Annotated in this window: 49 protein-coding genes and 1 tRNA gene (2 of these 50 only partly in view); 31 read left to right on the top strand and 19 right to left on the bottom strand. The window is 68.9% G+C overall.

The window, feature by feature from the left end; translation table 11 throughout:
- Together recQ and yaaA are read left to right on the top strand one after the other, a co-directional pair.
- Window positions 1-2,021, top strand: the 3' portion of a protein-coding gene (gene recQ / locus BLR51_RS01400; protein ID WP_089842604.1) for a DNA helicase RecQ. It extends 34 nt beyond the left edge of the window; only the last 2,021 of its 2,055 coding nucleotides appear in the window; the start codon falls outside the window, past its left edge; its stop codon occupies window positions 2,019-2,021.
- An 80-nt stretch (window positions 2,022-2,101) separates the two neighbouring features.
- Complete coding sequence (gene yaaA / locus BLR51_RS01395; RefSeq protein ID WP_089842601.1) at window positions 2,102-2,863, top strand: peroxide stress protein YaaA; 762 nt, start codon at window positions 2,102-2,104, stop codon at window positions 2,861-2,863.
- 1 nt (window position 2,864) lies between these two features.
- Here yaaA and BLR51_RS01385 read toward each other — a convergent pair whose 3' ends face one another.
- Complete coding sequence (locus tag BLR51_RS01385) at window positions 2,865-6,395, bottom strand: response regulator (protein ID WP_242656614.1); 3,531 nt, start codon at window positions 6,393-6,395, stop codon at window positions 2,865-2,867.
- Window positions 6,396-6,532: 137 nt separating this feature from the next.
- On the opposite strand from BLR51_RS01385, the gene BLR51_RS01380 reads away from it, so the two are divergent.
- The 5 genes from BLR51_RS01380 (at window position 6,533) to leuD (ending at window position 17,237) form a co-directional block, all read left to right on the top strand.
- Entirely contained in the window at window positions 6,533-11,950 is a 5,418-nt protein-coding gene (locus tag BLR51_RS01380) for an alpha-2-macroglobulin family protein (RefSeq protein ID WP_089842594.1), read from the top strand.
- Window positions 11,947-12,504, top strand: a complete 558-nt coding sequence (locus BLR51_RS01375; RefSeq protein WP_089842592.1) for a putative glycolipid-binding domain-containing protein — start codon at window positions 11,947-11,949, stop codon at window positions 12,502-12,504. Before BLR51_RS01380 ends, BLR51_RS01375 begins: the two co-directional genes overlap by 4 nt.
- Window positions 12,497-14,509: a penicillin-binding protein 1C gene (gene pbpC / locus BLR51_RS01370; protein ID WP_089842589.1), complete on the top strand. Its 2,013-nt coding sequence runs from the start codon at window positions 12,497-12,499 to the stop codon at window positions 14,507-14,509. Before BLR51_RS01375 ends, pbpC begins: the two co-directional genes overlap by 8 nt.
- A 568-nt stretch (window positions 14,510-15,077) precedes the next feature.
- On the top strand, window positions 15,078-16,499 hold the full coding sequence (gene leuC, locus BLR51_RS01365; protein ID WP_089842585.1) for a 3-isopropylmalate dehydratase large subunit: 1,422 nt from the start codon (window positions 15,078-15,080) through the stop codon (window positions 16,497-16,499).
- A gap of 132 nt (window positions 16,500-16,631) precedes the next feature.
- Window positions 16,632-17,237: a 3-isopropylmalate dehydratase small subunit gene (gene leuD, locus BLR51_RS01360; RefSeq protein ID WP_089842582.1), complete on the top strand. Its 606-nt coding sequence runs from the start codon at window positions 16,632-16,634 to the stop codon at window positions 17,235-17,237.
- A 220-nt stretch (window positions 17,238-17,457) separates the two neighbouring features.
- Here leuD and BLR51_RS01355 read toward each other — a convergent pair whose 3' ends face one another.
- Complete coding sequence (locus tag BLR51_RS01355; protein ID WP_089842579.1) at window positions 17,458-18,111, bottom strand: 3-oxoacid CoA-transferase subunit B; 654 nt, start codon at window positions 18,109-18,111, stop codon at window positions 17,458-17,460.
- A 17-nt stretch (window positions 18,112-18,128) separates the two neighbouring features.
- Complete coding sequence (locus BLR51_RS01350; RefSeq protein ID WP_089842576.1) at window positions 18,129-18,782, bottom strand: CoA transferase subunit A; 654 nt, start codon at window positions 18,780-18,782, stop codon at window positions 18,129-18,131.
- A 344-nt stretch (window positions 18,783-19,126) separates the two neighbouring features.
- Here BLR51_RS01350 and BLR51_RS01345 point away from each other — a divergent pair, with 344 nt between their 5' ends.
- The 9 genes from BLR51_RS01345 to arsJ all read left to right on the top strand — a co-directional run bounded on the left by BLR51_RS01345 (window position 19,127) and on the right by arsJ (window position 26,601).
- Window positions 19,127-19,957, top strand: a complete 831-nt coding sequence (locus BLR51_RS01345; RefSeq protein ID WP_089842573.1) for a hypothetical protein — start codon at window positions 19,127-19,129, stop codon at window positions 19,955-19,957.
- Window positions 19,840-20,676 carry an endonuclease/exonuclease/phosphatase family protein gene (locus BLR51_RS28110; protein ID WP_242656613.1) on the top strand — a complete coding sequence of 279 codons (837 nt, stop codon included), beginning with the start codon at window positions 19,840-19,842 and terminating at the stop codon, window positions 20,674-20,676. The genes BLR51_RS01345 and BLR51_RS28110 overlap by 118 nt, the downstream gene beginning before the upstream one ends.
- Complete coding sequence (locus tag BLR51_RS28105) at window positions 20,657-20,923, top strand: hypothetical protein (RefSeq protein WP_375342667.1); 267 nt, start codon at window positions 20,657-20,659, stop codon at window positions 20,921-20,923. Before BLR51_RS28110 ends, BLR51_RS28105 begins: the two co-directional genes overlap by 20 nt.
- 65 nt (window positions 20,924-20,988) lie before the next feature.
- Window positions 20,989-22,092, top strand: coding sequence for a 3-isopropylmalate dehydrogenase (gene leuB, locus BLR51_RS01335; RefSeq protein WP_089842570.1), 1,104 nt, complete (start codon window positions 20,989-20,991; stop codon window positions 22,090-22,092).
- A gap of 133 nt (window positions 22,093-22,225) precedes the next feature.
- On the top strand, window positions 22,226-23,209 hold the full coding sequence (locus BLR51_RS01330) for a DMT family transporter (RefSeq protein ID WP_089842567.1): 984 nt from the start codon (window positions 22,226-22,228) through the stop codon (window positions 23,207-23,209).
- A gap of 26 nt (window positions 23,210-23,235) precedes the next feature.
- A tRNA-Pro gene (locus BLR51_RS01325) sits at window positions 23,236-23,312 on the top strand.
- A 170-nt stretch (window positions 23,313-23,482) separates the two neighbouring features.
- Window positions 23,483-24,331: an arsenate reductase/protein-tyrosine-phosphatase family protein gene (locus BLR51_RS01320; RefSeq protein WP_089842564.1), complete on the top strand. Its 849-nt coding sequence runs from the start codon at window positions 23,483-23,485 to the stop codon at window positions 24,329-24,331.
- 3 nt (window positions 24,332-24,334) lie between these two features.
- Window positions 24,335-25,345 carry an ArsJ-associated glyceraldehyde-3-phosphate dehydrogenase gene (locus tag BLR51_RS01315; protein ID WP_089842559.1) on the top strand — a complete coding sequence of 337 codons (1,011 nt, stop codon included), beginning with the start codon at window positions 24,335-24,337 and terminating at the stop codon, window positions 25,343-25,345.
- Entirely contained in the window at window positions 25,342-26,601 is a 1,260-nt protein-coding gene (gene arsJ, locus BLR51_RS01310) for an organoarsenical effux MFS transporter ArsJ (RefSeq protein WP_165616710.1), read from the top strand. Before BLR51_RS01315 ends, arsJ begins: the two co-directional genes overlap by 4 nt.
- Window positions 26,602-26,603: 2 nt before the next feature.
- Here arsJ and BLR51_RS01305 read toward each other — a convergent pair whose 3' ends face one another.
- On the bottom strand, window positions 26,604-28,061 hold the full coding sequence (locus BLR51_RS01305) for a S8 family serine peptidase (RefSeq protein ID WP_242656611.1): 1,458 nt from the start codon (window positions 28,059-28,061) through the stop codon (window positions 26,604-26,606).
- 92 nt (window positions 28,062-28,153) lie between these two features.
- Between BLR51_RS01305 and BLR51_RS01300 the strand changes: the two genes are divergently transcribed.
- Entirely contained in the window at window positions 28,154-28,660 is a 507-nt protein-coding gene (locus BLR51_RS01300) for an RNA polymerase sigma factor (RefSeq protein ID WP_089842552.1), read from the top strand.
- 26 nt (window positions 28,661-28,686) lie between these two features.
- On the top strand, window positions 28,687-29,457 hold the full coding sequence (locus BLR51_RS01295; protein ID WP_089842549.1) for an anti-sigma factor family protein: 771 nt from the start codon (window positions 28,687-28,689) through the stop codon (window positions 29,455-29,457).
- A 138-nt stretch (window positions 29,458-29,595) separates the two neighbouring features.
- On the opposite strand, the gene BLR51_RS01290 is transcribed toward BLR51_RS01295, so the two are convergent.
- The 4 genes from BLR51_RS01290 to BLR51_RS01275 all read right to left on the bottom strand — a co-directional run bounded on the left by BLR51_RS01290 (window position 29,596) and on the right by BLR51_RS01275 (window position 31,872).
- Window positions 29,596-30,381: a calcium-binding protein gene (locus BLR51_RS01290; protein WP_089842546.1), complete on the bottom strand. Its 786-nt coding sequence runs from the start codon at window positions 30,379-30,381 to the stop codon at window positions 29,596-29,598.
- 216 nt (window positions 30,382-30,597) lie between these two features.
- Entirely contained in the window at window positions 30,598-31,062 is a 465-nt protein-coding gene (locus BLR51_RS27985) for a hypothetical protein (protein ID WP_207543533.1), read from the bottom strand.
- A 43-nt stretch (window positions 31,063-31,105) separates the two neighbouring features.
- Window positions 31,106-31,399 (bottom strand): hypothetical protein, encoded by a 294-nt coding sequence (locus tag BLR51_RS01280; RefSeq protein WP_089842543.1) that lies wholly within the window; start codon window positions 31,397-31,399, stop codon window positions 31,106-31,108.
- A gap of 68 nt (window positions 31,400-31,467) precedes the next feature.
- Entirely contained in the window at window positions 31,468-31,872 is a 405-nt protein-coding gene (locus tag BLR51_RS01275; RefSeq protein ID WP_089842540.1) for a thiol-disulfide oxidoreductase DCC family protein, read from the bottom strand.
- Between the two features lie 88 nt (window positions 31,873-31,960).
- Here BLR51_RS01275 and BLR51_RS01270 point away from each other — a divergent pair, with 88 nt between their 5' ends.
- Window positions 31,961-33,388, top strand: coding sequence for an HTTM domain-containing protein (locus BLR51_RS01270; RefSeq protein WP_089842537.1), 1,428 nt, complete (start codon window positions 31,961-31,963; stop codon window positions 33,386-33,388).
- Here BLR51_RS01270 and BLR51_RS01265 read toward each other — a convergent pair.
- Genes BLR51_RS01265 through BLR51_RS01250 form a run of 4 tightly spaced genes read right to left on the bottom strand, consistent with a single transcriptional unit; the run spans window position 33,385 to window position 39,580 of the window.
- Window positions 33,385-36,900, bottom strand: a complete 3,516-nt coding sequence (locus tag BLR51_RS01265) for an error-prone DNA polymerase (protein ID WP_089842534.1) — start codon at window positions 36,898-36,900, stop codon at window positions 33,385-33,387. The genes BLR51_RS01270 and BLR51_RS01265 overlap by 4 nt on opposite strands.
- Entirely contained in the window at window positions 36,897-38,381 is a 1,485-nt protein-coding gene (locus BLR51_RS01260) for a Y-family DNA polymerase (protein WP_089842530.1), read from the bottom strand. The genes BLR51_RS01265 and BLR51_RS01260 overlap by 4 nt, the downstream gene beginning before the upstream one ends.
- A complete protein-coding gene (locus BLR51_RS01255) occupies window positions 38,335-38,910 on the bottom strand; it encodes an ImuA family protein (protein ID WP_230794730.1) in 576 nt (191 codons plus the stop codon). Before BLR51_RS01255 ends, BLR51_RS01260 begins: the two co-directional genes overlap by 47 nt.
- Window positions 38,894-39,580: an SOS response-associated peptidase gene (locus tag BLR51_RS01250; RefSeq protein ID WP_089842527.1), complete on the bottom strand. Its 687-nt coding sequence runs from the start codon at window positions 39,578-39,580 to the stop codon at window positions 38,894-38,896. Before BLR51_RS01250 ends, BLR51_RS01255 begins: the two co-directional genes overlap by 17 nt.
- Window positions 39,581-39,826: 246 nt before the next feature.
- Between BLR51_RS01250 and BLR51_RS01245 the strand changes: the two genes are divergently transcribed.
- Complete coding sequence (locus BLR51_RS01245) at window positions 39,827-41,323, top strand: CHAD domain-containing protein (RefSeq protein WP_089842523.1); 1,497 nt, start codon at window positions 39,827-39,829, stop codon at window positions 41,321-41,323.
- Complete coding sequence (locus BLR51_RS01240) at window positions 41,320-42,063, top strand: ParA family protein (RefSeq protein WP_089842520.1); 744 nt, start codon at window positions 41,320-41,322, stop codon at window positions 42,061-42,063. Before BLR51_RS01245 ends, BLR51_RS01240 begins: the two co-directional genes overlap by 4 nt.
- A 39-nt stretch (window positions 42,064-42,102) precedes the next feature.
- Here BLR51_RS01240 and BLR51_RS01235 read toward each other — a convergent pair whose 3' ends face one another.
- Window positions 42,103-42,969 (bottom strand): hypothetical protein, encoded by an 867-nt coding sequence (locus BLR51_RS01235; RefSeq protein WP_089842968.1) that lies wholly within the window; start codon window positions 42,967-42,969, stop codon window positions 42,103-42,105.
- Window positions 42,970-43,088: 119 nt separating this feature from the next.
- Here BLR51_RS01235 and BLR51_RS01230 point away from each other — a divergent pair, with 119 nt between their 5' ends.
- From BLR51_RS01230 to BLR51_RS01210, 5 genes are all read left to right on the top strand, one after another.
- The gene (locus tag BLR51_RS01230; RefSeq protein ID WP_089842516.1) at window positions 43,089-43,385 is read left to right on the top strand and encodes a Cys/Met metabolism pyridoxal-phosphate-dependent enzyme; all 297 of its coding nucleotides are present in this window, start codon (window positions 43,089-43,091) and stop codon (window positions 43,383-43,385) included.
- A complete protein-coding gene (locus BLR51_RS01225; protein WP_089842513.1) occupies window positions 43,382-44,062 on the top strand; it encodes a response regulator transcription factor in 681 nt (226 codons plus the stop codon). Before BLR51_RS01230 ends, BLR51_RS01225 begins: the two co-directional genes overlap by 4 nt.
- Window positions 44,059-45,354 (top strand): sensor histidine kinase, encoded by a 1,296-nt coding sequence (locus BLR51_RS01220; protein WP_089842508.1) that lies wholly within the window; start codon window positions 44,059-44,061, stop codon window positions 45,352-45,354. Before BLR51_RS01225 ends, BLR51_RS01220 begins: the two co-directional genes overlap by 4 nt.
- A 104-nt stretch (window positions 45,355-45,458) precedes the next feature.
- A complete protein-coding gene (locus tag BLR51_RS01215) occupies window positions 45,459-46,655 on the top strand; it encodes a GTP-binding protein (RefSeq protein ID WP_089842504.1) in 1,197 nt (398 codons plus the stop codon).
- Window positions 46,655-46,915, top strand: coding sequence for a DUF6525 family protein (locus BLR51_RS01210; protein WP_089842502.1), 261 nt, complete (start codon window positions 46,655-46,657; stop codon window positions 46,913-46,915). Before BLR51_RS01215 ends, BLR51_RS01210 begins: the two co-directional genes overlap by 1 nt.
- A 6-nt stretch (window positions 46,916-46,921) precedes the next feature.
- On the opposite strand, the gene BLR51_RS01205 is transcribed toward BLR51_RS01210, so the two are convergent.
- Window positions 46,922-48,091: an ROK family transcriptional regulator gene (locus BLR51_RS01205; protein WP_089842499.1), complete on the bottom strand. Its 1,170-nt coding sequence runs from the start codon at window positions 48,089-48,091 to the stop codon at window positions 46,922-46,924.
- A gap of 166 nt (window positions 48,092-48,257) precedes the next feature.
- Between BLR51_RS01205 and BLR51_RS01200 the strand changes: the two genes are divergently transcribed.
- The 4 genes from BLR51_RS01200 (at window position 48,258) to BLR51_RS01185 (ending at window position 51,721) form a co-directional block, all read left to right on the top strand.
- On the top strand, window positions 48,258-49,271 hold the full coding sequence (locus BLR51_RS01200; RefSeq protein ID WP_089842496.1) for a sugar ABC transporter substrate-binding protein: 1,014 nt from the start codon (window positions 48,258-48,260) through the stop codon (window positions 49,269-49,271).
- Window positions 49,272-49,381: 110 nt separating this feature from the next.
- The gene (locus tag BLR51_RS01195) at window positions 49,382-50,452 is read left to right on the top strand and encodes an ABC transporter permease (protein WP_089842492.1); all 1,071 of its coding nucleotides are present in this window, start codon (window positions 49,382-49,384) and stop codon (window positions 50,450-50,452) included.
- Window positions 50,449-51,228, top strand: a complete 780-nt coding sequence (locus BLR51_RS01190) for an ATP-binding cassette domain-containing protein (protein WP_089842489.1) — start codon at window positions 50,449-50,451, stop codon at window positions 51,226-51,228. The genes BLR51_RS01195 and BLR51_RS01190 overlap by 4 nt, the downstream gene beginning before the upstream one ends.
- 145 nt (window positions 51,229-51,373) lie before the next feature.
- Window positions 51,374-51,721 carry an H-type lectin domain-containing protein gene (locus tag BLR51_RS01185; protein ID WP_089842485.1) on the top strand — a complete coding sequence of 116 codons (348 nt, stop codon included), beginning with the start codon at window positions 51,374-51,376 and terminating at the stop codon, window positions 51,719-51,721.
- Between the two features lie 40 nt (window positions 51,722-51,761).
- On the opposite strand, the gene BLR51_RS01180 is transcribed toward BLR51_RS01185, so the two are convergent.
- Window positions 51,762-52,772, bottom strand: coding sequence for a ribose-phosphate pyrophosphokinase (locus BLR51_RS01180; RefSeq protein WP_089842482.1), 1,011 nt, complete (start codon window positions 52,770-52,772; stop codon window positions 51,762-51,764).
- Between the two features lie 104 nt (window positions 52,773-52,876).
- Between BLR51_RS01180 and BLR51_RS01175 the strand changes: the two genes are divergently transcribed.
- On the top strand, window positions 52,877-53,476 hold the full coding sequence (locus tag BLR51_RS01175) for a 2-hydroxychromene-2-carboxylate isomerase (protein ID WP_089842479.1): 600 nt from the start codon (window positions 52,877-52,879) through the stop codon (window positions 53,474-53,476).
- Here the strand turns inward: BLR51_RS01175 and plsY are convergent.
- The 4 genes in view from plsY to BLR51_RS01155 are tightly spaced (at most 40 nt apart) and all read right to left on the bottom strand, a layout consistent with a single transcriptional unit that may run on beyond the window.
- Window positions 53,473-54,084: a glycerol-3-phosphate 1-O-acyltransferase PlsY gene (gene plsY, locus BLR51_RS01170; RefSeq protein ID WP_089842476.1), complete on the bottom strand. Its 612-nt coding sequence runs from the start codon at window positions 54,082-54,084 to the stop codon at window positions 53,473-53,475. The two genes, BLR51_RS01175 and plsY, sit on opposite strands and share 4 nt — an antisense overlap.
- A 1-nt stretch (window position 54,085) precedes the next feature.
- Complete coding sequence (gene pyrC, locus BLR51_RS01165) at window positions 54,086-55,375, bottom strand: dihydroorotase (protein ID WP_089842473.1); 1,290 nt, start codon at window positions 55,373-55,375, stop codon at window positions 54,086-54,088.
- 40 nt (window positions 55,376-55,415) lie between these two features.
- Entirely contained in the window at window positions 55,416-55,955 is a 540-nt protein-coding gene (locus tag BLR51_RS01160; RefSeq protein WP_089842469.1) for an aspartate carbamoyltransferase catalytic subunit, read from the bottom strand.
- Window positions 55,952-56,009: the end of an aspartate carbamoyltransferase catalytic subunit gene (locus BLR51_RS01155; RefSeq protein WP_089842466.1), read on the bottom strand. It continues 893 nt past the right edge of the window; the window shows 58 of its 951 coding nt (coding positions 894-951); its start codon lies off the right edge, out of view; it ends in the stop codon at window positions 55,952-55,954. The genes BLR51_RS01160 and BLR51_RS01155 overlap by 4 nt, the downstream gene beginning before the upstream one ends.

The raw sequence follows: 56,009 nt of genomic DNA, 5'->3' as shown, positions 1-56,009 counted from the left end.
TCAAGGACATCTTTGGATATGACGCCTTTCGCCCCGGTCAGGGCGAGATCGTGGAGGCTGTGGCGCGGGGGCGCAACGTGCTGGCCATCATGCCCACGGGGGGCGGCAAGTCGCTGTGTTTCCAGCTGCCTGCCCTGATGCGCGAGGGGCTGACCGTGGTGATCTCGCCGCTGATCGCGCTGATGCGGGATCAGGTGCGCGGCCTGCGCGAAGCGGGGGTGGCGGCGGGGGCGCTGACCTCGGGCAACACGCAGGAAGAAAGCGACGCGGTCTGGGACAGCCTGCAGTCCGGAGCGCTGAAGCTGCTTTATCTCGCGCCGGAACGGCTGGCCTCGGGCGGCACGCAGCGGATGCTGGCGCAGGCGGGCGTGTCGCTGATCGCGGTGGACGAGGCGCATTGCGTCAGCCAGTGGGGCCATGATTTCCGCCCCGATTACCTGCGCATCGGCGAGCTGCGCCGCGCGCTTGACGTGCCGCTGGCGGCCTTTACCGCTACCGCCGATCAGGAGACGCAGGAAGAGATCGTCACCCGGCTTTTTGATGGCCAGCAGCCCGAGACCTTTCTGCGCGGCTTTGACCGGCCCAACATCCATCTGGCCTTTCTGCCCAAGGACCAGCCGCGCGCGCAGATCCTGCGCTTTGCGGCGGCGCGGCGCGGGCGGTCGGGCATCGTCTATTGCGGCACCCGCGCCAAGACCGAAAGCCTGTCCGCCGCGCTGGCGCAGGAGGGGCATCCCGCCTGTTATTACCATGGCGGCATGGAGGCGGCGGACCGCCGCGCCGTCGAAGAGCGCTTTGCCACCGAAGACGGGCTGATCGTGGTGGCGACGGTGGCCTTTGGCATGGGCGTGGACAAGCCCGACATCCGCTGGGTGGCCCATGCCGATCTGCCCAAATCCATCGAATCCTATTATCAGGAGATCGGGCGCGCGGGCCGGGATGGCGCCCCCGCCGAGACGCTGACGCTTTATGGTCCCGATGACATCCGCCTGCGCCGGTCGCAGATCGACGAGGGCGCCGCCCCGCCGGAGCGGCAGGCGGCGGATCACGGGCGACTTAACGCGCTGCTGGGGCTGGCCGAGGCTCTGGGCTGCCGCCGCCGCCAGCTTCTGGGCTATTTCGGCGAGGAGGCCGAGGCCTGCGGCAACTGCGATCTGTGCGACCGTCCGCCCGAGGTGTTCGACGGCACCGAGGCGGTGCGCAAGGCGCTGTCCGCCGCGCTGCGGACCGAGGAGTCCTTTGGCGCCGGGCATCTGATCGACATCCTGCTGGGGCAGGTGACTGACAAGGTGCGCCAGCGCGGCCATGACAGCCTGCCCACTTTCGGGGTCGGGCGGGATCTGACCCGCAGCCAATGGCAGGCGGTGTTCCGGCAGATGATGGGCCGCGATCTGATGCGGCCCGATGCCGCCCGCCATGGCGCGCTGGTGATGACCGAAGCTGCGCGCCCGATCCTGCGCGGCGAGGAGACGATCTCGCTGCGCCGCGACGTGATCGACCGCGCGGCGGAGCGGCGGCCTCAGGTCAAGACGCTGGTGTCGGACGAGGACGCGCCGCTGCTGTCGGCGCTGAAGGCGAAGCGGCGCGCGCTGGCCGAAGGCGCCTCCCTGCCGGCCTACATGATCTTTCCCGACCGCACGCTGATCGAGATGGCCGAAAAGCGGCCCGCCACGCTGGACCAGATGGCGGCGATCAGCGGGGTTGGGGCCAAGAAACTGTCGAGCTATGGCGCGGAGTTCCTGTCGGTCATCACCGGCGCGCTGGAGGAAAGCCATCCGCAGCGGCTGCGCGCGGCGGCGCGGGGGGCGGGCACGGTCTATGACCGGCTGATGGCGGTGCAGGCCGATCTGATGCGCGGCAGCGACGGCATCGACAAGCCGCTGTCCTGTTCGGCAGCCCAGCTTGCCAAGGTGGCGCAGCTGCGCGATCCGGGACCAGAGGATCTGGAGCGGGTGCTGGGAGAGCGGCGGTTCGACCGCTTTGGCGCGGCCTTTCTGGACGTTCTCGCGGAAGCGGATTAGAACGATTCCAGACTGGGCGCCCCCGCGATCTGCGGCCTGCGCGGCGCCCTCCCCAGATCTTGAAAACGGACCTGTCCTGCATGCTGATCCTGCTGTCTCCGGCGAAGAATCTCAACGAATCCCGTGGTGCCGGGCGCGCCACCACCCAGCCCCGCTTTCTGGACGAGGCCGCCGAACTGGCGCAGCTTGCCCGGGGCTGGTCCGAGGCGGAGATCGCGCGTCTGATGCAGGTCTCGCCCGCCATCGCGGCGCTGAACCGGGACCGTTTTGCGGCATGGTCGCGCGAGCCTGCCGAGACGCAGGCGGCGGCGGACATGTTCGATGGCGATGTCTACCGGCATCTGGACATGGCGACGCTGGACGATCCGCACCGGGCCGAGGCGGCGCGGCGGCTGCGCATCCTGTCGGGGCTTTACGGTCTGCTGCGCCCCACCGATGCCGTGCTGCCCTACCGGCTGGAAATGGGCCGCAAGCTGCCCGGCCATGACGCGGGCACGCTGTATAAGTTCTGGGGCGGCAAGATCGCGCAGGCGGTGGCGCGGGACGCGCAGGAGGCTGGCGCGGACACGGTGCTGAACCTCGCCTCTGACGAGTATTTCAAATCGGTGGACCGCAGCCAGCTTGGCACGTTGGCGGTGGTGGAGCCCCGGTTTGAGGAGGATCGGGGCGGCACGCGCAAGGTCATCGCCTTTGCGGCCAAGCGGGCGCGCGGGGCCATGGCGCGCTGGGTGCTGGAGCAGGGCGTCACCGATCCGGCGGATCTGGCGCAGTTCGAAACCGGTGGCTATGGCTTTGACGCCGAAGCCTCGACCGCGCAGCGCCCGGTTTTCGTGCGCGCCTGAGCTAGAGCGGGCAGCCCCTTGCCGCGAGGCGGTCCAGCACGCGGTCGGTCAGATCCTTGGCCCCCGCGTCAAGGCACTGCGTGCCGAAATACCACGCGATGTAGCGGGCAAAGGCGCGGCGCGGCGGTGTGGCCCGCAGGGCGGCGCGCAGCGCCTGCGGATCGCGCGCGCTGGTGCAGATGTGGTGAAAATCGGCCCTTCCGCACAGGATCACCGGCTTGCGGTGCAGCAGCGCCTCGATCCCCACGGCGGAATTGATCGTCACCACGCGGTCGGCTGTGGCGAGGATGTCATGGATGTTGGCGGTGCTCAGATGCAGGTTCGGATGCGCGGCCAGCCGCGCGGCCAGCCCGCTGCCGGTGTCGGGATCGCGGTCGCGCGGATGCGGCTTGACGACCACGGGCCGCCCGTCAGCGGCGGCAAGGCAGGTGTCGAGCATGGTCCAGCGGTCGAGCCACAGCGTTTCCTCGACGCTGCGCTGGCCCTCGGTCTGCAGGAAGACGGCGATGCTGCCCTCTGGCACCGGCTCCACCGCCTGCTGCTGCGGATAGCGTGACTGCCGCGCCCCCACCATGCGCTGCCGCAGGCGGCGAAAGAAGGCTTGCGCGCTGTCCCCGTCAACTTCGGCGGGGCGGAAGACGCTGTCGGTGATCGTGGAAAAGGCGCGGATGCCCAAGGGATCCAGATGCCAGTAGGGGTAGATATAGGCGATGCCTGCGGTCAGCACGCGCGGATGCGGGTGCCGGGCGTGGTTCAGGATGTGAAAGGCGCTGTCCGACGCGATCCGGTCGGCCAGCGTGGCGCGATCCATCGGCACCCATGTCTGCGCGATGCCGCGCGCCGCCAGCCCCTCGGACAGGCGGCGGTAAAAGCGGGGCATCTTTTCCGGCGCGGCGCCAAGCCAGAGTTCCGGCACATGAAACACGATTTCGCCCATGGTTTCCTCCGGCCCCGGCCCTGTGCCGGACAGTAGGCGGGGCGCGGCCGGGCCGCAACGGGAGGTCAGTCGGCCATGGCGCGCGCGGTCTCTGTCCAGCGGGCCATCAGCGCCGCCAGATCGGGCTTGCGCAGGGGGTTTGGTCAGGTAATCATCCAGCCCCGCCGCAAGGATGGTTTCGCGGTCGCCCGCCATGGCATGGGCGGTGACGGCGATCACCGGCACATGCGGCCCGTCGCCTTCCAGCGCGCGGATGGCGCGGGTGGCATCCTTGCCGTCCATCTGCGGCATGGAAATGTCCATGAAGATCAGGTCGGGGCGCTGCGCCCGGAACGCCTCCACCGCCTCCAGCCCGTTATTGGCGAAGCGCAGCGTCAGCGGCAGATCCAGCGCGCCGATCATCTTGCGGAACACCAGCTGGTTGGTGCGGTTGTCCTCTGCCACCAGCACGTCGAGCAGCCGGGGTCCGGGCGGGCCGCGATGGCGGAAGGCGGGCAGATCCGGGCTGACCGGTGCCGGGGGCGGCGGCGCGATCTGTTCCAGCGCGGCGAAGAGCGTCCGCCGCGGCACCGGTTTCTGCAGCACCAGCCGGGGCGGCCCGTGCGGATCAGGGCCGGGCAGCGCGCCGGGGCTTGCCGCCAGCAGCAGCACCGGGGTGGCATGGCCCGCCTCGGCCAGCCGCCGCGCCAGTTCCGATCCGGTCATGTCGGGCAGATCCTGTTCCGCGATCACCAGATCCGGCGGATCGGCCATGGCGGCCAGCGCCGCATCGGCGGTCAGGCAGAAGCGGGGCGAGAGCCCGATGATGTCCAGCTGCTTGGCCAGAATGGAGCGGTTGACCGCCTGATCCTCCACCACCAGCACGCGGCGCAGCGTGGCGGGCAGCCGGGCGGTGTCGCGCAGGATCGGCTCTTCGACCGGCAGGACCAGCCGCAGCCCGAAACAGGCGCCTTGGCCCAGATCGGACTCCACCCAGATCTCGCCGCCCATTATCGTCACCAGCCGCCGCGTGATGGCGAGCCCCAGCCCGGTGCCTTCGAACGCGCGGCTGCGGGCATCGTCCACCTGATTGAATTCGCCAAAGACGTGATCCAGCTTTTCGCGGGGAATGCCGATGCCGGTATCCTCGACCGTCATGTGGATGGCGGCGCTGTGATCGGGCTCTACCGTGCCGGTGACCCGCACCAGCACATGGCCCGAAGGCGTGAATTTCACCGCATTGCCCATGAGATTGGTCAGGATCTGCCGGATCCGGCCCAGATCGCCGATAAAATGCGTGGGCAGGAACAGATCGTAATCCACCAGCAGATCCAGCTGCTTTTCCCGGGCGGAGGGCTGCAGCAGCATCACCACCTCGTGGATGGCGCGTTCCAGATCGAAGGGATCAAGCTTCAGCTGCATCCTGTCCGCCTCGATCTTGGAATAATCGAGAATGTCATTGATGATCACCAGCAGGCTTTCGCCGGAATTGCGGATGGTTTCGACGTAAAGCCGCTGTTCCTCGGACAGCGGTCCCTCCAGCAGCAGGGCGGCCATGCCCACCACGCCGTTCATGGGCGTGCGGATTTCGTGGCTCATATTGGCGAGGAAGGTGGATTTGGCGCGGTTGGCGATGTCGGCGCGCAGGCTGGCCTCCTGCAGCTTCTGTTCGATGCGCTTCGCCTCGGTGATATCGATGCGCAGCCCGACGCGCCCGCCATCCGACAGCGGGCGTTCATAGACCCGGAGCCAGCGCCCGTCCCCCAGCTGCTGCTCCGCCTCCTGCGTGGCGTCGCGATGGATGCGCAGCCGGTCCTCCAGCCATGCCTCCTCGCGCCCGCAGGCATCGGCATACTGCCCCCGCTCCAGCCCGTAGCGCAGGATGTCCTCGAAACTGGCGCCGGGCACGATGGCGGGGGTGCTTTCGTGGTAGATCTGCCGGTAGGGTTCGTTGCACATCAGCAGCCGGTCCTCTGCGTCATAGATCACGAAACCATCGGGCAGTTCCTCCAGCGCAGACCACATGCGCATCAGTTCGGTGATGTCGAAGGTCAGGCTGACGATGCCGCCATCGGGCATGTGGCGGTCCTGCAGTTTCAGGAACTGCCCGGTATAAAGCCGGATGGTTTCCGACGGGATCGGGTCGCGGTCCCAGCGGGCCAGCATCCGCATCCGCCATGACCGCCCGTCCTCGCCCTGCAGATCGACGATGCCTTCTTCTACCATCATGTCGAGCACATGGCCGTAGCTGGCGCCGGGGCCGATCGTGTCCAGATCCTCGAACACCGATAGCCACGCGCCATTGGCCAGTTCCATCAGCCGGTCGCGGTTGAACATGGCAAAACCGTCGCGCATGGTCTGCAGCGCCTTCCACAGCTGCCCCTCCACCAGTTCGATCTTCTGATGGGCGGCGCCCAGCTGGGATTTCACCCGCTGATTCTCGTGCCGCACCTCCGCCACCTCGGCGCGGGTTTCGCTGATTTCATGGGTCAGCTGGCGGGCATGTTTGTTCAGCTTGCGGTTGGCGGCAAAGAGTTCAGCCTGTTTCAGTTCCAGCAGCCGTTCCGCCGCCAGCCTTGCGCGCCGTTCCTCCGCCAGCCGTGCCGCCAGTTCCATCCGATGCCAACCCTAACAGACCGGCGCAGCATGGGTGGGTTGAGGTGAAGATTGGCTTAAAGAGCAAACCTTTCGGGGAATCCTTGCCTTCGCTCCGGGGCAGGGGCACCATGGTGCGGTCAGGTGAGGAGATTGGCATGCGGACGCTGTTTCTTGGGATCGCGCTGGCAGTGGCGGCAGCTTCGGCGGGGGCCGCGCAGGATCTGATCCCCGAGCGACGGATGGTGGTCACGCGCGGCGCGGATTTCTACGGATCCGATCTGGCCGCGCTGTTCGACACCACGCTGGAGGCCTGTCAGGCGCAGTGCCTGAACGATCCCGCCTGTGGCGCCTTCACCTACAACACCCGTTCGCGGGCCTGTTTCCCCAAATCCGGCGTGACCGAGGTGCAGCCCTATGACGGCGCCATCTCGGCCCGGGTTCTGACTGCCGATCCGGCGCTGGCGGCACAGGCCACGGCGCGGGCTGCCGATCTGGACATGCTGCGCCCCGAGGATCTGGAGGCGGCGCGGCAGGAGGCCTTGGCGCTTGGCCTGCGCCACGAGGGCGGCGACTGGGACAGCGCCGCGCTGCTGGAGGCCGCCCGTCAGGCGGAGGCGCAGGGCGATCTGCGCGGCGCATGGGGCTGGACCGGGGCCGCGCTGGCGCAGAGCGATGCCGCCGACCTGTGGCTGGACTATGCCCGGCTGACGCTGGCCCGGGCTGAGGCCGGGGATGACCCGTGGACCCTGCGCAGTCAGGCGCTGTCGGCGGCGGTGAACGGCACGCTGCGCGCGGCCCCCGGCCCCCAGACCGGCAGCGCGCTGCTGCAGCTGGCGCAGGCCCTGCAGGCGGTGGATCGCGGGCGCGAGTCCGTGCCCGCGCTGCGGCTGGCGCAGGATCTGGCGCCGCGCCCCGAAATCGCGGCAGCGCTGGAGGACGCGCGCGCGCAGTTCGGCTTCCGCATCACCGATCACGAGGTCAGCTCCGACGCCGCCGATCCCCGGCTCTGCGCGCAGTTTTCCGAACCCTTGGCTGCGGCGGGGGTGGATTATGCCAGCTTCGTGCGCCTGCCCGATCCCCGGCTTGCGGTCAGCGCCGAAGACAGCCGCCTGTGCGTCATGGGGCTGGACCATGGCCAGAGCTATGAGGTGACCTTCCGCGCCGGTCTGCCCTCTGCCGAGGGCGAGGCGCTGCCGAACGACGTGCCGATCACCGCCTATGTGCGCGACCGGACCCCCGCCGTGCGCTTTCCGGGCCGCGCCTATGTGCTGCCCAAGACCGAAGGCGCGGGCCTGCCGGTGGAAACGGTGAACCTGTCGCAGATCGACCTGACCCTGCGCCGCGTGTCGGACCGCAGCCTGATCCGCACCCTGCAGGAGGATCTGTTCGGGCGTCCGCTGGATGCGTGGGAACAGGACCGCTTTGGCGCCGATCTGTCGGAAACCATCTGGACCGGCACGGGCGAGGTGGAAAATCAGCTTAACGCCGATGTCACCACCCGCCTGCCCTTGGGCGAGGTGGTGGGCGGGCTGCCTGCCGGGATCTATGCGCTGTCCGCTGCCGTGCCGGGGGCCGATCCCTATGACACGCCCGCCGCCACGCAGTGGTTCGTGCTGTCGGATATCGGGCTCACCACGCTGTCGGGCACTGACGGGCTGACCGTCTTTGCCCGCGCGCTGTCGGGGGCCACGCCGCTGCAGGGGCTGGAGGTGCAGCTTGTCTCCCGCGCCAACCGCGTGCTGGAGACGGTGCAGACCGACGATCAGGGCGTGGCGCGCTTTGCCGCCGGGCTGATGCGTGGCACCGGCGGCGCCGCGCCCGCGCTGGTTCTGGCCCGGCAGGGCGAGGCGGATCTGGCCTTCCTGTCGCTGACCGATCCGGCCTTCGATCTGTCCGACCGGGGGGTGGCGGGCCGCGCGCCTGCCGGGCCGGTGGATGCGTTCCTCACCACCGACCGGGGCGCCTATCGCGCCGGAGAGACCATCCATGCCACGGCGCTGCTGCGCGATGCCCGGGTGCGGGCGGTGACCGATCTGCCGCTGACCGCCGTGCTGACCCGCCCCGATGGCGTGGAACATGCGCGGCAGGTGTCCGGCACGGGGGTGGAGGGCGGCCATGTGCTGCAGTTTCCGCTGGCGCCGTCGGTGCCGCGCGGCACGTGGCGGCTGGCGCTTTACGGCGATCCGCAGGCCGAGCCGCTGACCTCCACCCCGCTGCTGGTCGAGGATTTTGTGCCCGAACGGCTGGATCTGACCCTGTCCCTGCCCGAAGGTCCGCTGACCGCCGCGGCCCTGCCGCGCCTTCAGGTTCAGGCCGATTACCTGTTTGGCGCGCCCGGCGCCGATCTGCCGCTGGAGGGGGAGGTGACGCTGACCCCGCTCGCCACGCTGGAGGCGCTGCCGGGCTACCGCTTTGGCCGGCATGACGCGCCGGGGGATCCGCGCCGCGACAGCCTTGCCGCCGCACTGCGCACCGATGCCGAAGGGGCTGTGGATCTGCTGCTGCCGCTGCCCGACCCCGCCAGCCCCGGCCAGCCGCAGGAGCTGCGCGCGACGCTGCGCGTGGCCGAAGGATCGGGGCGTCCGGTGGAACGCAGCCTGACCCGTCCGCTGCTGCCCGAAGCCGCGATGCTGGGCATCCGCCCGGAATTTGACGGCACCCTGCCCGAAGGCACCGAGGCCAGCTTTCTGCTGCAGGCCTTTGGCGCCGGTCTGGCGCCGGTGAGCGCCGAGGTTGAATGGCAGGTGAACCGCATCGAAACCCGCTATCAGTGGTATCAGCTTTACGGCAGCTGGAACTGGGAACCGGTGACCAGCCGCAGCACCATCGCCACCGGCACCGCCACGCTGGGCGGCGATCCGGTGCGGGTCAGCGCGGATCTGGACTGGGGCCAGTATGAACTGGTGGTGGCGCGCACCGATGGTGCCTACAGCGCCACCTCTGTCGGGTTCGAGGCGGGCTGGTATGCGCCCGCCGGGGCCGTGGCCACCCCCGACATGCTGGATCTGTCGCTGGACCAGCCCGCCTATGCCCCCGGCGAGACCGCGCAGTTGCGCGTGGTGCCGCGCCATGCGGGCAAGGCGCTGATCACCGTGCTGTCGGATCATGTCATCGCCATGCAGGCGGTGGATCTGCCCGAGGGCGAGACGGTGATTGACCTGCCGGTGACGGATGAATGGGGGGCGGGCGCCTATGTCACGGCGCAGCTGCTGCGGCCCATGGATCAGGCCAGCGGGCAGCAGCCCGCGCGCAGCCTTGGCCTTGCCCATGCCGCCATCGCGCCGGGCGACCGCGCGCTTGAGGTCAGTCTGGACACCGCGACCGAGGCTGCGCCGCGCGGGCCGCTGCGCGCTGCCGTGGTGCTGGACAGCCTGCCCGAGGGCGAGACCGCCCATGTCACCGTGGCGGCGGTGGATCTGGGCATCCTGAACCTGACCGGCTTTGAAAGCCCCGATCCCTTGGAGCATTATTTCGGCCAGCGCCGTCTGGGGGTGGAAATTCGCGACATCTACGGTCGGCTCATCGACGGATCGCAGGGAGCCATGGGGCGGCTGCGCTCCGGCGGGGATGCGGGGGCGATGATGCGTCTGGAAAGCCCGCCGCCGACCGAGGATCTGGTCGCCTTCTTCTCCGGCCCGGTCACGGTCGGCCCCGATGGCCGCGCCGAGGTCAGCTTTGACCTGCCGGATTTCAACGGCACGGTGCGGCTGATGGCGGTGGCATGGACCAAGACGGCGGTGGGGCAGGCGCAGGCCGATGTGCTGGTGCGCGACCCGGTGGTGATTGCCGCAGCACTGCCGCGCTTTCTGGCGCCGGGGGACCAGACCCGGCTGGCGCTGGATCTGACCCACACCACCGGGGCCGCGGGCGAGATGGCGCTGGAGGTCAGCGCCGAGGGCCTGACGCTGGGCGCCGCCCCTGCCACGGTCACCCTGCCCGAAGGCGGCAGCACCCGGATCACCCTGCCGCTGACAGCAGCGGCGCCGGGCGATCACGCCATCACCGTGGCGCTGACCACGCCTGACGGTCAGCGCCTGACCAAAGATCTGACGGTGGGCGTGCGCGCCAATGATCCGCAGGTCGCCAGCACCCGCCGCCTGACGCTGGATCCCGGCGACAGCTTTACGCTGGATGCCGAGATCCTGAGCGGGCTTCTGCCCGACAGCGCCGAGGTCATGGTCTCTGCCGGGCCGATGGCGCGGTTCGACGTGCCGGGGCTTCTGGCTTCGCTCGACCGCTATCCCTATGGCTGCACCGAACAGGTGACCTCGCAGGCGCTGCCGCTGCTGTCGCTGGCGCCGCTCGCCGGGCCGCTGGGTCTGGGCGATGCCGCGCGGATCACGCAGCGCATCGATCAGGCGGTGGCCCGGGTGCTGACCCGGCAGGCGGGCAGCGGCGGCTTCGGCCTGTGGCGGGCCGAGGCGGGGGATCTGTGGCTGGACGCCTATGTCACCGATTTCCTCAGCCGCGCCCGTGCCGCAGGGCATGAGGTGCCGGACCGCGCCTTCACCAGCGCGCTCGACAACCTGCGCAACCGCGTCGCCTATGCCCCCGATTTCGAACAGGGCGGCGAGGATCTGGCCTATGCGCTGCTGGTGCTGGCCCGCGAAGGGCAGGCGGCCATCGGCGATCTGCGCTATTACGCCGACCAGCGCGCCGGGGCCTTTGCCACACCGCTGGCGCAGGCACAGCTGGGCGCGGCGCTGGCCGCCTATGGCGAACAGACCCGCGCCGATGCGATGTTCTCCCGCGCGGGGGCACGGCTGGCCGGGGCCTCTGCTGCGGAAGGGCAGGTCTGGCGCAGCGATTACGGCTCGGTGCTGCGCGATGCCGCCGCCACGCTGGCGCTGGGGATCGAGGCGCGCAGCGCGGCGCTGGACCGTCCCGCGCTGGCGGCGCTTGTGGCAGAGGCGGGGCGCCCGCTTTCGCCGCAGGAACAGGCGTGGTCGCTGATGGCGGCCCGCGCGCTGGTCGATGATCCCGCAGCCTCTGGCCTGACGCTGGACGGGGCGCCGGTCTCGGGCCCGCTGCTGCGCCGCATTCCGGGCGCCGAACTTGCGCCCATGACCCTCGCCAACACCGCCAGCACCCCCACCGCGCTGACCCTGACCACGCTGGGCGTGCCAGAAGGCGCGACAGAGGCGGGCGGCACCGGCTACACGCTGGAGCGGGCCTATTACCGCATGGACGGCACCCCGCTGGACGGAGAGGTGGCGCAGGGCGACCGGCTGGTGACGGTGCTGACCATCCGCCCCGCCGAAGATGTGCGCGCCCGGCTGATGCTGGACGATCCGCTGCCCGCCGGGTTCGAGATCGACAATCCGACCCTGCTGCGCGCCGGAGATCTGCGCTGGCTCGACTGGCTGGAGAGTGCGACGCCCGATCACGCCGAATTCCGCAGCGACCGCTTTCTGGCGGCGCTGACGCAGGAGGGCACGGCGCCGATCCGTCTGGCCTATGTGGTGCGCGCGGTCAGCCCGGGGCGGTTCCATCACCCGGCGGCGCTGGTGCTGGACATGTATCGCCCTGACTATCGCGCCACCACCGCCTCCGGCACGCTGGACGTGCAATGACCGGCACCACACTGGCCCATATCCACTGGCGCGCGCTGGACCGCGACGGCGAGGACAAATGCCGCCTTGCCCGGCACGAGGGCGGCTTCATGCTGCTGGGCCATGCCCGGTTCCGCGATGGCACCGGCTGGGCCGCGCTGGATTACGTCATCCGCACCGGGCCGGACTGGCGCACCCGCAGCGCCGATGTGACCGGAAGCCATGCCGGGCAGGATCTGGCGCTGCGGCTGACCTGCGACAAGGGGCAATGGACGCTGAACGGCGTGCCCCAGCCGCATCTTCACGGCTGCGAGGATGTGGATTTCGCCTTCACCCCCGCCACCAACCTGATGCCGCTGCGCCGCCTGCCCGAGGTGGGGCGCATCGCCACCCGCGCCGCATGGCTGCGCCTGCCGGGGCCAAGCCTTGATCCGCTGGACCAGACCTATCTGCGCGACCGGGGCGGGCTGGTCAGCTATCACGCGTGGCAGACCGATTTCCGCACCCAGCTGGCGGTGGCGGCGTCGGGCTTTGTCACGCTCTATCCCGGGCTCTGGACGGCGGAGGATGGCTAGGCGCGGCCTGCTCGCGCTGGTCCTGCTGCTCTGGGCGCTGGCCTTTGCCCGCGACCGGGCCGAGGACTGGATCGCCGCCACCGATCTGCCGCCGCTGCTACAGGCCACCGCCACCGAGGTGCGCGACCGAAACGGCGTGCTGCTGCGCGCCTATCAGGTCGAAGACGGCATCTGGCGCATGGCGCTGGGGGGCGATCAGGTCGATCCGCGCTTCTTCGACATGCTGGTCGCCTATGAGGACCGGCGGTTCTACCGGCATTCCGGGGTCGATGCGCTGGCGGTGCTGCGCGCGGCGGGGCAGGGGCTGACGGCGGGGCGGATCGTCTCCGGCGCCTCGACCCTGACCATGCAGGTCGCCCGCCTGCTGGAGGACAGCGGCACCGGCACATGGGCGGGCAAGCTGCGGCAGGTGCGGCTGGCGCTGGCGCTGGAACGGCGGCTGACCAAGGCGCAGATCCTGCAGCTTTATCTGGGCCGCGCCCCCTATGGCGGCAATGTCGAGGGGCTGCGCGCCGCGAGCCTTGTCTGGTTCGGCAAGGAACCGGCCCGCCTGACCCCTGCGCAGATCGCCCTGCTGGTGGCCCTGCCACAATCGCCAGAGGCCCGCCGACCTGACCGCCATCCGCAGGCCGCCCGCGCCGCGCGCGACCGGGTGCTGGACCGGCTGGTGACGGCGGGCGCGCTGGATGCGGCCAGCGCCGCCGCCGCCAAGGGCGAACCGGTGCCCGCCACCCGCCGCGCCCTGCCGCAGCTTGCGCCGCATCTGGCCGACCGCGCCGCGGCACTGGGGCCGGGCCGCCATGACCTGACGCTGGAGGCGGGGCTGCAGGCACGGCTGGAGGATCTGGCCGCCACCTATATGGCCGGGCGCGATCCCGGCCTGTCGCTGGCGCTGATCGTGGCCGACCACCAGACCGGAGAGATCCTCGCCAGCCTCGGATCCGCCCGCTATGCCGAACAGGGGCAGGGCTTTGTCGACATGACCCGCGCCCGGCGCTCGCCCGGATCGACGCTGAAGCCGCTGATCTACGGGCTGGCCTTCGACCGGGGCCTCGCCCATCCCGAAACGCTGATCTCTGACACGCCCGCGCAGTTCGGCACATGGGCGCCGCAGAATTTCGACGGCGCCTACCGCGGCGACATCCGCGTGGCCGAGGCGCTGCAGCTGTCGCTCAACATCCCCGTGGTCCGCCTGACCGAGGCGCTGGGCCCCGCCCATGTCATGGCGGCGCTGCAGGGCGCGGGGCTTGCCCCCGATCTGGCGGGCGGGCGTGCAGGGCTCGCCATCAGCCTTGGCGGCATCGGTCTCACCCCCGAAGAGATGGTGACGCTTTACGCGGCACTGGCCCAAGGCGGGCAGGCGCGCCCGCTGCGCTGGCAGCGCCATGCGGCCCCCGCCGCCGCCACGCCGCTGATGGCGCCGCGCGCGGCATGGATGGTGGGCCATGTGCTGGCCGGGCTGCCGCCGCCACCACAGGCGGGACCACCCGGGCGCGTCGCCTACAAGACCGGCACCAGCTACGGGCATCGCGACGCATGGGCGCTGGGCTGGGACGGGCGCCATGTGGCGGGCGTCTGGATCGGGCGGCCTGACGGCACCCCGGTGCCCGGCGCCTTTGGCGGCGATCTTGCCGCCCCGCTGCTCTTCGAGGCGCTGGGCCGCCTGCACCCCACGCCGCTGCCGCCACCGCCGCCCGACACGCTGCTGCTGGCCAATGCCGACCTGCCGCCGCATCTGCAGCGCTTCGGCCCCCGGGCCGAGGCCGAACCGCTGCGCCTGACCTTCCCGCCCGATGGCGCCCGGCTTGCCGCCACGCCGCAGGGCGTGCCGGTCAAGCTGCGGGGCGGCACGCCACCCTACACGCTGCTGGCCGATGGCGCGCCGCTGCTCACCGGCCAGCGCAGCCCGGAATTTCTGGCGCCCCTCTCCGGTCCCGGCTTCACCACCCTGTCGGTGATCGATGCCGAAGGCCGCTCTGGCCGCGTCCGTATCGACCTGCGCTAGCGCCGGGCCCGCCCCTTCTTCTTGGCAAAAATATCCCGGGGAGCGCGAGGGGCAGCGCCCCTCGCCTGCTTCGTGCCGCGCCTCCGGCGCGAGGGGCAGCGCCCCTCGCCTTTCCCATTACCGCGCCTCCGGGGCGAGGGGCAGAGCCCCTCGCCTTAAGCATTGCCGCGCCTCTGGCGCGAGGGGGCTCAGCGGCGCGGCAGCATCAGCGACAGATCCTGTGGCTCGGCCACGGGCAGGCTGAGGGCCAGCGCCGACAGCAGCAGCGCGATCAGGCACAGATGGACGATGTTGAGCGGACTCATCGGCGGACTCCCGGACACCCGCCTCTACGCGCGACAGGGCCCGCAGGTTCCAGCCGCTCTTGATCGGCGGCGCGAAGCCCTGTATCCCCGCTGGCATGACTCGGGTATTCGACCTCGGAGACCGCGTGCGTCTGCGCGAACGGTTCCACGGCGCCACCTTTTCGGTTCTGGCGCGTCTATAAGGCTGCCCAAGCCCGCCCCGGCGCGGGACGAACAGCCCGCGCTGAAGCTCAAGCCAGTTCACCTATCCGGAGAGGACCCCCATGTCCGGCAAGACGCTCTATGACAAGATCTGGGATGCCCATGTCGTCCAGCAGGACGAAGACGGCACCTGCCTTCTGTATATCGACCGCCACCTCGTGCACGAGGTGACCAGCCCGCAGGCCTTTGAAGGCCTGCGTCTGGCGGGCCGCAAGGTGCGCGCCCCGGGCCGCACCATCGCCGTGCCCGACCACAACGTGCCCACCACGCTCGACCGCGCCAAGGGCATCGAGAACGAGGAAAGCCGCATTCAGGTCGAGGCGCTGGACCGCAACGCCCGCGATTTCGGCGTGCATTATTACCCGGTGGACGATGTCCGTCAGGGCATCGTGCATATCGTCGGCCCCGAACAGGGCTGGACCCTGCCGGGCATGACCGTGGTCTGCGGCGACAGCCACACCGCGACCCATGGCGCCTTCGGGGCGCTGGCCCATGGCATCGGCACCTCCGAGGTGGAACATGTGCTGGCCACCCAGACGCTGATCCAGAAGAAATCCAAGAACATGAAGGTGGAGATCACCGGGCAGCTTGCCCCGGGCGTCACCGCCAAGGACATCACCCTGTCCGTCATCGGCGCCACCGGCACCGCGGGCGGCACCGGTTATGTCATCGAATATTGCGGCGAGGCGATCCGCTCGCTGTCGATGGAAGGCCGGATGACCGTCTGCAACATGGCGATCGAGGGCGGCGCCCGCGCGGGGCTCATCGCGCCGGACGAAACCACCTTCGCCTATGTCCAGGGCCGCCCGCACGCCCCCAAAGGCGCCCAGTTCGAGGCGGCGCTGGCGTGGTGGAAGACGCTTTATTCCGATGACGACGCGCATTGGGACAAGGTCGTGACCCTGCGCGGCGAAGACATCGCCCCCGTGGTCACATGGGGCACCTCGCCCGAGGACGTGCTGCCCATCACCGCCGCCGTGCCCGCGCCTGCCGATTTCAAAGGCGGCAAGGTCGAGGCGGCGCAGCGCGCGCTGGACTATATGGGCCTGAAGCCGGGGCAGAAGCTGACCGACATCGCCATCGACACGGTGTTCATCGGATCCTGCACCAATGGCCGGATCGAGGATCTGCGCGCCGCTGCCGCCATCCTCAAGGGCAAGAAGATCAAGGACGGCATGCGCGCCATGGTGGTGCCGGGCTCCGGTCTGGTCCGCGCTCAGGCCGAAGAGGAAGGTCTGGCGCAGATCTTCCTTGATGCGGGCTTCGAATGGCGCCTGGCGGGCTGCTCCATGTGCCTTGCCATGAACCCCGACCAGCTGTCGCCCGGCGAACGCTGCGCCGCCACCTCGAACCGCAATTTCGAGGGCCGGCAGGGCAAGGGCGGACGCACGCATCTGATGTCGCCCGCCATGGCGGCAGCGGCGGCCATCACCGGGCGCCTGACCGATGTGCGCGACCTGATGACCGAACCGGCTCAGGCCTGAACGATCCCCGGGGCCCCGGTGCGGGGCCCCTGTTTTGCAGTTCGGGCAGACAGGATCCGGCCCGGTCCCGCGCAGGACATCAGCCCTGCCGCGCAGACCCCGGATCCCGGCCCCGGCCCCCAGGAGGGACAGATGGAAAAATTCGAAAAGCTGACCGGGATCGCGGCGCCCATGCCGCTGGTCAATATCGACACCGACATGATCATCCCGAAGCAGTTTCTGAAGACGATCAAGCGCTCCGGCCTCGGCGTGCATGCCTTTGACGAGATGCGCTATCTCGCCGACGGGACGGAGAACCCCGATTTCGTGCTGAACAAACCCCAGTACCGCGAGGCGCAGATCCTCGTCGCCGGGGACAATTTCGGCTGCGGCTCCTCGCGCGAACACGCGCCTTGGGCGCTGGCGGATTTTGGCGTGAAGGCGGTGATCTCCACCTCCTTCGCCGACATCTTCTACAACAACTGCTTCAAGAACGGCATGCTGCCCATCGTGCTGCCGCAGGAGGCGGTCGACGTGCTGATGAAGGATGCCGAAAAAGGCTCCAACGCCCGCATGACCGTGGATCTGGAAAACCAGACCGTCACCACCTCCGATGGCGAAAGCTTCGCCTTCGAACTGGATCCGTTCCGCAAGCATTGCCTGATGAACGGGCTCGATGACATCGGCCTGACCATGGAAAAGGTCACCGCCATCGACAGCTTCGAAAGCCAGTCCGCCCAGTCCCGCCCCTGGGTCTGATCCCTGCCTGACTGCGAAATCCGCGGGCGGCTTCTGGCAGCCGTCCGCGCCATGTCCCGCCCCCGCGCCCGGGGCACGCTCCGGCCTGCCTCCGGCGGGAGTTTAGGGGCAAGATGAAGCCGGGTGCGGAGCCTGCGGTTCATCTTGCCGGATAAACTCCGGGGGGCGCCGCAGGCGCGGGGGCAGCGCCCCCTCTGCCCTCGCCCTCCCGTGCGACGGTTCAGCGAAGATCCATCTCCGGCACTTCCCCCGCCACCAGCAGCGGCGCTGCGGTCGCGGCCAGAACCTCGGCCAGACTGACATCTGGTGCTGTTTCCAGCAGGTGCAGCCCGTCCTCGCGCGGGGCGATCACCGCAAGCTCGGTCACGATCAGGTCGACCCGCCGCGGCGAGGTAAGGGGCAGCGTGCATTCCGGCACGATCTTGGACTGGCCGTGGACGCAATGCAGCATCGCCACGATCACCCGCTTGGCCCCGGTCACCAGATCCATGGCGCCGCCCATTCCGGGCACATATTCCCCGGGGATCATCCAGTTGGCGAGCCGCCCCCGCGCATCCACCTGCAGCCCGCCGAGCACGGTCAGATCCAGATGCCCGCCCCGGATCAGCCCGAAGGAAAAGGCGCTGTCGATGATCGAGGCGCCGGGCACCGCCGACACGCAGCTGCCCCCCGCATCGGTCAGGTGCCGGTCGCCCATGCCCTCGGGCGGGCGGTGACCCAGTCCGACCACGCCGTTTTCCCACTGGAAGAACACGCCCATCCCTTCGGGCAGGTGATCGGAGACCCGGGTCGGAATGCCGATGCCCAGATTGACCAGCGTGCCGGGCCGGATCTCCTGCGCCACGCGGCGGGCGATCAGATCCTTGGGGGTCATCAGGTGCGGATCCGGTCTCATGCCGCCCTCCGGATCACATGATCCACCAGCACGCCCGGCGTTTTGACCGCATCTGGCGGGATCATTCCGATCGGCACGATCTCTTCGGGTTCCGCGATCACCACCGCCCCGGCCAGCGCCATGATCGGATTGAAATTCGTGGCGCTCAGCATGTAGGTCAGGTTGCCGACATAATCGCAGCTGCGCGCGGCGATCAGCGCAAAATCCGCGCGCAGCGGCGGTTCCAGCAGGAAGGGTTTGCCCTCCACCTCGATCACCCGCTTGCCCTTGGCCACCAGCGTGCCGAGCCCGGTGGGGGTCAGCACCCCGCCCAGCCCCATGCCTGCGGCGCGGATGCGTTCGACAAAGGTGCCCTGCGGGACCAGATCCACCTCCAGCGTGCCCGCGCGCATCTGCGCCTGCACGTCGGGGTTCAGCCCGATATGGCTGCCGATGAATTTCCGCACGCAGCGCGCGGCGATCAGCGGGCCTACCCCCAGATGCGGGCGGGCGGCATCGTTGACGATCAGCGTCAGGTTGCGGCGCCCGGAGGCGGCGAGCGCGCGGACCACGCGGTCGGGCGTGCCCACGCCCATGAATCCCGACAGCAGGACCGAGGCCCCGTCCGGGATCAGCGCTGCCGCGTCTTCGGGGGTGATGGCAGGATGCATGCGCGTCTCCGTGATTGCTGCTCGTGCTGCGTCCGTTGAACCCTGTCCGGCGGCACCGGGCCATGAGCCATGTCAAACCGGCGCGGCGGGATCCCGCAACGTCTCTGACCATATCTTGTGGCGTCTGGGGGAGGATCCGCTATTGCCTTGGGGATTGATGCAAAATGGCACCTGTTTCTCCACGAATCCGCCCGATTGTGGCTGTCTTTATTACGGAAATATTGATGGCTGGAGTGAAAGTGGGCAGAATTTGGGCGATAATGAGGCAGTCCGCCCCAAGGCGGCAAGGTGGGACAAAGGGTTGGCGCCAGACCGACTCCGTCCGGACCAGAGAGGCAGAGCACGTGATTGATCGCCTGGTGAAAGCCGGCTCGCGGGCCGTTGTGATGGCGCTGCTGGTGGCGGCGCCCGCGCTGCTGCTGCCCGAAAAGCCTGTGGACAGCGCGCATATCACCGCACTTCTGGCGCTGATCGCCGCCGTTCTGACCTTTGCCGAATATTATGGCGACTATCCCTCCATCGTCGAATTCCGTGACGCGCCGCCGTTCAACCGCATCCGCGCCATAGCACTTCTGGCCACGGTGCTGAGCCTGACGCTGATCGCGCGGGGCGAGATCCATCCGACCGGGCTGACCGTCTGGCTGACCACGCTGGGCACGGGAATCGGCCATGCGCTGGATTTTCCGTTCTCGCCGGTGCGGCTGATGGTGCTTCTGGGCACCGAAGACATGTCTGGCGCCGAACTTGCGCGGCTGCGCACGCATGCCGGGCTCGCCTATCTCGCCTCGCTGCTGACCATGGCGGCCTTTGTGGTGACGGTGCGGCTGCTGAACTGGCCGGTCCGGCGCGGATCCTTCAATTTCTGGGTCAATCTGCCGCTTTTTGATCCCACCACCGGCGGCGACGTGCTGCGCCGCCTGAAACGGGATGCGCATGTTAACGTGGCCTTAGGGTTTCTTCTGCCATTCCTGATCCCGGCGATCATGAAGTTTGCGGTTGGAATGATCGACCCGCTGTCCCTCACCCATCCGCAGACCCTGATCTGGACGATGAGCGCATGGGCCTTTCTTCCTGCCAGCCTGATCATGCGGGGCATCGCGCTGACGCGCATCGCCCAGCTGATCGAAGAAAAACGCCGTCGCGCCTATGCGCAGGCGCAGTTGCAGGCGGCCTGAGCCTGCTTCTGGCGCTGCTGCTGGCGCTGCCCGGCCATGCGGCGGATCTGACCCTTGCGACATGGCATGCCGATCTGTCCCGTGACGGGCCGGGCCTGCTGCTGCGCGACCTGCAGGAACCGGGGCCGGATCTGCAGGCGCTGGTGGCGCAGGTGACAGAGGCGGCGCCGGATGTGCTGCTGCTGACCCATGTGGATTTTGACGCGGGCGGTGCCGCGCTGTCGGCCCTTGCGGCGCTGCTGGCGGAAGGCGGGGCCGCCTATCCGCACCGGCTGGCCTTGCTGCCCAATACCGGCATGGCCACCGGGCGCGATCTGGATGGCGACGGGCGGCTGGGCGGCGCGCGGGACGCGCAGGGCTATGGCCGCTTTGCCGGGCAGGGCGGCATGGCGCTGCTGTCGCGCTGGCCTCTGACCGTGGCGCGCGATCTGTCGGAGCTGCTGTGGCGTGATCTGCCGCAGAGCCGCATCGCCGCCGATGATCCCGGGCATGACCTGCAGCGCCTGTCCTCCACCGGCCATTGGGTGGTCACGCTGGACGCGCCAGAGGGGCCGCTGACCCTGCTGGCCTTCGCCGCCACGCCCCCGGTCTTTGACGGGCCGGAGGATCGCAATGGCCGCCGCAACGCCGACGAGCTGCGGCTGTGGTCGCTGTGGATGGAGGGCGGCTTTGACGGGGGGGGCGGGGCCTTTCGTGCTGATGGGCAATGCCAATCTTGACCCCGACCGGGGCGAGGGGCTGCGGCAGGACATGCAGGCGCTGCTGGCCGATCCGCGGCTGCAGGATCCGCTGCCGGACGAGCCCACCGTCGCGTGGAAAACCGCCGGTCCGATGCGGGTCAGCTACGCGCTGCCCTCGGCTGGCCTGCGGGTCACCGCGGCACGGGTCTGGCCCGCCGCGGAGGGGCAGCTGCACCGGCTGGTGGCGCTGTCGCTGGCTTGGCCGCCACAGGGGCCATCCCCCTGATTTCTTGACCAGCCGTCCCCCCTCGGCTAGGCGATGACCAACATTCCGAGGAGAGGAACAGACCCATGAGCAACCCTTCGCTTCTCATCCTGCCGGGGGACGGCATCGGCCCCGAGGTGATGGCCGAGGTCCGCCGGATCATCGACTGGTATGGCGCGAAGCGCGGGCTGGTGTTCGATGTGTCCGAGGATCTGGTGGGCGGCTGCGCCTATGACGCGCATGGCACGCCGCTGCATGATGACACCATGGCCAAGGCGCAGGAGGTGGACGCGGTGCTGCTGGGCGCCGTGGGGGGGCCGAAATACGACAGCCTCGATTTCTCGCTGAAGCCGGAACGTGGCCTGCTGCGCCTGCGCAAGGAGATGGATCTTTACGCCAACCTGCGCCCGGCGCAGTGCTTTGACGCGCTGGCCGATTTCTCCTCGCTGAAGACCGATGTGGTGGCCGGGCTCGACATCATGATCGTGCGCGAACTGACCTCCGGCGTCTATTTCGGCGAACCGCGCGGCATCTTCGAAGAGGGCAACGAGCGGGTGGGCATCAATACCCAGCGCTACACCGAATCGGAAATCGACCGGGTGGCGCGGTCGGCCTTCGAACTGGCGATGCGCCGCAACCGCAAGCTCTGTTCCATGGAAAAGGCCAATGTCATGGAATCCGGCGTGCTCTGGCGCGAGGTGGTGACCGAGGTCGGCAAGGATTACCCCGAGGTCGCGCTGACCCACATGTATGCCGATGCCGGCGCCATGCAGCTGACCCGCTGGCCCAAGCAGTTCGACGTGATCGTGACCGACAACCTGTTCGGCGACCTGCTGTCGGATCTGGCGGCGATGCTGACCGGCAGCCTTGGCATGCTGCCCTCCGCCTCGCTGGGCGCGCCGATGGCGAATGGCCGTCCCAAGGCGCTTTACGAGCCGGTGCATGGCTCCGCCCCTGACATCGCCGGGCAGGGCAAGGCCAATCCGATCGCCTGTATCCTCAGCTTCGCCATGGCGCTGCGATACAGCTTCGATCAGGGCGCCGAGGCCGACCGGCTGGAAAAGGCCGTGGAGCGGGTGCTGGCTGACGGTCTGCGCACCGCCGATCTGCTGGGGCAGGAGGGCGTGGCGCCCGTCACCACCGCCGAAATGGGCAGCGCGATCCTCGCCGCGCTGGATGCCAGCCTCTGAGGCAGGCGCCTCGTGACAGGGCGGGGGCGGCGTAACGCCGCCTCCGCAGGCAGGACGCGGGCCCTCCGGCATTGAAACCGCAGGTTTTGAGGCTAACCCTTGCCCGGAACTCGGGCAGAACAGGCGGAATGACATGGGACCGAATGCCAAGGGCGCGCTGCTGGCGCTGCTGACCTTCGGGGTTTACTCGACACATGATGTGATCGTGAAATTCCTCGGCGCCGATTACAGCCCGTTCCAGATCGTGTTCTTTTCCGTGCTGCTGAGCTTTCCGCTGGTCAGCCTGATGCTGATTCGCGACACGACCCCCGGCCATCTGCGCCCGATCCATCCATGGTGGACCGCGCTGCGCACGCTGTCGGCGGTGATCACCGGGGTGGCGGCGTTCTACGCCTTTTCGGTGCTGCCGCTCGCTGAAACCTACGCCATCATCTTTGCGCAGCCGCTGCTGATCACCGTGCTGGCGATTCCCATTCTTGGCGAACAGGTGCGGCTGCGGCGCTGGATCGCGGTGCTGGTGGGTCTGGCCGGGGTCATGGTGGTGCTGCGCCCGGGCAGCACCGATCTGACGCTGGGCCATGCGGCGGCGCTGGTGGCGGCGGTCTGCGGCAGCTTCGCCTCCATCGTGGTGCGCAAGATCGGGCAGGACGAGCGGTCGGTGGTGCTGCTGCTTTACCCGATGATGGCGAACTTCCTGATCATGGCCTGCGCCATGCCCTTTGTTTACACGCCCATGCCGGTGGAGCATCTGGGCGCCGTCGGGCTGATGGCGGTGCTGGCCTCGCTGGGCGGGCTGCTGCTGATCTCGGCCTATCGCGCGGGCGAGGCGGTGATCGTGGCGCCGATGCAATATTCGCAGCTGCTGTGGGCGGTGCTGTATGGCGCGCTGTTCTTTGACGAATATCCCGACACGGTGACCCTGCTGGGCGCCGCGCTGATCATCGGCAGCGGTCTTTACATCGTGCTGCGCGAGGGCCGCGCGGGCACGTCGGAGAACACGCCGGTGCTGCGCACCCGCGCCCGGATCGAATTCGGCACCTCGCTGCGGGTCGGTCCGCTGCTGCGCGCGCTGCGCCGCCGTGACAAGGTGATGAAAGAGGCCTTGCCAAAGCGCTGAGCCTGCGGTAGTTCGCGCGGCACGGTCGGAGTGTAGCGCAGCCTGGTAGCGCACCTGCTTCGGGAGCAGGGGGTCGGAGGTTCGAATCCTCTCACTCCGACCAATTTGCGCAGCAGCTCCCGAACGCTGCGCCTTCCCCCTCAGAAGAAAAATCGCCCAAGCCCGCGCGTTCCATGCCGCTGGCTTTTTGCCGTTTGCCTTGCTTCTGTCACCGCAGGCGGGGCTGTGCCGGTTTTTCTGGCATTGCGTTTATATTTCCTGTATTCCGGAAATATGGAACAGAATCGCGCCGCTCATGCCTTTGCCACCCTCGGCCATCCCGGCCGTCTTGCTGTCTTTCGCCTGCTGATGCGGTTTACCCCGCGTGGCGTGCGCCCGACAGAGATTGCCGGGGCGCTGGGGCTGAAGCCCAACACGCTGTCGCACCATCTGTCGGACCTGACCGCGTCGGGGCTGGTGCAGGTGGACCGGCAGGGGCGGTCGCTGTTCTATTCCGTCGATCTGGACACCACCGAGGGGCTGATCGGCTACCTCGCGCTGGATGTGGGCCGCGCCCGTCCCGATCTGCTGTCTGCGTTTCTGTCGCATCAAAAGGACGATCCCGTCATGCGCACCACCGGTTTTAATGTGCTGTTCATCTGTTCCGGAAACTCTGCCCGTTCGATCTTTGCCGAGGCGCTGCTGCGCGATCTGGGCAAGGGACGGTTTGCCGCGCATTCGGCGGGCACCCGTCCGGGCACGCAGCTCAACCCCTTTGCGCTGGAGGTGCTGGCGCGCAACGGCCATGACACGCAGACGCTGCGGTCCAAGCATCTGTCGGAATTCCAGACCCCCGACGCGCCGAAGATGGATTTTGTCTTTACCGTCTGCGACACCGCCGCCGCCGAGGAATGCCCGCCATGGCCGGGCCAGCCCATCACCGGCCACTGGGGTCTGCCCGACCCGGTGAAGGCGCAGGGCACCGATGCCGAAAAGGCGCTGGTCTTTGCCCAGACCTATGGCGCGCTGCACCGCCGGATCGCGGCCTTTGTGGAACTGCCTTTCTCCACGCTGGACCGGATGGCGCTGCAGGCCCGCGTTGACCATATCGACACCGACGCGCAAAGCGCAGAGAAGGCCTGACTCATGCCCCGTATTGCCCTGAACGGCCTTGGCCGGATTGGAAAGCTGGTCCTGCGGGATCTGATCGACACCGGCGCGGGCGGCGACATCGTCCTGCTGAACGATCCCGTGGGGGATGCCGACCAGCACGCGCTGCTGATGGAATTCGACAGCGTGCATGGCCGCTGGCCGACGCCGGTCCGGGCCGAGGAGGGGGCGCTGGTGCTGGACGGCACCTCCATCCGGCTGAGCCACGAAAAGACGATCGAGGCGCTGCCGCTGGCAGAGCTGGGCGTGGATCTGGTGATCGATGCCACCGGCGTGTTCAAGACCACCGCCAAGACCGCGCCCTATTTTGCCGCCGGTGTCAAAAAGGTGGTGGTCAGCGCCCCGATCAAGGAAGAGGGCGCGCTGAACCTCGTCTATGGCATCAACCACGATCTTTACGATCCCGCGCAGCATGATCTGGTCACCGCCGCCAGCTGCACCACCAACTGTCTGGCGCCGGTGGTCAAGGTGATCCACGAGAACCTTGGCATCCGCCACGGCTCCATCACCACGATCCATGACGTGACCAACACCCAGACCATCGTGGACCGCCCGGCCAAGGACATGCGCCGCGCGCGGTCGGCCCTGACCAACCTCATCCCCACCACGACGGGCAGCGCCACCGCGATCACGCTGATCTATCCCGAACTGACCGGGCTGCTGAACGGCCATGCGGTGCGGGTGCCGCTGCTGAACGCCTCGCTGACCGACTGCGTGTTCGAGGTGGCCCGGCCCACCACGGTCGAAGAGATCAACGGGCTGTTTCAGGCCGCAGCCGAGGGTCCGCTGAAGGGCATTCTGGGCTTCGAGGCGCGGCCTCTGGTGTCCTGCGATTACGTCAACGACCCGCGCTCGGCCATCATCGACGGCCCCTCCACCATGGTGGTGGGCGGCACGCAGGTGAAGATCTATGCGTGGTATGACAACGAATGGGGCTATGCCTGCCGGCTGGCCGACATCGCGCGGCTGGTGGCGGCGTCGCTATGAGCCTGTCTGCCGCCCCCGCCAATCCGCTGCGCGCCTATGCCGCCGTCACCGCCGCCTACTGGGCGTTCATGCTGTCGGATGGCGCGCTGCGCATGCTGGTGCTGCTGCATTTCAACGTGCTGGGCTTCAGCCCGGTGCAGCTGGCATGGCTGTTCCTGCTCTATGAGGTGGCGGGGATCGTCACCAATCTGGCCGCAGGCTGGCTCGCGGCGCGCTTCGGTCTGGCGGCGACGCTGTATGCCGGGCTGGCGCTGCAGATCGGCGCGCTGGCCGCGCTGGCGCAGCTCGATCCGGGCTGGAGCGTGGCTGCCTCGGTCGTGTTCGTGATGGCGGTGCAGGGCGTGTCCGGCGTGGCCAAGGATCTGTCCAAGATGTCGTCCAAATCGGCGGTCAAGCTGCTGGCCCCTGCCGAGGATGGCGGGCTGTTCCGCTGGGTCGCGGCGCTGACCGGGTCGAAAAACGCGGTCAAGGGGCTGGGCTTCTTTCTGGGCGCGGCCCTGCTGGGCTGGGCCGGGTTTCAGACGGCGATCTGGTCCATGGCGGCGGTGCTGGCGGCGATCCTGCTGGCGGTGGTGCTGTTCCTGCCCGCAGGCCTGCCGGGCCGGATGAAAAGCGCCGAAGGCTGGTCGGGCTGGCGGTCGCGCGACCTGCGGGTGAACCGGCTGTCTCTGGCGCGGATGTTCCTGTTCGGCGCGCGGGACGTGTGGTTCGTGGTGGGGATCCCGGTCTATTTCCACTCCGTGCTGTCGGACGGCACCCCGGACGGGCGGCGCGAGGCGTTCTTTCTGGTGGGCGGGTTCATGGCGCTGTGGATCATCGCTTATGGCGCGGTGCAGGCCTTTGCCCCGCGTCTGCTCGGCGGACGGGCCCAGCCCGAGGCGCAGATCACCCGCAAGGCGATCCTGTGGTCCGGGCTGCTGGTGCCCATTCCCTTTGCGCTGTCGCTGGCCGCGCTGCTGTCGGACGGTCCCGCGCTCTGGCTGACCATCGTGCTGGTGGCGGGGCTGCTGCTCTTCGGCTTTGTCTTCGCGGTCAATTCCTCGGTGCATTCCTATCTGATCCTTGCCTTCGGATCGGCAGAGCGCATCACCCGCGACGTGGGCTTCTACTACATGGCCAATGCGGCGGGGCGGCTGATCGGCACGCTGCTGTCGGGGGTCAGCTATCAGCTGGGCGGGCTGTCGCTGTGTCTTGCCACCGCCGGGATCATGGCGGCGGCAAGCTGGCTGGCGGCGCGGCGGCTGGCGGCGGACTAGCCTCAGAGCGGGCTGTCGCAGAGCTCGTCAATGTTCAGAAGCCCCGCGCCATAGACCGGATCGCGCCCCGGATCTCCCAGATCCCGGGCGCGCTCCACCAGAGCCTGAGCGATTTCGGCGGCGGTCAGCTCGGGCCGGGATTCGCGCAGCATCGCGGCGGCGGCGGTGACAAAGGGCACGGCAAAAGAGGTGCCGGTCTTCCACCGCGCGCCAGAGATCGAGGCGGCGGTCCACACGTTCACCCCCGGTGCGGCCAGATCCACCGCCTCGCCCCGCTGCGCGCGGCGGAAGACGGTGCCGCGCCGGTCCACGGCGGTGACGGCGATCACCGGCGCAAGGGCGGCGGGATGCGCGGGCTCGGCGCGGGGCCCGTCATTGCCCACGGCGGCCACCACCACGATGTTCTGCTCCATCACCATGCGGTCCACCATCGCGGCCAGCGCGGTGTTGGCTGGCCCGGCAAGGCTGAGATTGACCACCTGCGCGCCACCCTGCGCCAGCAGGTCAAGCCCTTGGATCAGCGAAAAGGAATCCGACCGTTCGTCGCCGCCCTGCCGGTGGAACGTGTCCACCGCCACCAGCCGCGCCCCCGGCACCAGCCCGGGCGACCGGGTCGACGGATCACCCACCAGCAGCGCCGCCACCGCCGTGCCATGCACCGCCTTGGACGGATCGGCCCTGTCGCGGTTCAGCCGCGTCACCTCCAGCCGGGCCCCGGCGAAGGTCTCGTGATCCTCGTTGATGTCGGTGTCGATCATGCCCAGCGTCACGCTGCTGCCGCAGGTGCCCAGCCGGGAGCTGGGCGCGGGCCATGCGATCATCTGGCGCGCGGGACAGTCGGCGCCCTTGCAGCTGCCGTCAAAGGCCTGTTCGCTGCGGTAATAATGGTTGAAATCCGCGTCCTGACCGCTTGGCAGGGTGCGCACGGCGGCGCGCGCCTCGGTCAGGGTCAGGCCCGCCGGAATCGCCAGCCGCCGCGAGGTCAGGCCAAGCGTGGTGATCTGCGCCTCTTCGGTGACGGTGAAGCCCTGCGCCAGCAGCGCGGCCAGATCGGTTTCGTCCAGCGCCAGCGTCACGATTTCGGACGGGGCGAAGTCGGGCGCGGGCGGACGGGGCGCCTGCACCGGCGCGGCCCGGCGGGGCGCGGGGGCGGCGGGTGCCGCGCGGCGCAGGCCGGGCAGCCGGATCACGCGGCGGGGCCGGGCGGCGCCCCGGTCATCGTCATCGTCGTTGCGGGCGCTGCTGCCTCTGCTGCTGCCGCCATCGTCGTCATCGTTGCCGCTGCTGCCGCCGCCGCCATCGTCATCATCGTTGCCACCGCCGCCGCCGCCATCATCGCCGCCGCCGTCATCGTCATCAGCCAGCGCCATCCCGCCCGGCAGGCCGGGCGCCAGCACCAGCTGCGGCAGGCCGGAGACCAGACCCAGCACAAGGAGAAAAAGCAGGCAAAAACGAGGCATGGTTAACATTCTCCACTGGTTGCGGCGTCAGGAATGACTACGTATCCGCTTTGCGATTATTCCACCCGCGCCATAAAAAAATCGAGAGGGACATGACCGAGCCGTTCGAGACTGCCTTGATTGCAGCCCTCCCCAAACTGCGGCGTTACGCGCTGTCGCTCTGCCGTCGCGGTGATGTGGCCGATGATCTGGTGCAGATCACGGTGGAACGCGCGGTGACCGCAAAGGCGCGGTTTGACCCCGAAACCAGCCTTGAGGCGTGGCTGTTCCGCATCCTGCGCAATGCGTGGATCGACCAGACCCGGCGCACCGCCACGCGCGGCACCGAAGTCGATGTGGTGGACATGCCGGAAGCGGCGGTTTTCGATGGCGGGCGCGCCACCGAGGCGGCGATCCTGCTGCGCCAGACCGAGGCGGCGCTGGCCACGCTGCCCCCCGAGCAGCAGGAGGTTGTGCGCCTCGTCTGTTTCGAGGATCTGAGCTATGCCGAGGCGGCAGAGGTTCTGGGCATCCCCAAGGGCACGGTGATGAGCCGTCTGGCGCGGGGCCGGGTGGCTTTGGCGGAAAAGCTTGGAATAAATCGGGTGGGTGATGCGTAATCTTCCGGACCCGAAGGAGATGCAGGATGCAGGAGCATAATTATCCGGACGAGACGCTGATGGCCTATGCCGACGGCGAACTGGACGATGCCACCGCCGCCGAACTGGATCAGGCGCTGGCGCGTGATCCGGAACTGCTGCGGCGGCTGGCGCTGTTCACCGGCACGCGCGACGTGCTGGCAGAGGCTGCCGCCGCGCGTCCGCTGGACCCGGTGCCCGATGCGCTGATGGCGCGGGTGCGCGCCACGCTGGAGGCGGGGGCCGCCGCGCCCGAAACCGTGCCCGAGCAGGCGCCAGAGGAAAAGGTGGTGCCGTTCCGGGGCCGCGACACGTCCGCACCGCGCTGGCAGCCGATGGCGCTGGCGGCGAGCCTTGCGCTGGCCGTGGGGCTGGGCGCGGGATTTGGCGCCGCGCGGCTGGCCGCGCCGGATGCCGCGGCGCCGCTTGGCTTTGCGGCTCTGGCTGTGCCGGGCGTGACCGAGGCGCTGAGCAGCCTGCCCTCGGGCGAGGGCCGCGCGCTGGATCAGGGCGAGATCGCGGTGCTGGCCTCGTTCCGCGACGCGCAGGACCGGCTCTGCCGCGAATTCGAGGTGGAGGGCAGCCTTGGCAGCGTGGTGTCGGTGGCCTGTTTCGAGGCGGGCGGCTGGCGCACGACGCTGGCCCTTGCCGCAGCCCCGGAGGAGGGCGGCTATGCCCCCGCCTCGTCGATGGAGACGCTGGAATCCTATCTCTCCGCCGTGGGCGCCGGGCCGGTGCTGACCCCCGAAGAAGAGGCGCAGGCGCTGCAGTCTCTCTGACCGCCGTCCTAAGCAGCAGAAAACCCCCGCCATGGCGGGGGTTTTTTTATGGCCGGCGCCGGGTCGCAGATCGGGGCGGGCACAAAAAAGCCCGCCGCGGACCAGCCGCGGCGGGGGATCATCTTCTGCCTGCCTCACTCAGAAGATGAAATCGTCGGAGTCGAGCTGCGACAGCCGGGTGTCTTCAAGCCGCAGTTCGTGGGCGCCGAAGCGCAGCAGCAGATCCGATCCCTGCTGGACCGCTGCGGCCTGCACATCGCCGAAGCTGTCGGCAAAGGCGCGCAGGTCGATGTCGTCATCGCCGCTTTCGAAATCGCGGATCACGTCGCGGCCCGCGTTGAACACGAAACGGTCGGCGCCTTCGCCCCCGGTCATGATGTCATTGCCCGCGCCGCCATGCAGCACGTCATTGCCTTCGCCGCCCGACATCATGTCGTTGCCGGTGCCGCCCAGAAGGGTGTCATTGCCCTCGTCGGCGATCATGCGGTCGCTGCCCGACCCGCCATCCATGTGGTCGTCACCCGCGCCGCCGAACATGCGGTCGGCGCCCGCGCCGCCCACCATCTTGTCATTGCCTTCGCGGCCATACATGCGGTCGTTGCCGTCGCCGCCATTCAGCCGGTCATTGCCTTCGCCCGCGTCCATCAGGTCATGGCCCGCGCCGCCGACCAGCAGGTCGTCGCCGCTTTCATCGGTCAGCGTGTCGTCGCCCGCGCCGCCGTCCAGCGTGTCCTCGCCCTTGCCACCGAGGATGACGTCATTGCCATCTTCGCCATAGAGCCGGTCCTCGTCGTCATTGCCTTCGATCCGGTCATTGCCTGCGCGGCCATAGATGGTGTCTGCGCCGTCAAGGCCAAGGATCACGTCCGAAAGGCCGGTGCCGAACAGGCGGTTGGCGGAGTCGTTTCCAGTAATACGTGCCATTTTGAAGTCCTTCCGTTGTCACTCATCAAAGGGTTGGTGTGCTGAAGGGCCGGTGCGTCCTGGCCTTCATATGGATTACGTTGGCGGCGCGGGCTTATTCCTCGGAGCGCGAATTTTTCTGAAAATTCTATCGACCGGGGCGAGCGTGATCCGGGGGGCCCGAAACGCAACCGGCCCGCGCGAGGGCGGGCCGGTCCGGGTCTGTGTCAGGTCGCGTCAGTCGTCGTCATCATCGCCGCCACGGCCACCGTCGTCATCGCCGCCGCGCCCGCCGTCATCATCATCGCCGCCACGGCCACCGTCATCGCCGCCCCGGCCGCCATCATCGTCATCGTCGTTGCCGTCGCGTCCGCTGTCGTCGTCGTCATCGTCGCGGCCCCAGCCGCCGCCGCGCCGGTCGTCGTCATCGTCGCGGTCCGCACGACCGCCCCAGCCGCCCCGGCTGTCGTCGTCATCGTCCCGCGACGCGGCGGAGCGGATGTCGCGGGCCGACAGGGGTGAGCCGTCGCCCCGGCTCCAGACTTCGTCGGCGCCGCGGCTGCCGAAGGTGTTTTCAAGCTCGCGATAGGACAGCAGGCCGTCGCGGTTGCGGTCGATTTCCGAAAACCGGACAGGCTGGGCCAGCGCCGTGGTGGATCCAAGGATCAGGGCCAGCGTGGCAAGGGTGAAGCTGCGGGTCATGGTGTATCCTTTCTGAAGGGCAATGTGGGGGAGGGAAGGGGGATCAGTCGTCGTCGTCGTCGTGACGGCGGCGGGGGCTGTCATCGGACCGGCGGTGCCAGTGCGCGCGGCCCTGATGCGGGGCGGCCCGGCGCCAGTGGCCGCGGTCGTCGTCATCATCGTCGCGGCGCAGCTGCGAGCTGGTCCGGATCAGGGCGCGCAGATCATGGGGCAGATACAGCCCGGCACGGCGGCCACCATCGTCATCATCGTCGGCCCGGGCCATGCCGGGGGCGGCGAAGGCGCCAAGCGCCACGCTGGCGGCCAGCGCCAGCAGAAGGGGTCTTGTCGGGGTCAAGGGGGTCTCCTTTCCGGGATGCGGGCCGGTGCGGCCCTTGTTCCCAGACAACGGCGCTGCCCCGCCCCCTATTCCCGCCGCTGCGAATTTTTCTCGGCGGCAATGGGGCGGCGCCCGGCCAGCCGCAGCCACAGCCGCCGCCCGCGCACCAGCCACGGATAGATCCGGCGGGCCGCGCGCGGGTTGCGGAACAGCCGCCGCTGCAGGCGGTTGAGCCCGCCACCCTGCCCGGACAGCAGCGCCAGAAGATGCACCGCCTCGGCGCCGACATGGCGGCGGCCCTGCCAGAGCACCGCCATGCCCTCGTTCAGATCCACGCGCTCGGCCAGCAGCGTGGCGACGCGCGCATCGTCGGAGCGGGCATTCACCAGCTCGACCGCGCCCACCGTTTCGCGCAGGCGGACAAGGGTGACATAGGCAGTGCAGAACGGACAGTCGCCGTCATAGATGATCACAAGCGGCTTTTCCGGCATCGTAACTTGCTCCAGTCTGACTCTGTCGGGAATACGCCCGGCACCCGCCCGTTATTCCCTCATGGACAAGACATAGCGGGAGAGACCGATGACCCCATCCATTCCAAGCCTCACCTCCATGGCACAGGCGCTTGCCCGTCCCGTGCCCGTGCTGTCGCTGGCCGTCTTCCGCATCGCGCTGGGGGCGCTTCTGGTGGTGGATTGCTGGCGCTTCCTTTGGCATGACCGCATCTGGCGCTACTGGGTGGCGCCGGATCTGCATTTTACATGGCCGGGTTTCGGCTGGGTGCAGCCGCTGCCGGACCCGTGGATTCATGTGGCGTGGCTGGGCATGGGGCTGGCCGCGCTGCTGGTCATGCTGGGCCTGTTCTACCGCGTCGCCATCGTGGCGCTGACGGTGCTGTTTGCCTATTTCTTCCTGCTCGACAAGGCGGAATACCTCAACCATTTCTACCTTGTCCTGCTGTTCCTGCTGCTGATGTGCGTGCTGCCCGCGCATCGCGCGCTGTCGCTGGATGCCGCGTGGTTTCCCGGCGTGGCGGCAGATCATGTGCCCTATGCGGCGGTCTTCGTGCTGCGCGCGCAGATGGAGATCATGCTGATCTTCGCGGGGCTGGTGAAGCTGACGCCGGACTGGCTGGCGGGCGAGCCGCTGGGGCTGTGGCTGCGCGCGCAGTCGGGCGCGTTTCCCTTTGGCGCGCTGTTCGAACAGGACTGGGTGATCCTGACCGGGGCATGGGCCACCGTCGCGCTGCATCTGCTGGGGGCGCCGCTGCTGATGTGGCGGCGCACGCGGCTGCCGGTCTTTGGCATCTATGTGCTGTTCCACAGCGCCAATGCGGTGTTTTTCAACATCGGGATCTTCCCGTGGATGACCATCGCCGCCAGCACGATCTTTTTCGCCCCCGACTGGCCGCGGCAGCTGCTGCGCTGGCTGCATGCGCGGGTCGAGCCGCTGCCCGCGCTGCCCGATCCCGTGGCACCTCCGGCGCGGGCGCTGCCGGGGCTGGCGCTGGCCGGGCTTGCGCTGTGGCTGGCGGTGCAGGTGGCGCTGCCGCTGCGCGCGGGCGCCTTCCCGACCGAGGTGCGCTGGACCGGCGACGGGCACCGGCTGTCATGGCGGATGCGCATCTATGACCGGCAGGCGACGGGCCTGTTCCGCGTCCGCTCCGGCGATCAGGAATGGCTGGTCGATCCCGAGGATTATCTGACGCCCCGGCAGACATCGAAGATGCTGGTGCGCAGCGACATGGTCCACCAGTTCGCCGGGCATCTGGAGGGCATCTGGCAGGAGGCGGGGCATGGCGATGTTGCGGTCCATGCCGAGATCTACAAGTCGCTGAACGGGCGCCCGGCGCAGCTGTTCATCGACCCGCAGACCGACCTGACCGCCGTGCGCCTGAACTACCTGCGCGCCGATGCGTGGGTGCTGCCGCTGCAGGAACCGGTCTGGGGCGTGGCGCAGAACCGTGCCGCCGCCGGGCGGCAGGCAGCGGCAGAGGCCGCCGGGGGCTAGTGGAAATCCCGGCTTGGGAACAGCACCTTGGCCTGATCGCGCGGATGCCGGGCCGAGGCGCGCAGGCTGCCCCCGGCAGGGCGGCGGGTTTCATCCGCCCGCCCGTCATTCGGCGCGATCAGCAGCGGGCGGCCCAGCGTGGCCAGATGCGGCGACAGATCCTCGATCCGCTCCGCGATCAGGTGAACCACCCGGCCTTCGCGTTCGATCCGCCCGCTGACCCGCAGCAGCCGCCCCGCGATCACCGCCTTGCGGAAGGTTTCGTAGATGCGCGACCAGACCACCACATTGGCGGTGCCGGTCTCGTCCTCCAGCGTCAGAAAGATCACCCCCGAGGCGGTGCCGGGCCGCTGCCGGGTGATGACCAGCCCCGCCACGGTGACGCGGCCCGTGGCGCTGGCCAGCCGGTCATGCGGGGTGGTGCCGGGCAGGCGCGGGCGCAGCATCTCCATCGGATGGGCGCGCAGCGACAGGCGCAGCGACAGGTAATCCTCCACCACCTCCTGTCCCAGTGTCATCTGCGGCAGCATCACCTCGGGTTCGCGCAGGCCTTCGCCGGTCTCTCCGAACAGCGGCAGCGGCGCAGGGGCGCGCAGCGCGCGCGCGGCCCAGAGCGCATCGCGCCGGGTCAGTCCCAGCGGGGCAAAGGCATCCGATTCCGCCAGCCGGTCCAGCGCCAGCGGCGGCACCCCGGCGCGGCGCCACAGGCTTTCCACATCGGGATAACCGTTGCCCCGCGCCGCCACGATCCAGCGCGCGTCCTCCTCGCGCAGGCCCTTGATCTGGCGCAGACCCAGCCGCAGCGCCAGCGCGCCATCCGCGCGCGGCTCCAGCGTGCAGTCCCAGTGCGAATGGTTGACCGAGACAGGCCGCACCTCCACCCCGTGATCGCGGGCGTCGCGCACCAGCTGCGCCGGGGCGTAGAACCCCATGGGCTGGCTGTTCAGCAGCGCGCAGGTAAAGACCTCCTGATGATGGCATTTCAGCCATGCCGAGATATAGACCAGCCGGGCAAAGCTGGCGGCGTGGCTTTCGGGAAAGCCGTAGCTGCCGAAGCCTTCGATCTGCGCGAAGCAGCGTTCGGCAAAATCCGCCGCATGGCCGCGCGCCAGCATCCCGGACACGAAGCGGTCGCGGAAGCTGCCGATGGTGCCCATGCGCTTGAAGGTGGCAAGGCTGCGGCGCAGCCGGTCGGCCTCGGCGGGGGTAAAACCCGCCGCGACCACGGCAATCTGCATCGCCTGTTCCTGAAACAGCGGCACGCCATAGGTGCGGCCCAGCACCTCCATCAGGGCGGGGCCCAGATCCTCCACCGGCTCGCGGCCCTGACGGCGGTTGATGAACGGATGCACCATGCCGCCCTGAATGGGGCCAGGGCGCACGATGGCCACCTCGCAGACCAGATCGTAGAAATCCCGGGGCTGCATCCGGGGCAGGAAATTCAGCTGTGCCCGGCTTTCCACCTGAAACACCCCGATGGCATCGGCGCGGCACAGCATGTCATAAACCTGCTCGTCATGGGGCGGCACATTGGCCAGCGTGTAGGTCTTGCGCCGGTGTTCGGCCAGCAGGGCAAAGCTTTTGCGGATCGCGGTCAGCATCCCCAGCGCCAGAATGTCGACCTTCATCAGCCCCAGCGCGTCGATGTCATCCTTGTCCCATTCGATGATGGTGCGGTCGTCCATCGCGGCATTCTCGATCGGGCACAGATCGTCCAGACGGCCCTCCGTGATGACAAACCCGCCGACATGCTGGCTCAGATGGCGGGGAAAGCCGATGATCTGCGCGATGATCTGCGCCGCCAGCCGCACCCGGCGGTCAGCGGGATCAAGCCCCGCCTCGCGCAGCCGGTCCGGTCCCGGCGCGCTGGAGGACCAGCCCCAGATCTGGCCCGACAGCCGCGCCAGCACATCCTGACTGAGCCCCATGACCTTGCCCACCTCGCGGATGGCGGCGCGGGACCGGAAATGGATCACCGTGGCGGTCAGCCCGGCCCGGTCGCGCCCGTAACGGTCATAGATCCACTGGATCACCTCCTCGCGGCGTTCATGTTCGAAATCCACGTCGATGTCGGGTGGCTCGCCCCGGTCCTTGCTGATGAACCGCTCAAAGATCAGCGTGATGGATTCGGGCGGCACCTCGGTGACGCCCAGCAGGTAGCAGACCACGGAATTGGCAGCGGAGCCGCGCCCCTGACACAGGATGCCGCGCGAGCGGGCAAAGGCCACGATGTCATGCACGGTCAGGAAATAGGGCGCATAGCCCACCTCCGCGATCAGGCGCAGTTCCTTTTCGGCGCGGCTGACGATCTTGGGCGGCGGGCCTCCGGGATAGCGCCAGCCCAGCCCCTCGCGGGTCAGCCGCTCCAGCCGGTCCTGCGCCGCCTCGCCGTTGCGGGTTTCGGCGGGATATTGATAGCGCAGCTGGTCAAGGCGGAAGGCGCAGGCATTGGCGATGTCCAGCGTGCGGCGCAGCGCGGCGGGATAGCGGTGAAAGAGCCGCGCCATGTCCGTCCCGGATTTGAGGCGGCGTTCGCCATTGGCCAGCCGCCGGGTGCCGATGCCGTCGATGGTGCAGCCGGTGCGCAGGCAGGTCAGCACATCCGCCAGAGGCCGCCGGGCCGCGCGGTGCATCAGCACCTCGCCCACCGCCACCATGGGCAGGCCGGTGCCCTGCGACAGCGCCGCCAGCCGGTCCAGCCGTTCCTGATCCTGCCCGTCATAGACCGGCGCCGCGCCCAGATGGCACTGCCCGGCGAAGGCCCGCGCGATCTGGCGCAGATCGGCCTCGGTCCGGCGGGCGGGGGCCTCTGTCTTCTGCGGGTCGGGATCCAGCGGATCGGGCGGCAGGGCGATCAGGATCATGCCCTGACCCCAGTCCAGCAGATCGGCGCGGGTCAGGTGACAGTCGCCTTTCGGGGCGCGGCGCTTGCCCAGCGTCAGCAGCCGGGTCAGCCGCGACCACGCGGCAAGATCGGTGGGCAGGGCCAGCCAGTGCACCGCGCTGTCGGTCAGCACCAGCCGTGCGCCGGGGATGAGCCGGGGCAGGGGCCGGTCGAGCGGCAGCGCCGGGGCGCCTTCCTCTCCGCTTTCGCCCATGCACCGGGTCTGGCGGCTGGAAGGGTCGGTCACCCGGTGCGACCGGATCCCGGATCCGTCCATGGCGGCGGCGTGATCGGTCCGCGCCTGATCCTGCAGCCGGGTCAGTTCCTTCAGCGCCGAAAAGGCGCGCACCACGCCCGCCACCGAATTGCGGTCGGTGATGGCCAGCGCGGCAAGACCCAGTTCGGCGGCGCGGATCACCAGTTCCTCGGGATGGGAGGCGCCGGTGAGGAAGGTGAAGTTGCTGGTCACGCAAAGTTCGGCATAGGAATCGGCAGGGGACAGGGCGCTGTCCGCCTCGGTCCCGGGGGGGCGAGGGCTGAACGACGCAGTGACGCCCGCCGCCCCGGGCGGAGAGCTGTCACCCCCCTCCGCCGGGAGGTCCGGGCCGGGTCGTGCGGGGCGGGTCATGCAAATTCCCCCTGCGCGAACCAGCCCTCCGACGGCCATCTGGCGGCCTGCGGGGTATGGAACAGCCACAGACGGGGGCCTTCGCGGGTGTCGATCCGCCAGTAGTCGCGCAGGCCGGACCGCCATGCCGGATCGTCGAACCACCATTCCGGGGCGATCCGTTCCGGCCCGGTGGCGCGCAGCGTGGTCAGGCTCATGCGCCGCCAGCGGAAGCGCGCGGGAGGATGGCCCGAGGTCTGGCTGAGCGGCTCTGGCGGAAACAGCGTGGCCGGGCGGGGCGGGCGGCGCAGCGGCGGATGGGGGGCAGGCGTGCTCCATGCGGCGGCGGCGGTCAGGAAGCTGCGTTCGGGGATGCGGCTTTCGGCGGGCAGCAGACGCAGCACATGGTCAAAGCCCAGCCGGTTGCCCAGCCGGGAGAGCAGATCGGCCAGATCATCCTGCGGGCGGCTGGCGCGGGCGCCGATCTGTTCGGGCAGCAGCGGTTCGATCAGCGTCGCCTCCAGCCGCATCCCGTCGATGCCAAAGCCCGCATCCACCGTCTCCACCTGCTTGCGGAACAGCGGGGCGATGCGGTCGGGATCGCGCATGGCGCGGGCCAGCCCGATTTCCAGCGCGGTGGTGGCGCGGTCGACGCGCCGCAGTTCCAGCCGCAGGCGCCGCGCGCCGCAGCGGGCCTGCGCCAGCCGGTCGCAGAGCCGGGCCAGCAGCCGGTCAAGTGCGGCCATGACATCGGCGCTTAGCCCGATGGGATCGGGCAGGGTCAGCCGCACGCCGAAATGCGGCGGCTCCGGCGGGGCGCCGACCGGTTCGGGCAGGGTGCCCAGCATCTGGTCGAGGCGCTGCAGCGGTCCCGGCCCGAACCGCCGCACCAGCGGCGCGCGCGGTAGCGGGATCAGATCCGCGATGCGGTGCAGGCCCATGCGCGCCAGCGTTTCGGCGGTGTCATGGTCAAGCCGCAGCGCGGTGACGGGCAGCGGGCCCAGCCGGTCGGCCAGAAGCCCCTCGGGGACGATGCCGCCGCCATGCCGGGACAGCGCATGCGCCCCGCCCCGGGTGCAGGCGATGGCGCTCTGTGCGGTGATCCCGGCCCGGTCAAGCCGCGCCTGCAGATCCTCGCGCAGCTCGGCCTCGCCCCCGAACAGATGCGCGGCCCCGGTGATGTCGGCCACCAGCCCGTCCGCCCCGTCCACCGCCACCTGCGGCGCATAACGTCCGGCCCAGCGGCGCAGGCTTTCCAGCCCCGCCGCGTCCTGCGCCAGATCGGCGGGCCGCGTGCTCAGATCCGGACAGATGGCGCGGGCATCGGCCAGCGCCATGCCCCGGTGCAGGCCGCGCGCCTCGGTCTCGGCGGTCAGGCAGTGCAGGTGATCGGCGCTGCCCGCGCGCAGCGTCAGCGCAAAGGGCCCCGCACAGGGGCGGCGGCGCAGGCTGATGTCACTGGACAGCCTCGGAAACCATATGACAAGTTGTCGACGTCCCATCCCAGTGCACAGTCCAAAGTCCAGTAGTTCCCTTTTTGTTCTTTATAAGGCGCCATTGGTGCCCTGTCGAGTCCCAAGGCGCGGAAATTGGATCACAGGCCCATCGGGTTTCGGCGGCGGTGCTGCCCTGACCTTCGCGGATCAGCATCAGCCCGGGGGTGCGCCCGGCTTCGGCAGCCAGCTGCAGGCGGCGTCCGGCGGTCAGCGACAGCGGCTTTTCGGGTTCGGCCAGCACCAGCCCCAGCGGCCCGGCGCGCAGGCATTCCTCCACCGACCAGAGCAGATCGGTTTCCGACCGGGCCTCGATCAGCAGCAGGCGGTCGGCCACGCCCTGCGGCAGACCGGCGGGCAGCGGGCGCTGGTGCTGGTGCGCGGGCAGCACCCAGACCAGCGGGCCGGGATGGCGCGCGGCCTGAAACAGCGCAAAGGCGCGGCGGCCCGGGCCTGCAGCCTCGTGCACGCGGGTGGACGCAAGGGCAAAGGGATCGCGCGGGGTGTCGGCGGAGCGGCGGTCAGGCTGGATCTTCACGCATGCCCTCCTGCACCAGCGTCAGGGTTCCGTCCGGCAGCGGCTGCTGCAGGCGCAGCGCCTGTTCTGCCGGGGCGGTCAGCCAAAGGCGGCACTGCTCGGGCCGGGTCAGGATCACCGGCATCGCCTTGGGATGCACCGCGCCCACCTCGGCATTGGGCGGGCAGGTAAGAAAGGCGAACAGATCCGCCGTCACCTCGCCCTCCTTCAGCTTGCGCACCGAGGTCCATTCGGTGCGGATCCCGGCAAAAAAGGCCAGCGGGCGGTCAGGGCCAAGCGCGAACCACACCGGATGGTTGCGCGGCGCGCCGGGGCGCTGGTCCAGTTCGGAAAAGCTGGTGAAGGGCACAAGGCAGCGGTGCTCCACCCCCAGCCAGCGCCGCCAGTGCGGCGAGGCGACGTTGCGGATGTTGGTCACGCCGGGATCGGTGCGCCTGCCCTTCAGATAGGCGGGGGGCGTGGGCATGCCCCAGCGCGCGCGGCTCAGCCGCCAGCCGCTCTCCGTCCCGGGGGCGTGGCGCAGGATCGGGGCGGCGGTGTCGGGCCAGATGCCGGGCTGCGGCGGCAGGTTGCCGGTTTCGTCCAGCAGCGGATCTTCGCGGTCCAGCACGGACTCGAAAACCTGACGCATGGCGTCCTGGCTTCGGGTCTGGGAATAAAGATTGCACATGCGGCCTCCGGAGAATCAGCAGATGAGGGGGAACATTGCCAGAACTGAACCCGAAGGCAAACCCCGTCGCGGCGGCTGCCGTGGCGTCCGGCAGGGCACGAGCCTTGACGGAGATCACGGTTTCATGACACCAACGCTGTTTCGTTTCGCAGCGTGGCGCCTTTGCCTCTGCTGCGGCACCCCTGACAGAAGAGGTTGCATCGTGCCCGCCACCCCACGAGGTCTGACATGACAGGATCCGAGCGGATGACCGTTTTTGACGGAGCGGAGCTGCCCGAACGGCTGGACGGGCTGGATCTGGGCAAGGGCCGCATCCTTCTGGAGCCCGCCGCCGAGGAGATGGAATTCGATCTTCTCGACACCTTCGACGGGCAGGTGGCGGCCAAGGGCGCGCTGCTGGTGGCCGCCGGAGACGCGCTGGTCCTGCTGGAGCCGCAGGGCCTGCTGCGGCAGGAACGTGCCGCCCCCGGTTTCGTGTCGGATCTGCCGCAGGGGCCGGTGACCGAACGGCTGCGCCGTCTCGTCTCGCCGCTGCGCACGCTGATGCGCGTGGCCGAAGGCCATCTGACCCGGCAGGCGGTGCGGGGCGTGGACGATCTGGACAAGACCCATCTGCGCGGCACGCTCTGGGTGTTCGCGCCGATCTGCGGCGGCACGGTCAGCCTGCTGGAGATGGCGGCGCTGCGCGGCTACGCGCCGACGCTGGCCCGGCTGGAGGCTGCGCTGGCCCCCGTGGTCGAAGACATCCACGATGCGCGCGGCGCTGCTCAGGCGCTGCGCGGCACCGGGGCCTCTGCCCCTGTCCTCATGGCGCCGGACGAAACCGCCTTTCGCGCGGCGGGCGACATCATCCGCAGCCAGCTTGCCGTGGCGCGGCAGCAGGAGCCGGGGGTGCTGGCCGATCTGGACAGCGAATTCCTGCATGATTACCGCGTGGCGCTGCGCCGGGTGCGGTCGGTCGTGTCGCTGTTCAAGGGCGTCTACAGCGCAGAGCGCACCACCGAACTCAAGGCGCGGTTCGGCGCGGTCATGGCCCATACCGGACGGCTGCGCGATCTGGATGTCTACCTGATCGAGCGCGACAAATACCTGTCGCTGGTGCCCGAGGCGATGCGCCCGGGGCTGGGCAAACTCTTTGACCGGCTGGCCGCCGAGCGTCAGGCCGAACTGAAGGTGCTGACCGCATGGATGGACAGCGACGCCTATCGCGCCGAACTTCACGGTCTGGCCCGGCTCTTTGAAAAACCGAAGCGGCTGGCCAAGGGCCCCGAGGCCGAGCGCCCCGCGCTGGACTATGCCAAGACGCTGATCTGGAAACGCTACCGCAAGGTCAACAAGATCGCCCGGGGCATCGACGACGCGACCCCCGACACCGAGGTGCACGAGCTGCGCATCGCCTGCAAGAAACTGCGCTATCTCATCGAATTCTTCACGCCGCTCTTTGACGATCCCGAAGTGCCGCGTCTGGTCAAGGCGCTGAAGCGGCTGCAGGACAATCTGGGCAATTTCAACGACTACTCCGTGCAGCAGGCGGCGCTGGGCCGGGTGGCCGAGGATCTGGCGCGCGATCCGGGCTCCGATGGCGTGGCCATCGCCACCAGCCTTGGTGCCCTTGTCACCGTGCTGCATCAGCGCCAGATGGAAGAGAGGGCCCGCATCACCAGCTCTTTCGCGGCGTTTGACGGGCCGGACACGCAGGCGGGCTTCCGCAGGATATTCAAGCCAGAGGAGGGGACGGCATGAAGATCGTTGCCAGCTATTCGAACAAGGGTGGCGTGGGCAAGACCGCGTCCTCGGTCAATCTTGCCCATGGGCTGGCGCAGTCCGGGCTGCGCGTGCTGCTGTGCGATCTGGATCCGCAGGGCGCCTCGGGGTTCTATTTCCGGGTGAAGCCGTCGAAGAAACTGACCGACGAGCGCTTCTTCACCGATGTGAAGCGGTTCACCGACTCGATCCGGGGCAGCGATTACGAAAACCTCGACATCCTGCCGTCGAACCTGACCTTCCGCGATTTCGACGTGTTCCTGTCGCGGATGAAAAACAGCCGCTCGCGGCTGCACAAGGCGCTGAAAAGCGTGGCATCCGACTATGACATCGTGCTGCTCGACTGCCCGCCGAACCTGTCGACCCTGTCGGAAAACGTCTTTGCCAGCGCCGATGCGATCCTTGTGCCGGTGATCCCCACCACGCTGTCGGAACGCAGTTTCGAGCAGCTGCTGGAGTTCTTTGCCGAAACGAAGCTGTCGAAGAAAAAGATCCTCGGCTTCTTCTCGATGGTGCAGGGCACCAAGAAGCTTCATGCCGAAACCATCGCGCGGATGCGGCAGGACTATCCCAAGCGGCTGCTGGACATCGCGGTGCCGTTTTCCACCGATGTGGAAAAGATGGGGGTGCATCGCGCACCCGTGGCCACCTTTGCCGCCAGCAGCCCCGCCGCGCGCAGCTATGACGCGCTGCGCCACGAGCTGCAGCAGCGGCTGTAAGGGATCCGGCCCCGCCAACCCGCGGGGCCGGACAGACCCTCAGCGGTCCCAGAGCCGTTCGCGGTCCAGACGGCCCCGATCGTCCAGCCGCACCTCGACCCAGTCGCCATCGGGGGACTGCGCCACGGCATCCACATGGCGGCCGCCGCGCTTGACGAAGCCCACCTCACTATAGCCAAGCGCGCCCAGGGTCTCGCGTGCCTCGGCTTCGGTCATCGACCGGCGCTTGTCGTCCCGCTCCCGGTCCAGTTCCATCAGGCGGCCATCGCGGGCGAAGGTCAGTTCAAGACGGGTGCCGTCGCTGGCGCGGCCTTCCACCTCGATCTCGCCATCATCCTCGTCGAGGTCGATCTTTTCCAGCCGGGTGAGTTCGGCCATGGCGGGGGCATTGCGCGCCGCCTCGGGCAGCAGCGCGGCCAGCAGCGCCTCCGGCAGGGCGCCGCTGTCGGTTTCCACATCGGTCAGCTGCCCGCGTTCGGTCTTGGCGCGCAGCCAGCCGCCTTCGGGCAGGCGGGCGTGCAAATGCAGCTCGCGGTCGTCCTTGTGATCCTCCATGCGGGTCATGACCTCGGTCAGGCCCAGATCCCGCAGCGGCTGCGGCAGCTCTCCGGCCTGCGCCTGTGCCTGCGGTGCCGGCGCGGGGGCCGGGGCCTCGGCGGGGGCCAGCGACAGGCTGCTGGCGGTAAAGCTGCGCCCCTCCGCCGTGCCGGTCAGGTTGACGCGGGCGCCCGCCTCGGGAACGGTGGCGTCGTCGGGCAGGGTGACCAGCATCCGGCCTTCAGGGGCGGCCAGCACGATCTGGCGGTCGAACACTTCGGCCACGGTGCCGGACAGGGTGCTGTCCTGCGCGGCGACGGGGCCTGCCAGAAGGGCGGTCAGGGCGAGAGCGGAAAAACCATGTTTCATCGTGATCTCCTTGATATGATTCGTGTTGTTGATGCGCCCTTTCTGACACGGCCCCCCCGAACCCATCCGAAACGGTCCCGTTTGGGATCTGTTGAGCTTTTTTGCGCTAGAGTGCCCCGATGCGACACCTTCTTCTGATCTGTCTCTGCGGGCTGCCCGCGCTGGCGCTGGCCGATCCGCCGCGCCATGCGCAGCCCATCGGCCCCGAGGCGGCGCTGGCCTGCGCCGCGCAACGCTACCGGGGGGAGGCGCTGGCGCTGCGCGACCGCGACCACGGGCTGGTGCAGGAACTGCGTTGGCGCACGCCTGCGGGCAACGTGCTGCGCATCCACCTGACCGGACCCGGCTGCCGCTTCCTCGAGGTCGAGGGCGTGGGACAGGCCGAAGCGCGCATCCTGCCCGGCGAACGCCCATGAGAGTGCTGGTTGTGGAGGATGACCGCGATCTGGCCGCCCAGATCGCCAGCGCGCTGGAGGCTGCGGGCTACACGCCGGAACTTGCCCATGACGGCGAGGAGGGCGAGTTTCTGGGCTCCACCGAAACCTGTGCCGCTGCCGTGCTGGATCTGGGCCTGCCGAAGCTCGACGGGATCGAGGTGCTGCGGCGCTGGCGCGGCGCGGGCTTGGGCTTTCCGGTGCTGATCCTGACCGCGCGCGACGAATGGGCCGACAAGGTGGCGGGGTTCCGGGCCGGGGCCGATGACTATGTGCTGAAACCCTTCAGGATGGAGGAGGTGGTGCTGCGCATCACCACGCTGATCCGCCGCGCCGCAGGCCATGCCACCGCCGAACTGACCGCAGGGGCGCTGGGGTTCGACACCGCCACGGGGCTGGCCTCGCTCGACGGAATGCCGCTGAAGCTTACCGCGTTCGAGGCGCGGCTGCTGCGGTTTCTGATGCTGCACAAGGGCCGGGTCATCAGCCGCACGGAGCTGTCCGAACATATGTATGACCGCGACTCGGACCGCGATTTCCGCTCGCTGGAGGTGGTGATCGGACGCCTGCGCAAGAAGGTGGGCGACGGACGCATCGAAACCCGGCGCGGCGAGGGCTACCGGCTGCTGCCCGCCGATCCGGTGGCACCTGCCGGATGACTCCCCGGTCGATCCGGGGGCGGCTGCTGCTCTGGACCGGGGCGCTGACGCTGGTGGCGCTGGCCGCCGCCTATCTGACCCTGTCGGCGCTGCTTGAGGGCTTCGTGACCCGCAGGCTGGCGGCGGAGCTTGCGGCGGATGCGCGCGGGATCATGGCCTTTGCCGAATGGGACGCGGCGGGGCAGTTCACCGTGGCCGCCCCCCCGCCCGATGCCCGGTTCGAGACGCCGCTCTCGGGCTGGTACTGGCAGGTGACCGACGGAACCGAGGTGCTGGCCCGCGCGCCGGGGCTGGTCACCGGCGATCTGGGGACGGGCGGCTCGGCAGCGACCGGTCCCGATGGCGCGGCGCTGATGACCCATCTTGACCGCTTCACCGCCCCCGGCGACAGCCGCGACCTGACCGTGACCGTCACCCTGCCCGAAGCTGACCGGCAGGCCGAACTGGCCGCCATCCGCCGCCCGCTGGGTGCCTCGCTTGCCGTGCTGGGGGCGCTGCTGCTGCTGGCGCAGGGGCTGGCTGTGCGGCTGGGGCTGACCGATCTGGCGCGCTTTGCCGCCGGGGTGGCCGAGGTGCGGGCGGGCCGCCGTGACCGCCTGCCGCCGCCGCGCGCCGTGGAACTGCAGCCGCTGGCGGCGGAACTGGACCGGCTGCTGGTGGTCAATGCTGAGGCCGTGGCGCGCGCCCGTGCCCATGCCGGGGATCTGGCCCATGCGCTGAAGACGCCGCTGGCGGTGCTGGCCAACCGCGCCACGCCTGCGGACCGCGCCCTGCTCGACCGCATGGACCGGACGCTGCGCTGGCATCTCAAACGCGCCCGCGCGGTGGGGGCGGGGCAGGCGGCGCATGTGGCCACGCCGGTGGCCCCGGTGCTGGAGGATCTGGTGCAGGTGCTGCGCCCCGAGGCGCTGCGCCGCGACATTGCCCTGCGGCTGGAGGTGGAGGGCGCCCCGGAGTTTCGCGGCGATGCCGAGGATCTGGCCGAAATGCTGGGAAATCTGGCCGAAAACGCGGTGAAATGGGCGGCGCTGACGGTGCGGATGTGCGCCTTTGCCGAGGCGGGCGCGCTGGTGTTCGAGGTCTGCGACGATGGCCCCGGCATCCCGGCAGAGGACCGGCAGCGCCTGCTGGCGCGCGGCGCGCGGCTGGACGAGGGGGCGCCGGGTCACGGGCTGGGGCTGGCCATCGTGGCGGATCGCGTGGCGCTTTACGGCGGCACCCTGACGCTGGAAGAAGCGCCCGAAGGCGGGCTCTGCGCGCGGCTGCGGCTGCCTGCGGCGGAAGCGCGCTAGGCCCCGGTTTTGCGGTTTGCGAATCGTTACGTTATAACGTAACTACATGGGCGCCGGACGACTCCGGCCCCTGATCCGCCACATCCGCCACAGGAGCCTGCCCGATGCAGACCGATCCCCGCCTTCCCGTCACCGTGCTGTCCGGCTTTCTGGGGGCCGGCAAGACCACGCTGCTCAACCGCCTTCTGAACAACCGCGACGGGCGGCGCGTGGCGGTCATCGTCAACGACATGTCGGAGGTCAACATCGACGCCGATCTGGTGCGCGCGGAAACCGATCTGAGCCGGACCGAGGAAACGCTGGTGGAAATGTCCAATGGCTGCATCTGCTGCACCCTGCGCGACGACCTGCTGACCGAGGTGCGCCGACTGGCCGAGGCGGGCCGTTTTGACACGCTGCTGATCGAATCCACCGGCATTTCCGAACCGCTGCCGGTCGCCGCCACCTTTGACTTCCGCGACGCAGAGGGGCAGAGCCTGTCGGATGTGGCGCGGCTCGACACCATGGTGACGGTGGTGGATGCGGTGAACCTGCTGCGCGATTTCTCGGGGCATGACCTGCTGCGCGACCGGGGCGAGACGATGGGAGCGGGCGATGACCGCACGCTGGTGCATCTGCTGACCGACCAGATCGAATTCGCCGATGTCCTTGTGCTCAACAAGGTCAGCGATGCCGGACCGGAGCGGACCGAGGCGGCGCGGCTGATCCTGCGCAGTCTCAACGCCGATGCCCGCATTCTTGAGGTGGACCGCGCCGATGTGCCGGTGGCGGCGGTGCTGGATACCGGGCTTTTCGATTTCGACAGGGCGCACAGCCATCCGATGTGGGCCAAGGAACTGTATGGCTTTGCCGATCACGTGCCCGAAACCGAGGAATATGGCGTCACCTCGCATGTTTTCCGCGCGCGCAGGCCGTTTGACCCGCAGAAGGTCCATGATCTGCTGAACGGACCGCTGCCGGGGGTGATCCGGGCCAAGGGGCATTTCTGGATCGCCACCCGCCCCGACTGGGTGGCGGAGTTTTCGCTGGCGGGGGCGCTGTCCAGCGTCGCCCCGCTGGGCACATGGTGGGCCGCCGTGCCGCGCGACCGCTGGCCCGGCCATGACGGCGCCCGCGACTATCTGGCCCGCCACTGGCAGGAGCCATGGGGGGACCGGCGGCAGGAACTGGTGTTCATCGGCAGCGGCATCAACTGGCCGGACCTGTCCGCCGCGCTGGACGCCGCCCTCTGCGCCGAGGTGACGCCGGGTGGCGCCGATCCCTTCCCGGTCTGGCGCCGGGCAGAGGCGGCGGCGGCGTGATGCGTGGCGGCAATCTGGGGCAGGTGGCCCTGCCGCGCCGCCGCCGGGCCGAGGATCCGATGCGCGCCTTCGACAGCCTGCCGCCGGTGCTGCGCCGCTGGCTGACCCAAGCGGCGCTGCCATGGTCGCCCGCCTCCTGCCGCCGGATCTGGCAGGCGGCGCGGGCGCGCGGCGAAAGCCCGGACGCGGCGCTGGCCCGCCTGCAGCGCGCCGAGGCGCTGGCGCTGGCCCGCCTCGGGGCGGAGCCGCGCCGCCCCTGAAAACGGTCACTGAAAGAAATACTGCGCCCAGATCGGGGCGCAGGCCGCCCCCAGCGCCCGGGCATTGCCGCCCACCTGCGCGGCCTCGGGGCGGGGCGGCAGCAGGCCCCGCGTGTCGAGCCGCGAAAGCTCGGTGCGTGTGGCATCGACCAGCCGGTGCCGCACGTCAGCGGGAAAGGCGCCGTCGATCAGGATCGCCTCGAAATCCATCACCGATCCGATGCTGCGCGTGGCATGGGCCAGCGCCCGGCCCGTGGTGGCGATCCACCCGCTCAGCTCCGGTTCGAACCCGTGCCAGACCTGCGGCATCTGCCACAGCGCCGTGGTGTCGCGTCCGGTCCCGGTCAGGGCCGATTCCAGCAGATAAAGCGAGGCAGCATCCAGCAGCGGCACCTCGCCCCCCGGCTGGCAGACCCGCAGCGAGCCGAAGGCGCCCGCGTTCTTTTTGCCGCCCACCACCACGCTGGAATTCAGCACGACACCGCCGCCGATGAAGGATCCAATGAAGAAATAGGCGTAATCCACATATTCCCGGCCCCGGCCAAACACATGTTCGGCGCGGCAGGCGGCGGTGGCGTCGTTTTCGGTAAACAGCGGCAGCGGGCTGATCCGCGCCACTTCCTGCGCCACGTCGATCTCGCGCCAGACGGTGAAATCCTCCGGCGCGCCCAGCACCTCGGTCCATGCCCAGATCTCGGAGGGCGCGGCGATGCCGATGCCGCAGAGCCGGTCCCGCTGGCCCGGATCAAGATCGCGGGCCAGATCGGCCATGCCATCGGCCAGATAGCCGAACACCTCGCCCGGCATGGGATAGCGGAAGGTGGTCTGGCTGGCGCCCAGCACTTCGCCTGCGAGGTTCATCACCACCAGATCCGCCGAGCGCCGCCCGATCTTCAGCCCGAAGGACAGCGCGCCATCGGGGTTCAGCGTCATCGGCACCGAAGGTTTGCCCACCCGCCCGCGTTTCGGCGCACGGCGCAGCACGAACTGCTCGGCCTCCAGCTTGCGCAGGATGTTGGACACGGTCTGTGCCGACAGTCCGGTCAGCTTGGCGATGTCGCTGCCCGGCATCTCGCCATGGCGCTGGATCACCGACAGGATCAGCCGTTCGTTATGGGCCCGCACGCCCGACTGGTTCGCACCGTCGCTCAGCTTGCGGATCTCTCCTGCATCCATCTCTCCGGTCCTCCCTGAGCCGGACCCTACGGCGGTGGGTTAATAAATCAAGTGGATTTATTTATTGACCGAAGCCGGGAATCAGGCCTATCTAGGCAGCGATCCGTTGGAGGACGGAGAGAGGGTAGCGCGGCCCGGCCCGCTGCCCGACCATCGGGAGGATACCATGAAGAAACTGCTTTCCATCAGTGCAATTGCGCTTGCCGCCACCGCAGGCGCCGCCGCCGCGCAGGACGTGTCGGCCTGCATCATCACCAAGACGGACACCAACCCGTTCTTCGTGAAGATGCGCGAAGGCGCCGAAGCCAAGGCCAAGGAGCTGGGCATCACGCTGAACAGCTATGCCGGCAAGGTCGATGGCGACAACGAAACGCAGGTGGCCGCGATTGAAACCTGCATCGCCAACGGCGCCAAGGGCATCCTGATCACCGCGTCCAGCACCTCGGCCATCGTGCCGGTCGTGCAGCAGGCGCGCGACGCGGGCATTCTTGTCATCGCGCTGGACACGCCGCTTGATCCCATCGACGCCGCCGACATGACCTTTGCCACCGACAACTTCCTTGCCGGGGAGCTGATCGGCAAATGGACGCTGGCCAAGCTGGGCGATGCCGCGGCGGATGCCAAGATCGCCATGCTGGATCTGGATGTCAGCCAGCCCACCGTGGGCGTGCTGCGCGATCAGGGCTTCCTGCAGGGCTTCGGCATCGATCTGGGCGATCCCAACCGCTGGGGCGACGAGACCGATCCGCGCGTGGTGGGCCATGACGTGACCCAGGGCAACGAAGAGGGTGGCCGCAAGGCGATGGAGAACCTTCTGGCCAGCGATCCGATGATCAACGTGGTCTACACCATCAACGAACCCGCCGCCGCGGGCGCCTATGAGGCGCTGAAGGCGATCGGGCGCGAAAATGACGTGCTGATCGTGTCGGTGGATGGCGGCTGCCCGGGTGTGCAGAACGTGGCCGATGGCGTGATCGGCGCCACCTCGCAGCAGTATCCGCTGCTGATGGCCTCCAAGGGCATCGAGGCGATCGCCGCCTTCGCCAAGGACGGCACCAAGCCCGAAGCGACCGAGGGCAAGAACTTCTTCGACACCGGCGTGACGCTGGTGACCGACGAGCCGGTGGACGGCGTGGAGTCGATTTCGGTCGAAGAAGGCCAGAAACTCTGCTGGGGGTGATCCCCGCTCTGGCCCGCCCCTGCCGGGGCGGGCCGTTCTGGCAATCCTGAACAGACGGACCGCATGTGCCCTGCGTTCAGGGCGCATGCCCGATAGGGGGGAGGCGCCACATGGCCAGCTCTGACAGATACGAAGACGTTGTGCGCACGCGCAACGCCGAAAAATTTGCCGAATTCGACCGGGGCAAGAAGAGCGTCTGGTCCCGCTTCCACGACGCGCTGCACAGCACGCCCGCGCTGGTGCCGCTGATCGTGCTGCTGGCGGCCTGCATCATCTTCGGCCTTGTGCTGGGGTCGAAATTCTTTTCGCCCTTCGCGCTGACGCTGATCCTGCAGCAGGTGCAGATCGTGGGGGTGCTGGCCGCCGCGCAGGCGCTGATCATCCTGACCGCAGGCATCGACCTGTCGGTGGGGGCCATCGCGGTGCTGTGTTCGGTCATCATGGGGCAGGTCAGCTTCCGCTATGGCGTGCCCGCCGGTCTGGCTGTGCCCATCGGCCTTGCCTGCGGCACCGCCATCGGGGCGGCCAATGGCTGGCTGGTCAGCCGCCTGCGCCTGCCGCCCTTCATCGTGACGCTGGGCATGTGGCAGATCGTGCTGGCGGTGAATTACCTCTATTCCGCGAACGAGACCATCCGCGCTCAGGACATCGAGACCAGCGCGCCCTTCCTGCAGTTCCTTGGCACCAAGTTCACCCTTGGCGGGGCGGTGTTCACGCTGGGCGTGGTGCTGATGCTGCTGGTGGTGCTGGTGCTGGCCTATGTGCTGCGGTCGACCGCATGGGGCCGCCATGTCTATGCCGTGGGCGACGATCCCGAAGCCGCGCAGCTGGCCGGGGTCGACCGTCACAAGACGCTGATGTCGGTTTATATGGTCGTGGGTTTCATCTGCGGGCTGGCGGGCTGGGTGATGATCGGGCGCTTCGGCTCCGTCTCTCCCTCGGCCACCACCGGCGTCATCGGCAACATTCAGGCCATCACCGCCGTGGTGATCGGGGGCATCTCGCTCTTTGGCGGGCGCGGGTCGATCGTGGGGGCGTTTTTCGGCGCGCTGATCGTGGGCGTGTTCGAACTGGGCCTGCGCATGGCCGGTGCGGACCCGCAATGGACCTATCTGCTGATCGGCGTGCTGATCATCGCCGCCGTGACCGTGGACCAGTGGATCAGAAAGGTGACGGCATGACGACTCCGGTTCTTGAAGCCCGCGGGCTGGTCAAGCGCTACGGCAAGGTGACCGCGCTTGACCATTGCGATTTCGACCTGCGTCCGGGCGAAATTCTGGCCGTGATCGGGGACAATGGCGCGGGCAAGTCGACGCTGATCAAGGCGCTGTCCGGCGCGGTGATCCCGGATGGCGGCGAAATCCTGCTGGATGGCAAGCCCGTCGCCTTCACCTCGCCCAACGATGCACGGGCGCAGGGCATCGAGACGGTGTATCAGACGCTGGCCATGTCGCCCGCGCTGTCCATCGCCGACAACATGTTCATGGGCCGCGAACTGCGGATGCCCGGCGTGATGGGCAAGGTGTTCCGCAAGCTTGACCGCAAGCGGATGGAGGAGTTTTCCCGCGAAAAGCTGGCCGAACTGGGGCTGATGACCATTCAGAACATCAACCAGACGGTGGAAACCCTGTCCGGGGGCCAGCGTCAGGGGGTGGCGGTGGCGCGGGCGGCGGCCTTCGGGTCGCGCGTGGTGATCCTTGACGAACCCACCGCAGCACTGGGGGTCAAGGAAAGCCGCCGCGTGCTGGAGCTGATCCAGTCGGTGCGGTCGCGGGGCATCCCGATCATCCTGATCTCGCACAACATGCCGCATGTGTTCGAGGTGGCGGACCGCATCCACATTCACCGGCTGGGCAAGCGGCTCTGTGTCATTGACCCCAAGGCGCATAGCATGTCCGATGCCGTGGCCTACATGACCGGCGCCGCCGTGCCGGAGGGTCATCTGGAACCGGCCTGAGCCTTGTCCCCCCGGCAGGCGCAGGACGGGCCGTCGCGGTGATGCCGCGGCGGTTTTCTCTTGCGGGGGGCGCGGATTCGGCGGTTTCCTTTTGCGCGGGCTTTGCCGAAGATGCCGCGCGACGCGACACGGGGGGAGAGGCCGCATGCGCAGGATAAGGGCCAGCGTGATCGGCATCGATCAGGGCACCGAGGATCTGTTTTCCGATTTTGCCACCGGCGGCGACATGTGGACCGGATCCGGGCCAAGGGAACGGCGCAAGCCCGTCAGCTTTTCCGAACCCTACCGCCAGCCGCCGGTGGTGCAGGTGGCAGTCTCGCTCTGGGATGTGGATCACGGCGCCAATCTGCGTGCCGATCTGCTGGCGGAGAATGTCACCGAACAGGGCTTCGATCTGGTCTTCCGCACATGGTCGGACACGCGCGTGGCGCGGGCGCGGATGACATGGCTCGCCATCGGAGAGATCGGCAGCGAGGACGACTGGCAGGTCTAGAGGGGGCAGGCGGGGCGCCGTGCGGCGCCCCGGCGCAGGATCAGAGAATGCCTTCGTAGATCGGGCCCAGCACATCCGCCTCGAACAGCGACGACACCGAGGTGCCGTTCCAGATGTTCAGGATCGCCTGCGCAAAGATCGGCGCGGTGGGCAGCACGCGGATATTGCCCGCGGTCGCCACATCCTCGGTGGCGGCGATGCTGTCGGTGATGACCAGCGATTTCATCACCGAATTCCTCACCCGCTCCACCGCCGGGCCGGACAGCACGCCATGGGTGATATAGGCATGCACCTCGGTCGCGCCGTGATCCATCAGCACCTCGGCGGCCTTGCACAGCGTGCCGGCGGTGTCGCAGATGTCATCCACGATGATGCAGCGCTTGCCGGTGACTTCGCCGATCAGGGTCATTTCGGCGATCTCGCCAGCCTTTTCGCGGCGCTTGTCGACGATGGCCAGCGGCGCGTTGATGCGCTTGGCCAGTTCGCGGGCGCGGGCCACGCCGCCCACATCGGGCGACACCACCATCACCTCGTCCTCGTGGCCCTTGAACTGCTTGAGGATATCCAGCGCGAAAATCGGCGAGGCGTAAAGGTTGTCCACCGGGATGTCGAAGAAGCCCTGAATCTGCGCGGCGTGCAGATCCATGGTCAGCACCCGTTCGATCCCTGCCTCGTGGATCATGTTTGCCACCAGCTTGGCGGTGATCGGCGTGCGCGCCTTGGTGCGGCGGTCCTGACGGGCATAGCCGAAATAAGGGATCACGGCGGTGATGCGCGAGGCCGAGGACCGGCGCAGCGCATCGGCCATGATGAGCAGTTCCATCAGGTTGTCATTGGCCGGGTTCGAGGTCGGCTGGAGGATGTACATGTCCTCGCCGCGGACGTTTTCGTAAACCTCGACAAAGATCTCCTGATCGTTGAAGCGTTCGACCCGGGCATCGACCAGACCGACCGACATGCCGCGATAAAGCGACATGCGGCGGGCGATGGCTTGGGCCAGGGGACGGTTAGCATTACCCGCGATGAGCTTGGGTTCGATGACGGTGGGCATGGGGGAGGACGCTCCGGCAGTGCGAATGACAGATTCGTGACGTTGCGGTGCCCTTAACACGCGGATAGCGTGGGGCAAAGCTCATGCCGGAAGGATCGAAGACCATGGCACAAATCGACTACTTTTTTGCCACCACCTCGCCCTACACCTATCTGGCGGGAAACCGGCTGGAGCAGATCGCCGCCCGGCACGGGGCCACGGTGACCTACAAGCCGCTGGATGCCATGTCGCTGTTCCCGCGCACCGGCGGGCTGCCCCCCAAGGACCGCCATCCCAGCCGTCAGGCCTACCGGCTGATCGATCTGGCGCGGCAGGCGAAAAAGCTGGGGTTGCCGATCAACGTGAAGCCCGCGCACTGGCCGACCAACCCGGCACCTTCGGCCTATGCGGTGATCGCGGCGCAGAACGCGGGCGGCGGCGATGTGGGGGCGCTGGTGCAGAACATCCTGCGCGCCTGCTGGGCCGAAGAGCGTAACGTGGCCGAGGATGACGTGATCCGCGACTGTCTGGACCGGGCGGGATTCGATCCGGCGCTGGCCGATCGCGGCCTGCTGGCCGGGGCGGAAACCTATGCCGCCAACCTTGAAGAAGCGGTGTCGCGCGGCGTGTTCGGCGCGCCCTTCTACATCACCGCCGACGGCACGCCGTTCTGGGGGCAGGACCGGCTGGAGGATCTGGACCTGCACCTGTCCGGCAAGCTTTAGGTCTTCTTGCCGATCTTCGGCTCCGTGCCCGCACGGAGCCGGTCCAGATTGGCGCGGTGCCGCCAGAAGATCAGCAGCGTCAGCGCAAGGCACAGCGCCGTCATCTCGATCCGGCCGAACAGCAGCATCCACGCGGTGGAGAGCAGCGCCGCCACCAGCGCGCCCACCGAGGAAATGCGCGACAAAGCGGCGGCGGCAAGCCATGTGGCGCAGCTGACCAGCCCCACCGGCCAGTAAAGCGCCAGCATCAGGCCAAGGAAGGTGGCGACGCCCTTGCCGCCGTGAAAGCGCAGCCAGACCGGAAAGCAGTGGCCCAGAAAGGCGGTGAAGCCCGCCAGCTGCGCCGCATCCTCTGCCGCCAGCCAGCGCGCCAGCAGCACCGCCACGGCGCCCTTGGCCCCGTCAAGGATCAGGGTCGCCGCCGCCGCCGCCTTGTTGCCGGTGCGCAGCACGTTGGTGGCGCCGATATTGCCGGATCCGATCTTGCGCAGGTCGCCCAGATTCAGCGCCTGCGTCAGCACCACCCCGAACGGGATGGAGCCCAGAAGATAGCCCAGCACGGCCCAGACGGCCAGCATGGGGGCGGAGGTGACGATTTCGGGCAACATCTCAGGCACTCCGGTAAACGGACCGGCCCGCGACAAGGGTCTGCAGAACCTTGCCCTGCAGCCGCGCGCCATCGAACGGGGTGTTCTTGGACTTGGACTGCAGCTTGAACCGGTCGAGGATGAAAGGCTTGTCGGCGTCGAACAGCACCAGATCGGCGGGGGCGCCCGCCGCCAGCCGCCCGCAGGGCAGGCCCAGCCGTTTTGCCGGGTTCAGCGACAGGGCGCGGAACAGCGTCGGCAGATCCAGTTCGCCGGAATGGTAAAGCCGCAGCAGCACCGGCAGCATCGTTTCCAGCCCGACGGCGCCTGCGGCGGCGGCCTCGAAGGGCAGGCGTTTGGATTCCTCGTCCTGCGGGGTGTGGAAGCTGCCGATCACGTCGATCAGCCCGCTGCGCACGGCCTCGATCACCGCCTGCCGGTCGTCTTCGGAGCGCAGCGGCGGCTTGACCTTGAAGAAGGTGCGGTAATCGGCCACGTCCATCTCGTTCAGCGTCAGATGGTGCATGGAGGTGCCCGCCGTCACGTCAAAGCCGTTGCGCTTGGCCCGTTCCAGCGCGGGCAGGGCGCGGGAGGTGGTGATCTGGTCGGCGTGGTAGCGCACGCCGGTCATCTCGACCAGCGCAAGATCCCGGTCGAGCCCCATGCGTTCCGCCATCGGGCTGACCGCAGGCAGGCCGCGCAGCGAGGCGAACTTGCCCGAACTGGCCGAAGCCCCGGCAGACAGGCCCGGATCCTGCGGATGGCACATCACCAGCGCCCCCAGCGACCGGGCATAGGTCAGCGCGCGCGACAGCACCTTGGTGTCGGTGACCACATGATCGCAGTCGGTAAAGCCCACGGCCCCCGCATCCAGCAGGAAGCCCAGCTCGGTCATCTCGCGGCCTTCGCGGCCCTTGGTCAGCGCGGCCATCGGCAGCACCCGCACCGGCGCCACCTCGTTGGCGCGGCGCCGGATGAATTCCAGCACCTCGGGCGTGTCGATGGCGGGGCTGGTGTCGGGGCGGGTGACGATGGTGGTCACCCCGCCCGCCGCAGCGGCCAGCCCGGCGGTCTTGAAGCTTTCCTTGTGGCGCTCGCCCGGCTCGCCGACCTTCACGCCCAGATCCACGATGCCGGGCGCCAGAAAGGCGTTGCGGCAGTCGGTCACCTCGGCGCCGTCGCGCGCCTCGGTCCCGGCGGGATCGGCCAGCACGGCGCGGATCACCCCGCCCTCCAGCAGCAGCGCGCCGGGGGCGACCGTGCCTGCCTCGGGGTCGATCAGGCGGGCATGGGTCAGCAGGGTTCGGGTCATCGCGGGGCTCCGGACGGTTGGGAGGCAGGGCGGATCATGGTCAGCGCGCCAGAACGACGTAAAGCCCGGCCAGCACAAGCGCGGCCAGACCCGCCAGAACCAGCAGCAGCACCCGGCTGCGCGGCGCGGCGGCACCGGGGGCGCCCGACGTGCTGCCCAAGGCAGAGGCGCTGCGCAGCGCGGGGCCGCGCGGGCGGGCGGCTTCTTCGGCGAAGGTGGCGATCCAGCGCAGCGGGGCGGCGATGGTCAGATCCTGCGCCTCGTGGTCGAAGGCCTGACTGGGCAGGATCACCACATGGCCGGCAAGCGCGTCCAGCCGAGGCCGCATCTGCCGCGCCTCCTCGCCCTTCACGGCATGGGCCTGCGCCAGATAGGCAGAGAGCGGCATGTCGCCCAGATCGCGGATCGCCACCACATCGACAAAGGCGGGCCGCAGGTGGCGCGCGCCAAGCGCGTAGCGCAGCGGCCATTCGCCGGTGCCCGCTTCGGTGGTGAACCGTTCCACGGCTTCGGGGGGCAGATCCAGATGGAACACCCGGACCACGCCGGTTTCCGATCCGTTGATCTGCATCCGGGTCATGCCGACAGCTCCGTCGGGCGGGCCCGCAGGTTGCGCGCCAGCAGATCCATCGCC

It is taken from the genome of Salipiger marinus, assembly GCF_900100085.1.
Lineage (GTDB): Bacteria > Pseudomonadota > Alphaproteobacteria > Rhodobacterales > Rhodobacteraceae > Salipiger > Salipiger marinus.
Note: the sequence above shows the minus strand (reverse complement) of the source record. Positions and strands in the feature narration are given on the sequence as shown.

Excerpts from the sequence above, each read along its gene's own strand:
- yaaA (WP_089842601.1), top strand. The coding sequence starts at position 2,102 with ATGCTGATCCTGCTGTCTCCGGCGAAGAATCTCAACGAATCCCGTGGT.
- BLR51_RS01385 (WP_242656614.1), bottom strand. The coding sequence starts at position 6,395 with ATGGAACTGGCGGCACGGCTGGCGGAGGAACGGCGCGCAAGGCTGGCG.
- BLR51_RS01380 (WP_089842594.1), top strand. The coding sequence starts at position 6,533 with ATGCGGACGCTGTTTCTTGGGATCGCGCTGGCAGTGGCGGCAGCTTCG.
- BLR51_RS01375 (WP_089842592.1), top strand. The coding sequence starts at position 11,947 with ATGACCGGCACCACACTGGCCCATATCCACTGGCGCGCGCTGGACCGC.
- pbpC (WP_089842589.1), top strand. The coding sequence starts at position 12,497 with ATGGCTAGGCGCGGCCTGCTCGCGCTGGTCCTGCTGCTCTGGGCGCTG.
- leuC (WP_089842585.1), top strand. The coding sequence starts at position 15,078 with ATGTCCGGCAAGACGCTCTATGACAAGATCTGGGATGCCCATGTCGTC.
- leuD (WP_089842582.1), top strand. The coding sequence starts at position 16,632 with ATGGAAAAATTCGAAAAGCTGACCGGGATCGCGGCGCCCATGCCGCTG.
- BLR51_RS01355 (WP_089842579.1), bottom strand. The coding sequence starts at position 18,111 with ATGACCCCCAAGGATCTGATCGCCCGCCGCGTGGCGCAGGAGATCCGG.
- BLR51_RS01350 (WP_089842576.1), bottom strand. The coding sequence starts at position 18,782 with ATGCATCCTGCCATCACCCCCGAAGACGCGGCAGCGCTGATCCCGGAC.
- BLR51_RS28110 (WP_242656613.1), top strand. The coding sequence starts at position 19,840 with ATGGGCCTTTCTTCCTGCCAGCCTGATCATGCGGGGCATCGCGCTGAC.
- BLR51_RS28105 (WP_375342667.1), top strand. The coding sequence starts at position 20,657 with ATGGGCAATGCCAATCTTGACCCCGACCGGGGCGAGGGGCTGCGGCAG.
- leuB (WP_089842570.1), top strand. The coding sequence starts at position 20,989 with ATGAGCAACCCTTCGCTTCTCATCCTGCCGGGGGACGGCATCGGCCCC.
- BLR51_RS01330 (WP_089842567.1), top strand. The coding sequence starts at position 22,226 with ATGGGACCGAATGCCAAGGGCGCGCTGCTGGCGCTGCTGACCTTCGGG.
- BLR51_RS01320 (WP_089842564.1), top strand. The coding sequence starts at position 23,483 with ATGGAACAGAATCGCGCCGCTCATGCCTTTGCCACCCTCGGCCATCCC.
- BLR51_RS01315 (WP_089842559.1), top strand. The coding sequence starts at position 24,335 with ATGCCCCGTATTGCCCTGAACGGCCTTGGCCGGATTGGAAAGCTGGTC.
- arsJ (WP_165616710.1), top strand. The coding sequence starts at position 25,342 with ATGAGCCTGTCTGCCGCCCCCGCCAATCCGCTGCGCGCCTATGCCGCC.
- BLR51_RS01305 (WP_242656611.1), bottom strand. The coding sequence starts at position 28,061 with ATGCCTCGTTTTTGCCTGCTTTTTCTCCTTGTGCTGGGTCTGGTCTCC.
- BLR51_RS01300 (WP_089842552.1), top strand. The coding sequence starts at position 28,154 with ATGACCGAGCCGTTCGAGACTGCCTTGATTGCAGCCCTCCCCAAACTG.
- BLR51_RS01295 (WP_089842549.1), top strand. The coding sequence starts at position 28,687 with ATGCAGGAGCATAATTATCCGGACGAGACGCTGATGGCCTATGCCGAC.
- BLR51_RS01290 (WP_089842546.1), bottom strand. The coding sequence starts at position 30,381 with ATGGCACGTATTACTGGAAACGACTCCGCCAACCGCCTGTTCGGCACC.
- BLR51_RS27985 (WP_207543533.1), bottom strand. The coding sequence starts at position 31,062 with ATGACCCGCAGCTTCACCCTTGCCACGCTGGCCCTGATCCTTGGATCC.
- BLR51_RS01275 (WP_089842540.1), bottom strand. The coding sequence starts at position 31,872 with ATGCCGGAAAAGCCGCTTGTGATCATCTATGACGGCGACTGTCCGTTC.
- BLR51_RS01270 (WP_089842537.1), top strand. The coding sequence starts at position 31,961 with ATGACCCCATCCATTCCAAGCCTCACCTCCATGGCACAGGCGCTTGCC.
- BLR51_RS01265 (WP_089842534.1), bottom strand. The coding sequence starts at position 36,900 with ATGACCCGCCCCGCACGACCCGGCCCGGACCTCCCGGCGGAGGGGGGT.
- BLR51_RS01260 (WP_089842530.1), bottom strand. The coding sequence starts at position 38,381 with ATGGGACGTCGACAACTTGTCATATGGTTTCCGAGGCTGTCCAGTGAC.
- BLR51_RS01250 (WP_089842527.1), bottom strand. The coding sequence starts at position 39,580 with ATGTGCAATCTTTATTCCCAGACCCGAAGCCAGGACGCCATGCGTCAG.
- BLR51_RS01245 (WP_089842523.1), top strand. The coding sequence starts at position 39,827 with ATGACCGTTTTTGACGGAGCGGAGCTGCCCGAACGGCTGGACGGGCTG.
- BLR51_RS01240 (WP_089842520.1), top strand. The coding sequence starts at position 41,320 with ATGAAGATCGTTGCCAGCTATTCGAACAAGGGTGGCGTGGGCAAGACC.
- BLR51_RS01235 (WP_089842968.1), bottom strand. The coding sequence starts at position 42,969 with ATGAAACATGGTTTTTCCGCTCTCGCCCTGACCGCCCTTCTGGCAGGC.
- BLR51_RS01230 (WP_089842516.1), top strand. The coding sequence starts at position 43,089 with ATGCGACACCTTCTTCTGATCTGTCTCTGCGGGCTGCCCGCGCTGGCG.
- BLR51_RS01225 (WP_089842513.1), top strand. The coding sequence starts at position 43,382 with ATGAGAGTGCTGGTTGTGGAGGATGACCGCGATCTGGCCGCCCAGATC.
- BLR51_RS01220 (WP_089842508.1), top strand. The coding sequence starts at position 44,059 with ATGACTCCCCGGTCGATCCGGGGGCGGCTGCTGCTCTGGACCGGGGCG.
- BLR51_RS01215 (WP_089842504.1), top strand. The coding sequence starts at position 45,459 with ATGCAGACCGATCCCCGCCTTCCCGTCACCGTGCTGTCCGGCTTTCTG.
- BLR51_RS01210 (WP_089842502.1), top strand. The coding sequence starts at position 46,655 with ATGCGTGGCGGCAATCTGGGGCAGGTGGCCCTGCCGCGCCGCCGCCGG.
- BLR51_RS01205 (WP_089842499.1), bottom strand. The coding sequence starts at position 48,091 with ATGGATGCAGGAGAGATCCGCAAGCTGAGCGACGGTGCGAACCAGTCG.
- BLR51_RS01200 (WP_089842496.1), top strand. The coding sequence starts at position 48,258 with ATGAAGAAACTGCTTTCCATCAGTGCAATTGCGCTTGCCGCCACCGCA.
- BLR51_RS01195 (WP_089842492.1), top strand. The coding sequence starts at position 49,382 with ATGGCCAGCTCTGACAGATACGAAGACGTTGTGCGCACGCGCAACGCC.
- BLR51_RS01190 (WP_089842489.1), top strand. The coding sequence starts at position 50,449 with ATGACGACTCCGGTTCTTGAAGCCCGCGGGCTGGTCAAGCGCTACGGC.
- BLR51_RS01185 (WP_089842485.1), top strand. The coding sequence starts at position 51,374 with ATGCGCAGGATAAGGGCCAGCGTGATCGGCATCGATCAGGGCACCGAG.
- BLR51_RS01180 (WP_089842482.1), bottom strand. The coding sequence starts at position 52,772 with ATGCCCACCGTCATCGAACCCAAGCTCATCGCGGGTAATGCTAACCGT.
- BLR51_RS01175 (WP_089842479.1), top strand. The coding sequence starts at position 52,877 with ATGGCACAAATCGACTACTTTTTTGCCACCACCTCGCCCTACACCTAT.
- plsY (WP_089842476.1), bottom strand. The coding sequence starts at position 54,084 with ATGTTGCCCGAAATCGTCACCTCCGCCCCCATGCTGGCCGTCTGGGCC.
- pyrC (WP_089842473.1), bottom strand. The coding sequence starts at position 55,375 with ATGACCCGAACCCTGCTGACCCATGCCCGCCTGATCGACCCCGAGGCA.
- BLR51_RS01160 (WP_089842469.1), bottom strand. The coding sequence starts at position 55,955 with ATGACCCGGATGCAGATCAACGGATCGGAAACCGGCGTGGTCCGGGTG.